This is a genomic window from Corynebacterium sp. CTNIH16 (assembly GCF_032821655.1).
GTDB lineage: Bacteria > Actinomycetota > Actinomycetes > Mycobacteriales > Mycobacteriaceae > Corynebacterium > Corynebacterium marquesiae.
Map to the genome: position 1 here is coordinate 1 of NZ_JAVBIG010000008.1, position 56788 is coordinate 56788.

The window sequence follows — 56788 nt, forward strand, 5'->3', positions numbered from 1 at the left end:
CCACACCGAGGATTTCCCGTCGGGGGCTAGATATATGCTTCCGGAGCATATACTTTCCGGAAACCTACAGGTCAATCCGTGAAAATCCGCGATTCCGGACACACTTTTTGACCCTTAACCCTCAATTTTTAAGCGCTGCGGTGGAAGTACTGCTTATACACAAGTGCATTAAGCCCGAATACGGCCGAGTAAGAGAACCAAGCGGGGATCCTTGAGGCCATCGGACGGCAGTGTTGAGGAGAATCCTGGATTAGTTTGTCGTGGATTTTTCGTGTCTCCACCAGGCCGGCGACTTTGGTGGTCTGCGCAATGTTGTCTGACGATACTGCCCTGCCAGGTTCATGAGTTGCTAACGCAGGTTTAAAGAATGCCTTGTACATCTCGGCTTCCGGCCTATTTTTCCAGTTGAAGCCGGAAGCCCATGTACCTTGGTACGCCCTGCTGCCTTGCATGAGGCAGCGGTTTCGTGCGGCTAAACACCGGCGCGAGTGGCTGTGCCATGTCCACAACTCTAGACCGGCTTCTAGATGTGTAGAGCGCCCCGAGCGCGTTAAATGTTCCTAGTAAACCGCAGACTGGCGCGGGTGTCTCCAAAGCTTGCTCGAAGGGTCCGGAAGGTGCTGTAAGCGTGTCTGAGGCCAAGCTCTAACTCTAGATACTCCCTCGAGCTTCTAAGCCTGCTTAACCGCCGTAACGCCGTCCCACGTGAACGTCTACGCCGCCGAAGAGGCTATAGCAATTGACGTTGATCTCTGGTGCGTCCACTGGCAGGTCATTCGGATGAATGGCGCCGTTTTCTACCTTGAGGTCATGCCCGCCAAAAAGGCCTACACCGCTGACGTGGACGCGGAAGCCTTCGGGGATATAGACATCCACGCCACCAAAGACGCCCACCGCCTCGATGGTGGTGGTACGACTGTGCAGGGCAACGCCCGTGAGATCAATGTCTACGCCGCCGAAAAAGCCTAGGGCCGTCAGGGAACGAGATACTGCCCCACCGCTGACAGTGGACCCGCCGAAAATCCCTACAGCAAGGGAGCGCGTCTCCTGCACGCTCGGCTGCACCTGGCGGATGGCCTGCTCCACCTTGGCGATGGCTTTGGATTCTTGCTGGCCCGCATAGGCCTTTGCGATTTTTCGTTCTTGCCCAAAAAGGAGAACTTCTGGGTCCTCTACAAGGTCAGCCAGCGGCTCGATAAGCTCAGCGCGAGTCGTTGCATTTACGCAGGCGGCCGAACGCTTTTCAAAATCATCGAGGTCAATCTGCCCTGCCGAAAGCGCATCCCCTAAGATGTCTGCAGCTTTCGTGCGTTCTCGGTGGTTACAGCGGATATCCAGCGGTTTCATATCTTTAATATATCCGCTTTCTCCGGCAGGCGCGCGAGTTATTCCTTGTCTTGGGGGCCCTTAGAGGAGTCGACCTCCGGCAGAAAATCTTCTACACGCTCGCCTACCCCGGTCAACTCCGCGATGGCCGCAACAGCACGCTGGGCTCCCTTGCCGTCGCCGTAGGGGTTAACGGCGTTGGCCATGGCTTGGAAAGCGGCGTCGTCGGAAAGCAAAAGCTTAGCCTCGGCCACGATGAGCTCACGGTTGGTACCCACCAGCTTGACGGTGCCGGCGACAACGGCCTCGGGGCGCTCGGTGTTTTGGCGCATAACCAGAACCGGTTTGCCCAGCGCGGGAGCTTCTTCCTGGACTCCGCCGGAATCGGTCAAGATGATGGTCGCGCGGTTTTGCAGCTGGGTGAACTGGTCATAAGGCAGCGGATCCGTGATGATGATATTTGGCAGGTGCTCTACCTCCGGCAGGACCGCCTGGCGCACCTTGGGGTTGAGGTGCAGCGGCAGTGCGAAGTTAATCTCTGGATAGGCTTCTGCCAGGTCCTTAACTGCCCCACCAATTTCCTGCATCGCCTCAAGGTTCTCGCGGCGGTGGGTCGTAACCACCACGAGGCGCTTATCGGAGTCTGCGGCTTCCTGCAGGGCAGGGTCTGCGAACTTCGTGTCCCACGATGCTGCTTCCAGCAGAGCGTCGATGACGGTATTACCGGTGACCACAATGTCCTTGGAGCGCACATTCTCGCGACGCAGGTTTTCCATCGATCCAGCAGTAGGAGCCAAGTGCAGCTCGGCTACCTGGCCGATGAGCTTACGGTTAGCCTCTTCTGGGAACGGCGAGTGGATATCGCCGGTACGCAGGCCCGCCTCCAGGTGCACAATCTTTACGCCGCGATGGAAGCCGGCGAGCGCTGCGGCCATGGCGGTAGAGGTATCACCCTGAGAGATAATGACATCCGGCTGTTCTTCTTCAATGATGGAATCCAGACCCGCAATCGCGCGGGACACAATCTCATTGAGCCCCTGGCCCGGCTTCATCAGGCCCAGATCGTGCTTCGGGGTGATGCCAAACATGAAATTGACCTGCTCCAGCATTTCCTTGTGCTGACCGGTGGAAACCGGAATGGAATCAAAGCGCTCATCATTATCCAGCGCCTTGATCACAGGGGCAACCTTGATAGCCTCCGGGCGGGTGCCGTAGATGGTCATTACCTTGGGCTTAGTCATTACTCATTTCCTTTTGGTTGATGGGGATACTTCTTTATTGAACCATGTGCGGGAGACTTGTACCCCCACTCAAGTTTTAGGGCTGCTTAGGTTTTAGAACCTGCTAGCCGCTGACGCTCACGCCGCCGTCTGGGGCGGTGGTCACCTTGGCCGCCATGGCGCGGGCTAAATCGAGGCGTTGCCACGAGCCTCCCTCTGCCTGCCAATCCAATGGATTGCCGGCTGGGCGCGCGGTCTGGCGGAGGACCTCGGCACGCTGATCCCAGGTTAGTTCTGGGTGGGACGCTGCTAGCAGCACTGGAGCGGCCTGCGGGACGACCATCGGGGCGTCGGTGCGGTAGCGCGGGGCAAAGTCATAGTCCATGAATGTGGAGTACTGTTCCACCGCATCGGCGGTGGACCGATAGTCGGTCCCCTCTTCCCTATCCTGGGCCACCAATTCTTCTACCGTCTTGCCGGTGCGCCACTTAATTTCTTGGCGCACTTCCATCGAGGCTTCCCATAGGGCATGGCGCATGCGCTTATCGTTGAGGCGATCGGCCGCAGCAGCCTGGCCAGTCATGCGGCCGCCGATGACATCCAGTGGGTAATGCACACCGAGGACCACCCGGTGGTTGCCGGCCTCAGCGCCGCGCAGCATGAGCTGTGGGCCTACCTCCGGCAGCATGAAGGACATCAGCGTGGTAATCCAGGTCGCCTGATTGGTATGACCCGAGGGGAACGCCGGCGAAGTGGGATAAAGATCCTTGGAACCATCGTCGTAGCGCTTAATCGCCTGCGGCGCGCGCTGGTACGGGCGCGGATAGTTAAAGTAGTACTTCTCTGACATGGTGGAATTGGCTAGCCCACCCGCACGGGCGGCGTAGCCATTCCCTAGAAGGTATTCGGTTTTGGGCAGGCGGTGCTCAGCCAGAGAAGCACGGAATGCCTCGCCCAAGTTCTTGCCCATCGAGTCAGAAACGGCGTTGAGCACGCTGGTGGAGCTGGCCTTGGCATCGGCCTGCGCGCGGCGGATCAAAGGGGGGTCACCGGCTGCGGCGTTATTGATGGCCACGGCCTTATCCATATTTTCCTGGCGGATTTCCGGCTGGGTCTTAATATGGTCAAAGAGCTGGATTACCTGCCAGTAGTTGCCAAATTGATAAGACGAGACATCGGATTCAAAGCCCGCGATATAGTCCGTGCTAAACGGCTCTGGAACCGGGGCACCGGGGTGCTGGACTGGGGCTGCGCCGGTGGACTGCTGGGTGACAGGCTCACGCAGCTGGGGCACGGCTACGGGAAGGGCTGTGGCCGACGGTGCGAGGGCTATAGTCAGCCCAGTAGCCGCGCACAGGGCGAGCCCACGGACTGCGGGGCGAAGATTATTCCGATAGTTCAACGTAGAAACCTTTTGCTAGCATCAAATTCCCACGAATAATATCTAGCTAAAGTTAAGGGGAAGTGAACGCGACGCTAAACTCGCATGCACAATCGTGGATTGACGGGTAGACCTTTGCGGTCACCACTCAGCGTTCTTCAGGCCAATTGGGGCCTTGGTGCGCCGCGGCGGTATCCGGTTGGTGGCCGGAAGATTCCGCAGAAATGCTCGCGGTAAAAAGCGCGGCCAGCGCCACTGCTGAAGCCGCCGCCGAATCCCTGCGCTTGTTATTTTCCACACATTTAAACTAGCGCGTATTGCGCGCCATGAAAAGTGTTAGTCCAATGCGGGGCTAGCGCCACCCCTCACTCGTGGTTGGCGGCGCGCGCCAAAGCTTCGCGGTAGGCTGGTGGGGAACTTTTACTCGCACAGGAATAAGGGGACACGCTAAGCAATGATCCAATTCGTCTTCGGCGCCGCAGCAGGATACGTTTTTGGCACTAAGGCTGGCCGCAAGCGCTACCACCAGATCAAGGGCGCCTACGAAAAGGCCGTCAACTCCCCCGTGACCAAGTCCGCCGTCACCTCGGCACGCAAGGCGGTAGCCAATCGCCTGGACCCAGAACCGCGCATGCGCGAGGTTCGCGATTTGTCTTCCAAGCACAAGGGCAAGGGCCGACTGCGCGGATCGCAGGTGAATAATGCGGACCGCATTTATGAGCCCGATGAGGACTAGGTCGATTGCAGACTAGCCTTTAGGCCTCTTCCCCTCCCCTCGGCACGCACCTTGTTTGGGGTCGCGCCGAGGGGAGATTTTTTATGCCTGGGGAGGCGTGCCGCGAAAGGCGCGGTCATTGAGCTCACGGCGGGCTTGCTCTAAAGCGACGAGGTCAGCGAAAAGCGAGTTATAGCTAGCCTCATCATCGGAGGGGCGCATGCGGCCGAGTCGCGCCTTGAGCTGGGCGATTTGATCCCCCACCACGGTTTCTTGCAGGCGGGAAAGAACGGAGTCGGCGTATTTTTCGGGGCCGACGTCGGTTGGCAAAATTGCTTCTACGGCAAGCTCGGAAACGAAGTTGCGGCCGGTGAGATCCTGCATTTCACCGGCCACCGCGGCGATCCATTCCACGGCCGGCATGGTAGCACCCTGAGCTGCGCCGCCCACGGTAGAAATGGCTTGGCGGACGAGGCGGTAGGCGTCGTTGGTATAGGCGTCGGCAGTAATGCCGTCGAAGTAGGAGCCTGCTACCTGCGGCATCTGCAAGGCCAGCTTGAGGGCCTCGCGCTGGGGCCACAGGTGGGTCTCCTTCGGGCTCGGCGGATGGATCATCGGCACGTCTTGTTGTGCCGGCTGCTGTTTCGCATTTTCGAAGCGGCGAATGGTGGGTTTTTCGGCCTTCTTTGGCTTGCGCGCCTCCGCGCGCACCTGTCGGAGAACCTCTTCCGGATCAGGCCAGCCCACCCAGCCAGCTAAGCGGCGGGCGTATTCACGCTGCAAAGGTTGATCGCGGATCTGCGCTACCACGGGTACCGCGCGGCGCAGGGCCTGCAGGCGCCCCTCAGCACTGTCGATGCTGTATTCCGCAATAACGGATTGAATGACGAACTCAAACATTGGAATGCGGTCCGCGATGAGCTCGCGCACGGCGGCATCGCCTTTTTGCAAACGCAGATCACAGGGATCCATGCCATCGGGGGCCACGGCAACGAAGGATTGACCGGTGAACTTTTGCTCGCCGTCAAAGGCGCGCATGGCGGCCTTCTGCCCTGCCTCATCGCCGTCGAAGGTATAGATGAGCTCGCCATTGAAGTAGGAATCATCCAGCATGAGCCGGCGCAGTACCTGGAGGTGCTCGCCGCCAAAAGCGGTACCACAAGAAGCAACGGCGGTCTTGACTCCTGCGGCATACATAGCCATGACATCCGTGTAGCCTTCTACCACCACGGCCTGGTGTTGTTCGGCGATATTGCGCTTGGCCAAATCGAGGCCAAAGAGCACCTTGGACTTACGGTAGAGCATGGTCTCAGTGGTGTTCATGTACTTGCCGAGCTTGTCGTCATCGAAAAGCTTGCGTGCACCAAAGCCAATGACGTTGCCGGAAAGGTCCTTAATCGGCCACAACAAGCGACGATGGAAGCGGTCGATGGGACCACGCTTGCCCATCTTGGAAATGCCAGCTGCTTCCAGCTCTTCAAAGGAAAAGCCTAGGCGCAGCAGGTGTTTGGTAGCGGTATCCCATCCCTCCGGCGCATAGCCACACTCGAAGTCATAGATGACTTCGCGGGAAAAGCCGCGGTCCAGCAAGAAATCGCGGGCGGTGGCTGCTTGCGGGGTTTCCAATTGCTGACGGTAGAACTCGTGCGCGGCCTTATTGGCAGCAATAAGGCGCTGCCGCGTGCCGGGCTTCTCATTGCGCGCGCCCGTGGAGCCACCCTGATAATTGATGTGGTAGCCAATCTTCTGCGCTACTGCTTCAACCGCTTCCGGGAAGGAGACCTGCTCCATTTCCATCAAGAAGCTGAAGACATCACCACCCTTGCCGGTGGAAAAGCAGTGATAGTAGCCGCGCTGCGGGCGCACGTGAAAAGACGGGGTCTTTTCATCCTTGAAGGGGCTGAGCCCCTTGAGCGAATCATGACCGGCGGGCTTGAGCTGCACGTACTCGCCGACGATTTCTTCTAAAGGCGCGCGTTCACGGATAGCTTGGATGTCGCTGTCCGGAATTCTGCCTTTTGCCATGCGTACAGACTACCCCGCGCGCGGTGGGAACGCTCAACTGCCTAGGGCAGGAAGGTGCCCTTCGCCAGGGTTCACAGTTTGGGCGCAAATCACCCTCTGTTGGGGTACTTTCCACATGCTGTAACCTACCCCCGTGACGGGGCAATTTTTGGCCTCGCAATTGACTCGGGGCGATTTATACTTTTAGCGCCGCACCTGCAACAATAAAGGTATGCCCAAGTCCAAAGCGTCCAAGAAATCGCTCCCCGTTGCCCTCGGTGGCCTTGCGCTTGTCGTCGTAGCAAGCTACTTCGGTTTCGACCTCGGCGGCGATGGTGATTCCGCTGCCTCCTCCACTTCTGAGTCGACACAAGCGGCCGCGACTGGCGACGCCGATACTTGCGAGATGTCTTCCCTCCCCGCCGAGGCCAAGGACACCGCAGACGATATCCTGGCCGGTGGACCCTACGACTACCCAGATAATGACAACGCCCGTTTTGGCAATTACGAGGGCCGGCTGCCCCAGCAGGACAAGAATTACTACCGCGAATACACGGTAGAAACACCCGGCAGCAAGAACCGTGGCGCCCGCCGCATTATCACCGGTGGTGGCAGCGAGACCGACCCAGACGTGTGGTACTACACCGATGACCACTATGAAAGCTTCTGTTCTATCCCAGACGCGGAGGAGTAATAATGCAACGCATCCTCATTACTGAACACATCCGCACCCGCGCGGACTTCTTCAACGCACTCGGTCGCACCCGCGGCTGCGAAGACTGCGGACCGCGCAACCTCGATGACCTCGCGGACTTCCTACGCGAGCAGCGCACCAGCGTCATCGTTGCCTCCAATATGGATTTGGATGGCGAAGGCTTAGACGCTATTGCCACCGTTTTGGCGGACCAGGGCGTGAAGTTGGTGCGCTAGCCGCTCTTATCACTGCGGAATTAGCAAGCGGATTGATTTAAGGCCGGACCAAGGAACTTTCATCCTCAATCCGGCCTTTTGGTCTTATTTCCCGCGGAGTTCTACGAGCCTAAGCTTCGCAAAGATCCTGTGCTCTTTAGAGTCCGAAGGCACTCTTCAGCTTCTGGATGGTGTCCGGTGCAAAGTAGTTCAGAAGGCCCGCAATGATGCCGGTGGCGCCTACAGCGCCGATGAGTGCTCCGAAGATGGCCGGGAGGACCCGATCTGAGCTGCCTTGATTCGAGTTGGAACTGCTCGAAGAGGAATCAGAGCTGGAGCTGCTTCCCGCGCTGTGGTTGTCATTGGTGGCGGTAACCTCAATGACTCGAGAAGCAATGGCTTGGTTTCCAGCGGAGTCCGAGACCGTGTAGGTGACCGAATAAGTGCCTGGCTTGGATGTATCAACGCTGCCGATGACCTCCACCTTTTCGGTTAGGTCACCATCTTCCTTGTCGTTGGCGCTAACGCCCTTGGCAAGATCGGCCTCTGCGCCTTGGGAGATAGTGAGCTTTTCGCTAGGGACGACAAGCTCAGGTGCTGCGTTATCCGTAGTGGTTTCCTGCGCGGTAAACACACCGAACTGACGGACGATGCCGCGCTTGTTGGTGTCCTGAGAAGAGGCGTCGGCAGTCGTGGCATACCAACCATAGGTATGACCGGCCTTGAGGTCTTTATAGGTCGTGCTCGTGGGCCAGCCGGACTTGGCGGTGTCCTTACCGATCTCCTTGCCGGTATCGGTCAGCGCAACCATGGAATTGGTCTGGAAATCGGTCTTGCGGGTCTTGAACTGGATGGGTACCCGGAATTCATCCTCGTGGCCGTTATAGCGCTGGCGGTCGTCGTACTCGGTAGCATTGTGATCGTCGAGCAACGGCGAGTACGTATCCACCACCATCTCATTGTTCTTCAGATCAAACTGCAGCAGGCGCAAATAGCTGGAACCGAAGCGTAGGCCGGTATCGCCGTCGTACTTGCCCGTTTCAGTCAGACCCAGTTCATCGGAGCCGACCTCGTAGAACTGGTAGTCCGCTAATAGCTCGGTCACGTGGTTATTGGTGTGGCCTACATCCTTGCGGGTGACAATGGATACGCCGTGCTCGTGGCCGGCCAGGACCAAAGCGACGTTCGGATTCTTCTTGATCACGTTGTCATAGACCATCACGCCATCGTGGGAGAAGTCGGAGTTGCGTCCATCAGGGCTATTGGATGGCTTGAGGTAGGCGTGGGTAAGCACGATGGCATTGCGCTCTGGGTACTGCTTGAGTACCTTATCGGCCCAAGCGGCTTCCTCCTCGGTGACGTCGTAGCCCAGGTGCAGGGCGATAAAGTCCATTCCGTTGGTAGTAAAGAGGTCATAGTGGTTGTCATTATCGCCCTCGGCATAAGGGTGATAAGAAGCATCTTCCTTGACCCAATTGCCCTTGCCCTGCTGTGCTTCGTAGCGATCTGGGCCAAAATACTCGTTGTAGAGGTTGCCGGCACCAACATCTTCACCGCTGATGTTGTCGTGGTTACCTGGTAGCACGCCGTTGACCACGCCTGCGTCTTCCAAGTTCTTTTGCGCCTTGGAGGCAACCTCGAACTCCTTCTTAGCGTTGGCACGGTCCTCACCCGCTACGCGCCAGTTCTCAATGAGGTCACCGGTGTGTGCAGAGTAAGCAATCTTGCGCTCTTCTGCGTTATCTGCAATCCACTTAGTGGCAGCGGTATAGCCTTCCTCCCACTTCTTGCGTTCTTCAGCCGTGGCCTTTTCTACTGCGCCTTCGGAGAGGTACTGGGTATCGGTGTGGTGCGCGATAGCAAAGTCATAGTCATTGGCGTCTGCGAACTCCTCGTTGACGGGCTCATTGAGGTCATCTGCAAAGACGTCATAGCCCACCACCATGGTGTGGATAGTATCGCCATCGACAAAGTCGCTGTTGATCTGCGCGCTCAGGCTCACCTGGTCTTCGGATACACCGCGAGACTCAGCGAGCTTTTCCCACTTAGAGGTCTTGGTATTCCACGCCATGAGGCGAACGGCGCGCTTGGGATCTACAGCACCGGACCAGGCAAGATCGTGGGTGTCCTTTTCTGCGTCCTTGAGGGTCAGGTCAAAGCGCTGGAATGGCATGTCCTCGGTAGAAGCAGACTTTTGTGCTTCTTCGTTGGAAGGATTCAAAGACTTTTCAAAATCCTCGCCATCCTGATATTCAAAATCCAGCTCTTCCGGGATTTCATTAAAGGTCCCTTGGAAGCCCTTTTCCGCTACGCTGACATCTGCTTCAGTGAAGGTTGTCTCCACGTCCCCACCGCTCGGGTTTTCCGCGCGGGCGGAAATGGTTGCGCCGTTGCTGGTAGGAGTGGAATCGGTTCCGGCAGCACCCGGTAAGTTGCCGGAAGTGAAATCGATGGACTGCGAGATTTGGTTGCCAAAAACATCGTGGCCTTCAACCTCGATGACGTGGTTGCCTTCCTTCAGGCCGGTGCCGATCTCCTGCCCACGCTCAATCTCCTCACCGTCTAGGGTGTAGGTGAGCTCGCGGGAGATGAGAGCTTCATCATTTACCTCGACATCGAAGGTTACCGGGCTGGTCAGGTGATCACCGGCGCTCGGGGTGGAGCTGGTGATCTCTGCCTTCTTGTCGGTGCTCAGGTTTGAATCTTCATACAGTGCCGTCACGTCTTGTGCACTGAGCGGATCGGAGAAGACGCGTGCTTCACTGACCGCCACGTCCGAGTAGAACTGGGCGCTATTATTTGGACCGGAATCTGCGCCAATCATCACCGCGGTGGAATTGCTCTTCGGCTTCTTAATATCGCCGGTGGCGTCGGTGTTCTCGGCGACCTTCTCGCCGTTGATGTAAAGCTCATTCTTGTGGCCATCGAATACGCCGACCGCGTGGTACCACTGGCCCGGCTCCATTTTCTGTTGGGCTTTCTTATAACCGCCGTTGGCATTAACGGTAAAGGTCAGCTGGTCACCATAGATGACCATGGCCCAACCGCCGGCTTCTTTATTAGCGCACAGGCTCTTTTCGTTGCCGTCAAAATCGCCGTCATAGCGGAAGACGCACTCCACGGTGAAGCCGTCTTTTACTTGGTCAAACTTATCTCCGATATCGAAGCCGACAGCATCCTTGCGGCCGTCGAAATGAGCGACAGGGCGCTCAAGCACGCTGTCCTGTTCCACCGAGGGCGCACCGATGGTTAGCGGCTCGGTTTCGGAGGCGGAGTTGGTGATGGCCTCATTGTCTAGGGCCATATCGAAGATATCTGCTTTAGGCAGGGATTGAGCAGAAGCGAATGCGGGAGCCACCAGGCTCGAACCAGCCAGGCTGATGGAAGTGATCAGAGCGGCCTTATAAAAACGTCGTTGAGACACGAGAATTCCTTGATACTTAATAAATGGGAGAGAGTTCGCGTCCAGGCATAACGGAAGCGAATGGGATTTAGAGTAGGCCGCCCGATTTACGTAAAGTTGTCGGAATAGTTACGCCAAAATGAACGCGATTCAAATGTTTTGGCTAGGAATTATTTCCCTTCCTCTTTCCAAGTTAGGTCGCGTCTAAATACAGAGAAAAGGGAAAGCAGAACATTCAGGCTTAACGAGCCACGCATTGTTTAGGTCATAGAAATTTGCCCGAGCTGAAACGGTGGCTCTCCAGTACGATCCTTCAAGCGCGATAGGACACTGTGAGCCTCGCAGGCTTAGGACAATCCAAGCTTGTTCTAACTCAAAAACCCCGACAGCTCCGCACTCCGGCGGGCCAAGCGCTCCAGGCGGGACTCGGTCATGGACGCAATCTGGTCGATGATGGCGCGGTCACGGGCGGCATCAGAATCGGCCTGCTCCCACCACAGCCGGAAGGTGGCATCGAGCGAGCCGGGGGCGCCGGCTACGAGGTAGTCGTAGACGCGGTAGATGCGCTCGCGCTGGCGGTCTTGGCGTGCAAGATGGGCGGGTTCATCCATGACATAGAGAACCGCGATGGTTTTCAGCAGCTTGACTTCGGCTTCGGCTTGCTTGGGCACAACGAGGTCGCCGTGCATGCGGCCAAGGGTAGTGGAGGCGATGAGATCGGCATTGGCCTCGCTGGTAGCGCCAACGGTCGCGCCCACATAGCGGCCGACGAGCTCCGAGGTCATCTTCTTCAGGTTGGCGTAGTCGCGCAAGGAATAGTCAAAGTCGCCGATGGCGTTGATGACGCTTAAGTTGCGCAGGCTATCGGCCGCTTCTAGGAGCTCATCGGCGGTGCCGCCGAAAGCCTTGGCACCCTTTTCTGCCAGTTGGGCCAGCTCCACCAAGTCCCAGAGCACGTTCAAAGAGATGCGCCGGGAGATGATGCCATCTTCCACGTCGTGCACGGAGTAGGCGATGTCATCGGACCAGTCCATGACCTGGGCCTCGATGCACTTGCGGTTATCGGTATGGCCCTCGCGCAGCCAGTCTAAAAGGTGCGCATCCTCGTCATAGGCGCCGTACTTGCGGTTGGTGGTGCCATCCGGGTTGGTCTTGGTCCACGGGTACTTGCAGGCGCCGTCGAGGGCCGCGCGGGTGAGGTTGAGGCCAAAGCTTTGGGGTTCGCCGCGGGCATCGTCCACGATGACCTTCGGCTCCAAGCGGGTGAGGATACGCAGGGTTTGGGCGTTGCCCTCGAAGCCGTTAAGGGCAACTTCATTGAGCGCATTCTCGCCATTGTGGCCATAGGGCGGGTGGCCGATGTCATGGGTAAGACCGGCCATATCGCAAAGATCGGGATCGAGGCCGAGCCCGGAGCCAATGCTGCGGGCGATTTGGCCCACCTCCAGCGAGTGGGTCAGGCGGGTGCGTGGAGTATCGCCATCGCGCGGGCCGACGACCTGAGTTTTATCGGCCAAGCGCCGCAGGGCTGCCGAATGCAGCACACGGGCGCGGTCGCGGGCGAATACGCCGCGATGTTCTTCCACGGTATGGAAAGCTGAGCCCTTCGGCTTTTCATCGGCCAAGCGGGCGAAGTCGGGCGCGGAATAAGAATAGGACACGACCCAAGCTTATTCCGTGAACTGGCCTTTGGGGTGAGCAACGTGGCCGCCTAGTTTTTAGCAGGCTGCGGGCCTTTCACAAAGTTGCTGCCCACAGCAGCCAAGCCCACAACTACCACCAGGAAAAGTATGAGTCCAGACGGGACAGCTGGAAAGTGCAGTACAAGTTTATGCGATATATAAGAATGCATATATGTGCCCAGTAGAGCGGCTGATCCTAGCGATAAGGCCAAAGCAAAAGCCGAAGGCAAACAATTAGCCAATTTCCTGTTCCTGTGCGCTTCAGCAAGTGAGACGCCTTGTTCCCAAATGGTCTTAGTGAAGCGAATGAGTCGACCTTGTTGAGCCAACGCCAGTCCGAAGATGAGAACTGCTCCCCCAACAATCACGTAGGCGAACAACGGGATAAATTCGCTTGTACCAGTACCGTTTGGACCGTAAAGCAACGTTGAGGGTAGGTTTTCTGCCCATTGCTGAGCACCTACAACCTCCATCTCTTGACTATCGCTCAATTCGACTTGCTTCGAAAAAATTGCTACAGCATACCCTTCATCTTTCCTTTCGCCCGCTCCCCAAGTAGGCTCTGCTTCAGCATTAAAGGATTTATCCCATGGCCGCATCCACGTTTGATCAAATGGAGATCGGGGGTCCGTCTCAACTACTCCTTGGTCTTTGACCAAGGAACCTACTGCTCCGTTCCTATCTTCTACTAGTGCAAAGACAGCTCCGTCTTCCATAGTGGAAGGCTGGAGCTCTCCCGAGTCTTGGACAGCAGGAACCCAGCTAAGAACTCCTAGGCAATCTGCGGCGTGGTCCTGACAAAAGTTTTTAGCGGCGGAGGTGCCGAAAGTTTGTCCATCCTGCGGCGCCCCTACATAGACGTTCTTTACATTGTCAGCTAATTCTTCTCTTGCTGAGTAGAGGGCTGAATCAGTCACAATAAAAAGAATGATGGGAAACAAGATAAAAACACAAGAGACCCGCAATGTAGTAGCGGCGATAAAAGACCGCGCATACCGGACTCCTAAAATCGGAGGATCCCATCCCCTAATCTTGAGGGAGAGATATTCGGCGAAATATAAGACAACTGCGTAGAAAAATACAGAAGCAGCACTCACCAAGAAGGGGACGCAGTAGACGAAAATCATCGGCCACCTACTAGACGGATCCGCCTGGGGCATCGCCACAAATCCCACCAGCAATACAACACTTGCTGCTATCCCTAGTGGATATCGAAGGAGTTCTGTAGCCCGCGGATTCCTTGGTTTTGGATCTATGCGAGCTGGGCCTTGGCTCAAATCTTCCAAAACTCTCGTCTCCTGTTGGAAAGGAACGAAACTCAGGAAAGCGATCGCGCACCATGAGATCACAGCGACGAGCAGCGGTGAAGGAAGTCCTTGTGGAAGATCAATGCCAAAATCCGAATATAGAACCAGGAAGATTGGCTTCATTAGCACTGGAACCAGAACTGCGCTAACTATTGAAAAGAAAAAATAAACTATAAGTAGCTCAAGAAATAACGCTCGCCGAATTCGTTTTAATGCTAACCCAAATAAACGAAGGGCCTCATAGTGGTGGCGCCTCCCCTCCACCACATGCCTTAAGCTGTATTTGAGTGCCAGAGTAAAGGGAATGATCGATACGAGAGCCGAATACATCAGCCCCATTGCCATAGATTCGGCTACTTTGTCCGCCGCTACAGTGCAGACTAACAGGCAGACAAAGAAGATGAGCACAAACGAGGTAGCTAGTAGCGGGATACTCTCCACAAATGTGCTTTTACGGATCTTCGCTTCCACAGCGCGAAAATTCATTGGTTTACCCCGATTTCCAAAACCTGATCACAAAACTGCGCTAAACGGTCATCGTGGGAAACTACCAAGGCGATTGCGTGGTTTCTTACAATGTAATTATGCAGATATCGCAACACTGAATATGCGTTGTCCTCATCCAATGCACTCGTCGGTTCGTCTGCGAAAACGAGTTGGGGCTTTTTAGACATTGCCGTTGCTATGGCCGCACGTTGGCGTTGTCCCCCTGAAAGCTCGTGCGGTAGAGAGGCTCCGTATTCACTCATATTGAGTTGAGCTAGCAAAGAGCTATTAGCGTCCGAGTCCGCAGTTACTCCGCTTAGCCCTTGCGCGAAGGAAAGGTTTTCGTCGATTGTCAAACAGGGCACTACGCCGGAATCTTGAAACACTATTCCCATCGATTTAGCTCGAAATTGATCTCTGTTTCGAGCGGATGAGCTCCATAAATCATGTCCGAAAATATTGACGGTTCCTGATGTTGGCTTCTGGAGGCCAGAGATAACGCGAAGCAGCGTGGATTTGCCGGACCCAGAGGTGCCTCGAATCCAAGTGAGGGTCCCCGGCTCATGCACAGAGTTGATAGAGAATAGCGGACTACTTTTCCTGCCTAGTTTTACAGATAGGTTTTCCAGTTTTAACATGCTTTGCTCCTGAGGCTTCGTAGCATTTCAGCGCTGACCAACATGGCTCGGTGTTATTTCCTGATGTTGCGGAAAAGAAACCCTTCTCCCCTAAAAATGTTTCGCCAGCCTGCAGAATATCATGCGATCTTTCTTATCGCCGTGGAAAAGTATCCCTATCTTCCCGCTGAATAGTCTGATGCCGCAGCTTCTGATTGGGGCGCAGCACTTGCTCCACGCGGTAGAAACCATTGCGCAGTGCCGCGGCCCCGCGCGGCGGTAAGAGGCCGGCCACCAGCGCGTAGGCCACGCCACCGGTTTCGTGGGCAAGGTAGCGCCACCAGGGCTTAGAAAAGCGCGCGGCCGGGTAGTACGGCGTGCCGGAGACGGTGGCAGTGATGCCCTCTTGGCGGGCGATGAGTGCGGTGCGCAGGCGGTGGAGGGGATCGGTGATAATGGTGGCGTCGGAAAGCGCGAAGGCTTCCTTGACCGCTTTCAGGGAGCTGCGGGTATCCATCCCCTCCTCCACCGCGTGGACGGTCAGGTGTGGGAAGTGCTCGCGCAAAAAGGTGCGGCCGACGCCGGCCTCAGTAAACCTATCGCCGGGCAACTTGCCGCCCACGGTAATGACCTCCAGTCCCTCGGCCGTGGCTAGCTCACCGGCGTGGCGCAGGCGGCCGGCCAAAATGCGGGAGGGGCGGCCGTCATATTGGGCGGTTCCTAAAACAATTGCGTACTTCACTGCCCTATTACACTACCCGCCGGAGGGCGAAGGGTAGCCGGTAAAGTGGTGGGCATGAATTTGAGTGCACGTTTGGGCCGCGCGGCCATCGCCGCTTTCATTTTGGGCTGCACCTCTATCGGTGCGGGGTCTGCCTTCGCTGCCGAGACCACCACCGTGGCGCAGGGCACCGGTACGGCAACTCTTACGGAGAAGGTTACCGATGATGCGGGCGTATTAAGCACGCAAGAAAAGGCCGAGCTCAGAGAGAAGATCGGCCAGCTGCAAAAAGAGGAGCACCGAACCCTTTTTGTCTACATCACTGATGAGTTGGGCACGGATCCGGAAACCTTTGCCGCAGCGACGGTCAAGGACAAGGGGCCGAACTCCGCGGTCTATGCGCTATCCATCACTGACCGCAAGATGGGAGTGCAGACCGGCAAGGATTGGCCTAAGGGCCGGCTCGACCAGATGTATGACGCCGCTTATGACAAGCTGGCCAGCGATGAGTACGGTGCTTCGGCCGTCGCGCTTGCCGACGCCGCCTTGGGCAACTCCTCCAGCAACTCCGCCTCCGATTCCTCTGACCTAGCGTGGCTGGGCGGTGGCGCGGCCGCCATCGTCGCCGCCGGTGGCGGAATCATGTACTACTCGCGCCGCACTACCAAGAAGAATAATGCGCAGACGCTGGAGTCGGCCCGCGAGATTGCCCCGGGCGATACTGATCAGCTGGGCCGCCTGCCGCTGGAAACCCTGGACCAGCTGGCCCAGGAGGAGTTGGTCTCTACCGATGAGTCCATCCGCCGCGGCAAGGAGGAGCTCAATATCGCGCTTTCCGAGTTCGGCCCAGAGCGCGTGCGCCCATTTACCAAGGCGATGAACCACTCCACCTCTACCCTGCAAAAGGCCTTCCACCTGCGTCAGCGCTTGGATGATGCCGTGCCGGAATCCCCGGCCGAGCGCCGCCAGATGCTGGTAGAAATCGTCTCCTCCTGCGGCCAGGCCGATGACGCCCTCGATGCGCAGGCCGAGGAGTTTGCCAAGATGCGCGATCTGCTCATCCACTCCGATGAAAAGCTGGATGAGCTCACCCAGCGCACCGTGGGCCTGCGCGCCCGCCTGCCGGAGGCCGAGTCCACGCTGGCCGGCTTGAAGTCCAACTATGACGAGCACGTGCTCGCCTCCATTGCCGATAATCCCGAGCTTGCCGCCGCTTCCCTGGATGAGGCCGAAAAGCTCTTGGACGAGGCCCGGAAGGTCCAGGAGCAGCCGGCCGGCCAGCAAGGACCGCTGGTGGGCTTGATCCGCGATATCGAGCACGCCTGCGAGATGACGGATCGCCTGCTGACCGGTGTGGAAAACGCCGAGGAGAATATCGCCACCGCCCGCGGCAACCTCGAGGCGCTTATCGCCGAGGTCGAGGGTGAGATCAACGAGGCCCGCGAACTCGAGCGCCAAGGCAAGGCACAGGGAACCACGGCGGATTGGGACGCCCTCGAGGATCTGCTCGGCCGCGCCGGCACCGCCGTCAACGAGGCCAAGGCCCACGGCCAGCAGGATCCTCTGGGCCAGCACACCGCGCTGACCTCTATCGATACCCAACTAGATGAAGCGCTCGACCGCGTGCGCGAAAAGACCTCCACGCACGCGCGCCAGCTGGATCTCTTCCGCCAGCAGATTTCCGTAGCGGAATCCAATATCCAGGCCGCAGAGGACCTCATTTCCTCCCGCGGGCGCATCATTGGCTCGGGTGCGCGCACCGCGCTTGCGGACGCCAAACGCCTCCACGCCCAAGCCCTTCACACCGAGCGCAGCGATATCCGCGCCGCGCTGCAGTCCTCCCGCGAGGCGGTGGCCGCCGCCCAGGCGGCGCTGCAACGCGCCAAGGATGACATCGACGAGCACCGTCGCCGCCAGCAGCGCCAGCAGATGGGCAACGCCGCCAATAACATCGTCACCGGCGTAGTCCTCGGGCAGATGCTCGGCGGCGGCCGCGGCTTCGGCGGTGGTTTCGGAGGCGGCGGCTTCGGCGGAGGAAGCTTTGGCGGCGGTGACTTCGGCGGAGGCGGCGGAGGCGGCTTCCGCGGCGGTTCCTTCTAGCCCGCCCATTCCGCCTAGCCCGCCCATTCCGCCCCACGGCCAGGCAGCCCTGCCCTCGGCTCGCGCGCGGGTGGCCCGGCTCCCGGCTCTCCTCGGCGCAGGGCTAGGTGCGCAGGGTGCGCGGGGTGGCGTCGAGAAGCAAGCAGGCGTAGCTCAAGAAGATGGCGTCGAGCTCCGGCAGCTCGCCCACGCTCACGCTCACGCGCAGGCCATCGCCGGCCGGCGCGGTGCTGGCAACCTCGGCGCCCGTGCCGTGGGCCACGATGCGACGCTCGCGGCGGAAGGGGTTGCGACGCTCGAGGAGGTACTCTCGGTCAGCGCAGGTCGCGCGCAGGCGGGTGACGGTAATCCCGGCCTGGATGACCGAGAAATCCTCGCCCGCGGCGGTCTGCGCGCGCAGGAAGAACCGCGGGGAGGAAGAATCCAGCGAGGAGTCTACTGCGAGGCGCTCGCCGGCCGCGGTGGCAAGCACGCCGTCGCGCACGTAGGCAAGCTCGTGCCCCTCGGCGTTGTTGAGCGCGCCCGCGCGCCAGGTCCACTGGATAGGCATTAGAGGACGAATAGTGCGACGAGGGCGACGATGGATGCCAGGACCAAGGTGATGATCCAGGCCCAGGCTTTGCCTTGTGTGGTGGCATCCAAGATGACGCGGGTAAACCAGCTTAGGCCGGCGATTTCCGCGGCGGTCAGGCCCTCGGCATCGTGCTCGAATTCGAGGATGGCCTTGCGCACGCCGGAATTGCGGGCGGTAAACTGCCCTACCTTTTCGTCATCGACGTCATCGATGATCCAGTCGCCGCTGTTTTCATTGATGAAGGTGAAGGTACGGCCGTTGAGCGATGCCTCTAGGCGCTTGTCGCGGCCGGGGCGGCCGGCAAGGCGGTAAATGGCGCCGTCGGCAAGCGTGGCAGAGGCGCCCAGGTCACTGACCTCGGTGCGCCAGAAGTGGCCGTCCACCTCCGCGGAATTCTCCGAGAATACGCCCAGCTGCTCCGGGCCATCTTCGGCCAAGAGCACGGGCTTTGTGCGATCGGAGCGATCCCAGCTGGTGTAATGCATCCCTAGCACCCAATCAGGCGAGCGGCGAGGTAAGCCTCGAGGTCATCGAGCTTCACGCGCTCCTGCTCCATGGTGTCGCGCTCGCGCACGGTTACGGCATCGTCTTCGAGGGTATCGAAGTCGAAGGTGACGCAGAACGGGGTGCCGATCTCATCCTGGCGGCGGTAGCGGCGGCCGATGGCACCGGAGACGTCAAAGTCCACGTTCCAGTGGGCGCGCAGCTTATCGGCCAGCTTGCGGGCAGGCTCGGAGAGCTCTTCCTTCTTGGACAGCGGCAGGACGGCTACCTTGATCGGTGCCAGGCGGCGGTCCAAGCGCAGGACCACGCGCTTATCGGTGCCGCCCTTGGCGTTCGGAGCCTCTTCCTCATCGTAGGCATCCACCAGGAAGGCCATCATGGAACGGCCCAGGCCAGCGGCCGGCTCGATGACGTACGGGATCCAGCGCTCGTCATTGGCTTGGTCGTAGTAGGACAGGTCCTCGCCCGAGCCCTTGGCGTGAACGGACAGGTCATAGTCCGTGCGGTTGGCCACCCCCTCCAGCTCGCCCCACTTAGAGCCCTTGAAGCCAAAGGCGTACTCCACGTCCACGGTGCGCTTGGAGTAGTGGGAGAGCTTTTCCTTCGGGTGCTCGTACAGGCGCAGGTTTTCTTCCTTGATGCCCAGGTCCACGTACCAGTTGTAGCGGTCATCAATCCAGTACTGGTGCCACTCTTCGTCCTCGCCTGGCTTAACGAAGAACTCCATTTCCATCTGCTCGAACTCGCGGGTACGGAAGATGAAGTTGCCTGGGGTGATCTCGTTGCGGAAAGACTTGCCGATATTCGCGATGCCAAACGGCGGCTTCATGCGCGAGGAGGTCATCACATTCTTGAAGTTAACGAAGATGCCCTGTGCGGTCTCTGGGCGCAGGTAGTGCAGGCCCTGCTCATCGTCTACCGGGCCCAGGAAGGTCTTAAGCAGGCCGGAGAAGGCCTTCGGCTCGGTCCAGTCGCCCGGCTGGCCGGTTTCTGGGTCATTGATGTCTGCCAGGCCGTTTTCTGGCTCGTGGCCGTGCTTTTCCTCGTAGGCCTCAATGAGGTCGTCGGCACGGTAGCGCTTGCCGGTGTGGCGGGATTCCACCAGCGGGTCAGAAAAGACCTCGACGTGGCCGGACGATACCCAGACCTGGCGCGGCTGGATGACGGAGGTGTCCACGCCCACGACGTCTGCGCGGGACTGCACCATGTGGCGCCACCACTGGCGCTTGATGTTTTCCTTGAGCTCTACACCAAGAGGGCCGTAGTCCCACGCGGAGCGGGAACCGCCGTAAATTTCACCTGCCTGGTAGACCAAGCCGCGGCGCTTACACAGGTTTACAACGGTATCGATGACGGATGCCATTAGTTTTCGGACTCCTCTGGTAGGGGACAGTCTTGACAATCTCGTTCAGTCTAACCCGAAGCACTTCCCGGCGGTGGGATTGGGGCGTGAATTTAATCTGAAATAAATACAACGTATTGCACGTATCGGGTAATATAAGGGCGACCGACAGGTAATAGGTATTTAATTGAAGGTGACATTCCCTATGACGACCACTTACAAGGCCCCAAATACTTCTGCGGCTGCCGGCGTTATCGCTGCCCTCGATTCGCCCCTACGCATCGCCATCATTTCCCGCTTGGCCGAGCGCGATCACTTTGTCCATGAGCTGGTCAAGGCCACCGGCAAGTCCCAGCCCCTTATCAGCCAGCACCTGCGCGTGCTCAAGCAGGCGGGCATCGTGGACTCCGAGCGCAGCGGCCGCGAGGTAACCTACTCGCTCATTGCGCCGCAGGTTTTGGACCTGCTTGCCGACGCCGCCAGGATCGCCTCCTAGCCCACCACTCCCCCGTGCATATAAAGCCGCCTGAGCATGCAGTTGTTGAAAAAGCACTGATAATATTGCGGTCATGGCTTTACACGACAGTATTCCCAAACTAGGCGCGCGCAATACCAAGCAGCGCACCGCAGTCGTCGAGGTGCTCCGGGAAATGGAGAAATTTTCCTCTGCTAAGGAGATCTACCACGAACTTCAAGAGCGCGAGGAGAAGGTGGGTTTGACCACCGTGTACCGCACCCTGCAGTCCCTGACCGACATCGACGCAGTGGACGCACTCCACATGCCCAATGGCGAAACCCTCTACCGCCATTGCGAGACCGACGCCCATCACCACCACTTGGTATGCACTAAGTGTGGCCGCACCGAGGAAATCGATGGCGGCCCCATTGAAAAGTGGGCCACCTCCGTAGCGAAGGACTATGGCTTCGAGCTCACCGGCCACGATGCCGAGGTCTTCGGCATCTGCAGCGACTGCGCCGCTTCGGCTTAAGCATCCTCACTCCGCCTAGCGAAGCCACTGCCCTCCCCTAGCCTCAGTCTCCACCCCGGAGCCTGAGGTTTTCTTTTGTCACACACAGTGGCAGCGCGTTACATGCCTAGGCTATAGCGCCGAGACTGCAATTAACTGCACGGCCACATTGTTGACCAGATGCACAATAAAGCCTGCACGCAGCGAATTGTGGAAACGAGTTACTAGCGCGCACCCCATTCCTAGAAAAGTCGCATACACCATGACCGGCGGCGCGATATGGGCAACACCAAATACCAGCGAGCTGAGGATCACGCTGGCAAACGCTGGGACGCTCCGATCCAAGTAGCCCATGAGCAGGCGGCGAAACACAATTTCTTCCACCAGTGGAGCTAAAAGAAGGTAGCAAGCTAAAGAAACGACCACCATCACACCGCGCCCATCAGCTGCGGATGTATTTTCCGATGGCGATAGCCCCAATAGCGGCCCCACAATCGCAGCAGCTGCCCCAGCCGCCAGAATCACAAGGGGTGCCTGCCACAGTAAGTGCCAACCACGTCGACCTAAGGGAACAAGGCCGAGACTAATTCCCCGCCGCTTGAGGTAATACACCAATGCCACCGTCGGCACCACCACTGAAAGAGCAAGCGCAACGGGCATAATCGTACCCAACCCACGCGTAGCCAAGCCGGCCTTCAACATGACAAAAACTGTCACTACCAATAGAACATCCATGGCAATCATGGCCGCTATTCCGATAAGTGCGTCTTTTAGCCTGATGTCGTCTTCTGTCATGCCCCTACCCTAAAATGCCCCCGCTCATCCTTAAGAATGAATTGAGCCCGAAAGGTAAAGCACCCTTTACAGTAAAGGACGCTTAACATATGATGGGTGTCAAGCACACTTTACAAGCACTTGTTACAGGAGGCTTCCTTGGAGACCACGCGCTTTGGCCGCCCCAAGTTCGGCGGCACCCAAACCAAGCTCATCACGCTATCCGTTGCGGCTGGCGTGGGCCTTGCTGCAGCCGCCGGTGCCATCGTGGCCACCTTCGTACACGATGATTCCCCGCTACTAGCGTTTGCCGTGTACGCACTGTGCCTACTGCCTGTTGCTACGACGGCTAGCTGGCTATTCATGGTGGATCGGTCCACCATCCGTGGAGCAACACCCGATCCGGAAAATTCCATCGAGTCCCATTGGTATTCGCAGGCCTCGGAAAACACCCTGCACGCCATGCTTTTTGGCATTGGCGGCCTCGGCGTGGTCTCTTCTTTTTGGGAGTTTCAGGTTTCGGGCTCCCTACTCACCATCATCTTGGGAGTATTTGTCACCGGAACCTTCGGCATTAGCTACTTTGCCCACAAGCGGGCGGCAAGCTAAGCCATGGACAACCGGCTCAAAGAAATTCGCGAGAGCCAAGGTCTCTCGCAGCAGGGCTTGGCTACGGAGCTAGGCGTCTCGCGCCAAACGGTCATCAGTATTGAAAAGGGGCGCTACGATCCTTCGCTCCCCCTCGCATTTCAGATCGCGCGCCACTTTTCTTGCCGCATCGAGGACATCTTTATCCCCGAGCTATAAACGCACACCGCTTCGGTGCTGGGCGTTACTTCTTCACTCCACCGAAGCGGCGGTCGCGCCGCGCGTACTCCTCGATGGCGGCAAAAAGGTCTTCCGGTGTGAAATCCGGGAAGAGCTTATCCTGGTAAATCATCTCCGCGTACGCGGACTGCCACAGCAGGAAGTTAGAGGTGCGCTTCTCACCGGACGGGCGCAGGAAGAGATCCACATCCGGCATGTCCGGATCATAGAGATGCTGCGCGATGGTCTCTTCCTTAATATCGCGCGGGTTAAGCTCGCCGGCTGCAACCTGCTTGGCGATGTCCCTAAAGCCATCCACCAGTTCTGCCCTACCGCCGTAGTTGACGCACATGGCCAAGGTCATCTTGGTATTGTCCTTGGTCAGCTCCTGGGCGGCCTCGAGCTCCTTAATCACTGAGCGCCACAAACGCGGGCGGCGGCCGGCCCATACCACGCGCACGCCGCGCTGATTGAGCCACTCGCGCTGGCGGCGCAGCACGTCGCGGTTAAATCCCATGAGGAAGCGGACCTCCTCTGGGCTGCGGCGCCAATTCTCCGTGGAGAAGGCATAGGCCGAAAGATAAGGAACGCCGGCGGCAAGGCAGGCATCGACGACGTCAAGAAGCACGGCTTCGCCGCGCCTATGTCCCTCGGTGCGCTTCATGCCTTTTTCCTGGGCCCAGCGGCCATTGCCATCCATGACCAGCGCAATATGGCGCGGCATGAACTCGTCCGGGATATTCGGCGGGGTCAAAGTGCGGTTCGGGTCTGGCGTAATCACGGGCTATATTCTACTGCTCCATAACCTGCAATGCGGAAACATTGCGCTCCATGTGCCACTGCAGGTGCGCCCGCGCTAGGCGGTGCCCCTCCTGCTTTTGCGCATTTGTGGGATTCGTCGGATGGTTATGTGCTAAAAGCCACAGGTGGTGTAGGGTTTCCGGATCTACCTCCGCGGCCCCCGGCGGCCGGCATTCGTGGCACGCCGCGCCGCCTACCGCCGGGTGGAAGGCGTGGTGCGGGCCTGGCCGGTTGCACTGGGCACAGTTGAAAAGGCTCGGTGCCCAACCGGCATGCGCCATCGCCTGCAGCAAAAAGGCATCCAGCGCCATGGTTGGGTCCGCGGTTTGCAGCTGCTCCAAGGTCGCGGTGACGGATTCGTAGAGGTAGGGGTCATGGGCGGCGTCGGCAAAAGCAAGGCGCTCTGCCGATTCCAGTACTGCGCAGGCTGCCGTGTAGCGCTCATAGTCCTCAATGAGGCGCGCGCCAAAGTAATCCACCGTATCCGCTTGGGAAATGGTGGCTAGATTTTTTCCCACATACAGCTGGACATCGAGGTTGACAAAGAGCTGCAGGCGCGAACCAAAGCGCGACTTTGCCCGGCGCACGCCCTTGGCCACCGCGCGCACGAGGCCGTGATCGCGGGTAAGCAGGACTATGACGCGATCGGCCTCACCAAAGTCATAGGTGCGGATGACCACTGCGCGGTCACGATAGTTCTCGCGCATCGTAGTTTAGAACCCGAGCCTACCCAGCGACTTCGGGTCAGACTGCCAATTCTTCAGCACCTTAATGCGCAAGTCTAGGTATACGTTCTGGCCCAGCAGCTTCATAATTTCCTTGCGGGCGTTGCCCACAATGCGGCGGAAGCGCAGGCCATCCTTGCCCTCGATAATGCGCTTTTGGCCGGGACGCTCCAAATACAAAATGGCGTGGATGTCCAGCACGCCCTCCCGGGTGCGCGACGGCAGCATCTCATCAACCTGCACCGCCACCGAGTGTGGCAGCTCCGCCTTCAAACCGGACAGGGCGGCTTCACGAATGAGTTCCTCGATGCGCTTTTCTTGGCCCTCATCGGTGATGTGGTCATCCGGGTAGAACTTCGGGCCTTCTGGGAGGTGGTCCACGATGACCTGCACCAGCTCATCAAGCTGCACGCCCTCTTTGGAGGACACCGGTATGACTACCGCATTCGGGTCATCCTGGGTAAGCAGTTCGTGCAGGGCCAGAAGCTGGGCGCCTACCTGGTCCTTGCTGGCCTTATCCAGCTTGGTGACGATGCCGATGATCGGGGTCTTTGGTGCGATGCTGCGCACGTTTTCCAGGATCCAGCGGTCACCCGGGCCAATCTTTTCATCGGCCGGGATGGTCAGGCCGATTACATCTACATCGGCATAGGTGTCTTTCACTACCTCGTTGAGGCGCTCGCCCAACAAGGTGCGCGGGCGGTGCAGGCCTGGCGTATCCACGACGATGACCTGGGCATCATCGCGGTGCACCAAGCCGCGAATGGTGTGGCGGGTGGTCTCCGGCTGGTCAGCGGTAATCGCAATCTTCTGGCCCACCAGGGCATTAGTCAGCGTGGACTTGCCGGTATTCGGGCGGCCAACAAAGGATACGAAGCCCGAGCGGAAACCCTCCGGGGTATCGGTGTATTGCGAATAATCGAGCGGGGGTGCCGTGTTCTCGGCGCCTTCCGGCACGGCATCATCGGGGTCTTCTGGCAGGCCCTCGAATGCCGCATCAAACTGTGCATCAAAATCAGAACTCATTACCCGCAATAATAGCCCACAGAGCCAAAAACTCCGATTAGTTCACGGCAATTTCTACCAGGCACACAGAGTAGGGCTAATCTATGGAGAAACCTCTCTCCCCAGCACAAACCGTGCTCGCTCTCCGAAAGGTCCCTTCATGTCCCGCAAGTCTCCTGCCTTAATTCTGGGCGCTGCACTTACTCTCTTCCTCTCCGCATGCTCCTCGCCAGATTCTGAGTCATCTCCAGCAACGAGCGCGAGTCCCTCCGCAACCTCTTCTTCCAGCACCTCCAGTTCTTCAACCACCACTTCTTCTACCACCAGCAGTGAAGAGGCCATGACTGAAGAACCTGCAGAAAGCGTCGCTCCCGAGCCGGAGACCCAACCCCAAGCCGTGGCTGCCGAGCCGGAGCTGCTGTATTGCGATATTGGATTAGGAGCATTTGGGCACTTTTCCGATGGCTCTTGGCACCCAACCGAGCTCTGTAATACTCCAGAGCTTCAGAGATCTGTTCGGGCTGAAGCAGTCTGTGGCGGTTTAGAAGGACGATACAAGTACCCCGAGGAATGGGCCGAACTGTGCAATGGGGGTCTTCCACCTTCCGATTCGGACTATCCCGATAGCTACGGCGATATAGATGCAGGTTACGCACCAGAGTCTGGCGCGGTTGCGGATGCGCCAGCCGATTCGGATACGGGTGCGGTTGAAGGCTACGAGTATTAACAGATAGAAGGCAGAGCGTTAAGCAACGTCAAGGCCCTGCGCCCGTCGAAACGGATGCAGGGCCTTAGTGGTGTTTTAGCGGCGCTTACTTAAACTCGTCCGGCAGTGGGCCGAGCTGCGGGCCGTCCGGGTAGTACTTCCAGCCGTCCTTGATGCGGACGTCGTCAGCCCAAGGCAGTTTGTACTCGCCCTTGGCCAAGTCCTCGACCCAGGTGAGATAGTTGTCAGTCTTGCCACCGGGGTAGCCCACGTACCCACGGTTGCCCAAGTTGAAGATGTTGTTTTCTAGGCCCCAATTGATGCGGGCCTTGTCAGCCAGCTCTGGGAAGATTTCGGCGGTGACGATTTCGCCGGGATTGCGGTGGCCCTCAGAAATCATGTGGCCGTCGTAATTGCAGACGTTGCCTTCACCGAAGTAGTAGAAGGTGTTGTCATAGCCAGCCAGGTTTACGGATGCGGTGTACATCAGGTTTTGGAAGGCATTCGTCTTATTGGTCATGATCCACTGATCCTGGGTTTGCGTGGAGTAGCCAGAGATGCGGATATAGACGTTGGCGCCCTTGTATGCAGCCTCGCGTGCGAGCTCAGGGAACATGCCGTCGTGGCAAATGTTTACAGCGAGCTTGGAGCCCTTCGGGCCGTCGCAAACCGGCATGCCCAAATCGCCCGGGTACCAAGGCTCGATGGGAGTCCATGGCTGCAGCTTGCGGTAGTGCAGGGCGATTTCGCCGTCGGAGTTGATGATGATGGCGGTATTAAAGGGCGGCTTTCCTTCCTCATGGTTTGGCTCCATGATGGAAAAGACGCCCCAGACATCATTGTCCTTGCAGGCCTGCTTGAACTGGTCCACCTTGGGGTCATCGAGGCCGATGAGGAATTCATCATAGGACCAAATCTTGGTGTTGAGACCGGAGGATGAATATTCCGGGAAGACAATAAGGTCGAGGTCCGGGTAGCCCGCCTTGGTGGAACCCACCATGCGGCAGATTTCGTCCACGCTGGCTTGGACGTCTTCCGGAGTATTGACCACGGGAACGGGGTACTGCATGAGGGCCATCAACAGGCCGTCGGGGGATGCGCTGATGCTGCCGGTGCTGGACATGGTGGGCTCCTATCGCAAAGTAGATGATGTGACGAGAGCCATACTACTGACGTTGTGGTAGTACGTCACACTATTCATCCAGAGAAGTAGTCTCGTATGAGAGACTCGTCGTAAGCCGCCTTTGATGAAATAAGAGAGCCGAGCTGAGGGGAAAGTTTACTCAGCTCGGCCGACACTCGATAGACCTTGGGGTGGGCGTAGGTGCGGGTTCTTAAGGGAGCAGAGGAGAAAAGTCCAAGGTGATCGGGCCGAATTGAGGGCGAAAAGGCCGATCTGAGGGGAAGTTTTCCTCAGATCGGCTCGATCAGAATGGACCTAACTTTAGGAGGCCAAACTTCACGGGATCCCACGCGCGCGAACGGGGGGCCGCCCAGGCCTAAAGCTCCTCGGCGTCGAACTGCATGCGCGGGTGAGCGAAGACGTCCTGCGCCTGAATGAGGCGGAGCTCGGCAGTCTCTGCCTCGTAGGTGTTTTCCAGCAGGTCATAGACGGAGGAGGCGGTGCGGCGCAGGGACTCTTTGACGTCGCTGGTCTCGGTATAGTGGCCGGTAAACAAGGCGGCGGTGACGTCGCCGGAGCCGTTGCGCTTGAACGGCAACAGTGGCGTGGACACCAAGAAAGCGCGGTCGCCGTCAACAGCGAGCATCTCAATCTGGTCGTCGGCAGTCTCTGGGCGCTTGACGGAGGTAACCAGCACAGTCTTCGGTCCGATTTCCTGCGCCTTCTTCACCGCGGCGAGGGTCTCGTCCAGGGTGCCAACCTCGGAATCAGTGAGGTAGCCCAGCTCAAACTGGTTGGGGGTGATGATATCGGCGACGGGAACGACGCGATCGCGCAACAGCGGCGGGATCTCATCAGAGACGAAGCAGCCGGACTTAGCATTGCCCATCACCGGATCGCAGGCGTAGAGGGCCTTGGGGTTGGCGGCCTTGATGCGGCGAACGGTTTCCACGATGGCGTCGGCAATATCGGCGCCGCCCTGGTAACCAGAAAGAATGGCGTCGATCTGTGAGAAGGCACCGCGCTTTTCAATGCCATCGATGATGGAGGTGACATCGCTGGCCGGAATCATCGGCCCGCCCCAGTCGCCGTAGCCAGTGTGGTTAGAAAAGTTCACCGTGTGGACCGGCCATACCTCATGGCCGGCGCGCTGCAGGGGAAAGACGGCCGCGGAGTTGCCAACGTGGCCGTAGGTGACGTGGGACTGGATGGAAAGGATAGTCATAGGTTTCCATTGTGCTACGCGGCGCACGCGCTCACAAAAGAAACCGAAAAATTATTCTTCCGGGCTATCTTGTGGTTCTCCCACCGCAGGGATGCCCCCGCCAGGAACCTGCTTGTCCAGGTTGGCGCGCTCGGCGGCGTCGGGAAAAGCCTTAGGGCCGGAGGGCTTGGGCTGATAGGAAACACCGCGCTCGGCCGCATCGTCGTACCAATCCGCAAGCAGCTCGTTTTGGCGGCCGAACATTTCCTTTTCCTCAGCCGGGGTGGAGTGGTCATAGCCTAAAAGGTGCAGGCAGCCGTGCACGGTAAGCAGCGCGAGCTCGTGGCCTAGGGAATGGCCGGCGGCCTCTGCTTGGCGCAGGGCAAACTCGGGGCACAGCACGATATCGCCCAACATGGCCGGGCCGGGATCGGCGGCATCGGGGCGGCCGCCACCCGCAATCGCACCGGGGGTGAGCTCGTCCATGGGGAAGCTCATGACATCGGTGGGGCCCTCCAGGTCCATCCAGCGCACATGGAGATCCTCGATGGTCTTCAAATCCACGCAGGTGATTGTGCACTCGGCATCGGGGTTGATGTCCATAGCGCCGAAGGCATAAGAGGCGACGTCAATCAGCATCTCCTCGTTGACGCCTTCGAAGCCGGATTCATTGAGAAACTCGATACTCATTCCATTCCCTCGTATTCTGCGGCTTTCTTATTATCAAAGGTCTCATAAGCATTGACGATGCGCCCGACCAGTTGGTGGCGCACCACGTCTTTGGAACCCAAGTCCGCGAAGTGAATATCTTCCACGTTGCGCAGGATGCGGCGCACGATGCGCAGGCCGGAGACCTGGCCGTGTGGAAGGTCTACCTGGGAGACATCGCCGGTGACCACAATCTTGGAGCCAAAGCCCAGGCGAGTCAGGAACATCTTCATCTGCGCGGGCGTGGTGTTTTGGGCCTCGTCAAGAATGACAAAGGCATCGTTCAACGTGCGGCCGCGCATATAGGCCAGCGGGGCGACCTCGATGATGCCGGCCTCCATGAGCTTGGGGATCATCTCTGGGTCGAGCATGTCTCGCAGGGCGTCATAGAGCGGGCGCAGGTACGGGTCAATCTTGTCATTGAGCGTGCCCGGCAAAAAGCCGAGCTTCTCCCCTGCCTCCACGGCTGGGCGAGTGAGAATGATGCGCGAGACCTGCTTGGTCTGCAGCGCCTGCACGGCCTTGGCTACCGCAAGGTAGGTTTTGCCGGAGCCGGCCGGGCCGATGCCGAAGACCACCGTATTATCGTCGATGGCTTGTACGTATTCAGACTGGCCCACCGTCTTCGGGCGAATGGCTTTGCCGCGGCGCTTAACGATGTCCGCCGCCAGCGCCGCCGACACCGACTGCGGCGCCTCCACGGCCACCATGTCCATGGTGTGCTTGACCGTATCGGTAGACACGGCGTGGCCGCGGCGAGCGATAGCTTCGAGCTCGTCGAGGATCTTCGCGGCGCGGGCGACCTCGTAGTCAGGGCCGGTGACGGTGACCACGTTGCCACGGGCAAAAAGGTCCGCATCCAGGCGGTTATTGAGCACGCGCAGGTTATCGTCCGCGCTACCTAGCACGCTGCTGACGTAGGCGGAATCTAGCTCACATTTCTTCGTGATGATAGGCACGTGCTTTAGGCTACCAGCGCTGCCTACCAACGCTCGGTGCGCATGCCGATTGCCGCCAGCGCCACCATTGCTGCACTCGCTGTACGCAGCACTTCCGGGCCGAGCTTGATGGGCATGGCGCCGGCTTCTTTGAGGCGATCGAGCTCGGCGTCGCCGATGCCGCCCTCGGGGCCGACGAGCAGAACGACATCATCCGTCAGCGGCACGTCCTTGATGGAGACGGTTGCTTCCTCGTGCAACACGAGCACAGAGGGGGCGTTGGAGGAAGCGCCGTCGCGGCCACCGGTGAGCTCTTGAACGAGCTGCGAAGTGGTCAGCGGACCGCGCACCTGAGGGATGCGGGTGCGGCGGGATTGCTTGGCCGCGGAATCGGCGGCCGCCTGCCATTTGGCCACTGCTTTGGGTGCTTTCTTGCCGTCCCATTTGGCCACGCAGCGGTCCGCCTGCCAGGCGATGATCTCATCGGCGCCGGCTTGGGTGGCGAGATCCACGGCGAGCTCGGCACGCTCGGATTTCGGGATGGCTTGCACCACGGTCACGCGCGGGGTGGGCTCGGGCGCGGTGTCGATGGAGTCGACCGTGCCTTCCAAGGAGTCCTTGCCCGAGGTAGCGGTGATGGTGAGGGTGAGACGGATACCGGTGCCGTCGATAAGCTCGAGGCGCTCGCCCTCCCCCATGCGCTTGACCGTCACCGCATGGCGGGCTTCCGGGCCGGAGAAGCTGAAGGCCTCGCCGGTGCGCGCGGCGGAAAGATCCGGGTGGATGAAGACGGGCAGCGACATTAGCGGCGGAACTTATCGCGGAGGCGGCTGAAGAAGGATTCCTCTTGGCCGTCGCCGGTGGTACGCACGCGCGCGCCCTCGTCGCGGGAGTTGCGGATCTTCTCCAGGGCCTCGCGGGTCTTGCGGTCCAGGTCCTTCGGCACAACGACGTCCACGTGTGCAAAGAGGTTGCCATAGCCATCGGTGCGCAAGCGCGGCATGCCGGCGCCATCGACCTTGATGGACTCGCCCGGCTGGGTGCCCGGCTCGATATCGATGGTGAGCTCTTCGCCACTTAGCTGATCGATGGTGAAGTTGGTGCCCAGTGCGGCATCGATCATCGGCACGCGCACGGTGAGGTTCAAGTCATCAGCATTGCGCTGGAAGACGGGGTGCTCCTCTGTGTGGACCTCAACATAGAGGTCGCCGGCCGGGCCGCCGCCGTGGCCTACCTCACCCTGGGAGGCCATGCGGATGCGCATACCGTCATTGATGCCGGCCGGGATATTAACGGTGATATCGCGGCGCTTCTTCACGCGACCATCGCCGGCGCAGTGATTGCAAGGATCGGTGATGACCTCGCCAAAGCCCTGACACTTCGGGCACGGGCGGGTGGTCATGACGTTGCCCAGGAAGCTGCGCTGCATCTCCTGGATTTCACCCATGCCATTGCAGTTATCGCAGGTAACCGGTTTGGCCTTGGACTCGGAACCGGTACCACCACAGCTATCGCACAGCACCGCGGTATCCACGGTGACCTTCTTCTTCAGGCCGGTGTAGGCCTCTTCCAGGGTGATGCGGGTGCGCAGCAGGGCATCGTTGCCCGGCTGGACGCGGGACTTCGGGCCGCGGGAACCGCCGGCCCCACCGCCGAAGAACTCAGCGAAAATATCGCCTAGGCCGCCGCCACCGAAGCCGCTAAAGCCACCGGCGCCAGCACCGCCGCCGCCCTGATCCATGGGGTCGCCGCCCATGTCCACGATCTGGCGCTTTTGCGGATCCAGCAGGACCTCCTGGGCCAGCGCGGCATCGCGGAACTTCTCCGCGGCAGCTTCATCATCCGGGTTTAGATCCGGGTGATACTTGCGGGCCATTTTGCGGTAGGCCTTTTTAATCTCCTGGTCAGTTGCGTTTTTATCAACACCGAGGATGCCGTAATAGTCACGAGCCACTGTAAGAGATATTCCTTCTAATTCGTCTTGTTGGGGTTAACTTGAAAAAATAATGCGCGGCCAGCCAGTTTACTCGCACTGCTCGCCGGCCAAAATTTCGCTCACATACCGTGCAACGGCAGAGACCTTAGAAATTGTTCCCGAGTAATCCATAAAGGTAGGCCCCACCACGCCAAGGCCGCCGAGTGTGGCCACCTCATCGCCGGTGCCGAGGCCATAGCCCGTAGCTACCACGGAGGCTTGGCGCAGCTGGTCTTCCTCGTTTTCCTCGCCGATAACCACGGAGACGTTGCCGAGATCCGGCACGCGGGCGAGCAGCTTGAGGACGACGACCTGTTCTTCTAACGCCTCGATAATCTTGGGCAAGCCTTCTGGGAACTCGCGCGCCACACGCGTCAGGTTCGAGGCGCCGGCCATAATCAGCCGGTCGGAGGGTTGTTCCACGAGGGTCTCGATGAGCGTGGTGGCCACCTTGAGCACATGGTGGCGGATATCCAAGGGGGCGTCATCGACGAGGTGGGCGAGCTCCACGGAGGCGTCGCTAAGCGTCTTGCCCACCAGCGCGCTATTGACGATGTCGCGCAAGCGGAAGGTCTGATCCTGGTCGATGATTTCATCGAGCTCGACATTGCGCTGGTCCACGCGGCCGTTATCGGTGATAAGCACCAGCAGCAGGCGCACTGGGGACAGCGCCACGACCTCGCAGTGCTTGACGCGGGAGACCTTGAGGTTGGGCAGCTGGACGACGGCCGCTTGCTTCGTCACCTGCGCCAGTAGCTGCACCGAGCGGCGCAGCACATCCTCCAAGTCCACGCCGCCTTCCAAGAAGTTGAGCATCGCGCGGCGCTCTGGGGCCGAAAGCGGCTTAACCTCATGGAGGGAGTCAACGAAGTGACGGTAGCCCTGCTGGGTGGGCACGCGGCCGGAGCTGGCGTGCTGCTGGGAGATAAGGCCCTGGGATTCGAGCACGGCCATGTCATTGCGAATGGTGGCCGAGGAGACGCCCAATTGGTAGCGCTCCAAGAGCGACTTAGAGCCAACGGGCTCCTGGGAGGCAATATAGTCCGCCACGATGGCGCGCAGGACTTCCTTGCGGCGGGCATCGGTTGAGGTAGACACTATGGCGCTCCTATTCGCTTCGGCGAATGATAAATTCTTTAAAATTCGGGACGGTGTACCGGACTTTGCCGTGTTCAGGGGAATAAATGAGACCTTTGTTTATGAGCTTAGCCCGAACCGGACCAAGAGCCTTATTATCCTTCCCCAGGCGTTCACCGATTTCTTTTGTTTCCGCTGAACCATCGCCTAAGGCTGCCATGGCACTGAGATAGTCTCTTTCAGCTGGCGTAGCTCGATCCCAGCGAGCTTGGAAGAAGCTTGCGCCTGAAGGAACCAGTCCACCAGTCACGGCAAAAGACTAACAAGAAAATGGCGGAATATCAGGTTTCTCATCGACTGAGTCAAAACTAACTGGTTTGGTTTCTACTGAACTAAGTCTAAAGGTCTGGGAACGAGGATTAGGTTTCTTCGGCGACGAGGAGATCGGTGATGATGCCATCGGCCAGCAAGCGGCCGGGCTTGGTGATGCGTACGCGATCGCCGGCGCGTTCGAGCAAGCCACGATCAATGAAGCGCTCGAGGGCCGGGGCAGCGTGGGCATCGAGCCAGACTTCTGGGATGCCCTCGCGCAGGCGTAGGCCGAGCATGATTTTCTCCATGTGGCGGTCGGCGTCGGTAAGCCGCTCGGTTTCTTTGATGGGCAGCTCTCCGCGGCCGAGGGCGTCAATATAGCGCGAGGGGTGCTTGACGTTAAAGAAACGCTCGTTGCTCAAGTGCGAGTGGGCACCGGGGCCTGCGCCCCACCAGTTGCCATCTACCCAGTAAATGCGATTGTGCTCGCACTCGCCACCGGGCTTGGACCAGTTGGAGACTTCGTACCACTCAAATCCTTCCGCCTCGAGGGTGGTCGAAATCATCTCGTAGCGCCGGGCTAACACGTCCTCGTCCGGTGCGGGCAGGATACCTTTGTTGACCTTGCGCGCCATGCGGGTGCCGTCTTCTACGATGAGCGAATAAGCACTGACGTGGTCTACGCCGGTTTCTAGCACTCGGTCGAGCGTTTCGCGCACGTTGTCATCGGTTTCGGTGGGCGTGCCATAGATCATGTCCAGGTTGACGTGCTCGAAGCCAGCGGCGCGGGCCTCGCGAGCAGCGGCGAAGGCGCGGCCGGGGGTGTGGGCGCGTTCCAGGACTTGGAGAACGCCCGGGGATGCGGACTGCATGCCGAGGCTGATGCGGGTATAGCCGGCGTCGGCAAGCTGGGCAAAATACTCCGGTGAGGTGGACTCCGGGTTGGATTCGGTGGTGACCTCCGCCCCTGGCGCCAAGCCGAAGGTGGAGCGGACGGTATTGAGGATCCGGGTCAGCCCCTGCCCGCCCAGCAAGGAAGGCGTGCCGCCGCCAATGAAGACGGTCTCGGCCGGGCGCCCCACGCGCACGGCCGCCAACTCCAGCTCGCGATCCAAAGCATCCAGATAGGGTCCGGTGAGATTGCGCGGGCTGCCCAACTCGCCCGGAGTATAGGTATTGAAATCGCAATAGCCACAGCGAGTGGCGCAGAAGGGAACGTGAATATACAGCCCGAAGGGTTCAGTCATGGATAAAACCCTAATAGGGAGGGGAACAAAATGGCCGAAAGCGGGGTTAAGCATGTAATATATTTCCATCTTCCCAAGTAGAAAGGCCCCCTCAGTGGAACCTCCGAGTCGATGTCCCTACCTCCTTCTAGGCGGTGGGGAGTAAATCATGTTATCGGCTATTGTGATGATCCTGGCCGGCTTCGTAGTCATCGGCCTCATCATCGTCGCGAATGCATACTTCGTGGCCCAGGAATTTTCTTTCATGTCCGTGGACCGCACACAGCTGCGGACCCAGGCTGCTGAGGGGGATAAAACAGCGCAGCGCGCGCTGGCTATTACCCAGCAGACCTCCTTCATGCTCTCCGGCGCGCAGCTTGGTATTACGATTACCGGCCTGCTCATCGGCTATGTCGCGGAGCCGCTCGTAGGCCAGGGACTAGGTACGTTACTCGGCGGCGTCGGTGTTCCGTCCGCGGTGTCTGTCACCGTGGGCACCATCGCGGCGCTTTTCATCTCCACGATTGCAACCATGCTCTTCGCGGAGCTTTTCCCCAAGAACTACACCATCGCCGCCCCCATGAAGACGGCGCGCTGGCTGGCCGCATCCACGCAAATCTACCTGCGGATTTGCGGCTGGCTCATCCACTTCTTTGAGTATTCTTCCAATGCCATCCTCAAGGTCTTTGGCATCGAGCCGGTAGAAGACGTAGACTCCTCCGCCACCGCCGATGACCTGGAATCCATCGTGGATTCCTCCCACGAGGCTGGCGATCTGGATGAAAATACCTACATGGTGCTAGACCGTCTGCTGGACTTCCCTGAGCACGACGTAGAGCACGCCATGATCCCGCGCTCCCGCGTGGACGTCATTGATCCGGACACCACCCTCGGTGAGGTCCGCAAGATGATGTCTACCGACCACACGCGCTACCCCGTCATCGATGACGAACATAATCCGGTGGGTGTGGTGCATCTTATCGATGTCCTGGGAAGCGACCTTCCCGCCGCCACCAAGGCCACCAGTATCATGCAGGAACCCGTGGTGGTCCCTGAGCTGATGCCGCTGCCGGATGTGGTGGACGAGCTGCGCGATAGTGACCAAAAGATGGCCTGTGTCATCGATGAATACGGTGGCTTCGTAGGCATCGTGACCATGGAAGACTTGGCCGAGGAAATCTTGGGCGATGTCACCGATGAGCACGATATCGAAGAAACCGAGGAAATCACCGAACAGGACGATTCCCACTGGTTAGTCGACGGCGATACGCCGATTGATGAGATCGAGCGCGCCATCGGCCACGACCTGCCTGAGGGCGACTTCGAGACCGTCGCTGGCCTCATCATCGCCCACTCCGGTGCGCTGCCTGAGGTAGGCGAGGAACACACCATCCAGCTCGAAGCCGAGCCAGATGACTGGGTGGACCACGATGAGGCGCCCGTTCGATCCATCCGCCTGCGGGTGCAAGAGGTGGACCGACACGTGCCGTCCGTCCTTGCCATCGAGCTGGTGGAGGATTACTCCGACCACTCCGATGACAACGATGAGAAGGAGGATGCATAATGACCGAATCTTGGTGGTTTAACCTCCTCGTTACCCTGCTCATCATCGCCGCTTCCGGCTTCTTTGTGATTATCGAGTTCTCCTTGATGGGCGCTCGCCGCAACCGTTTGGAAGAGGATGCGGAAAACTCCCGCACCGCCCGCGCCGGCCTGCGCTCGCTCAATGAGCTGACCATCATGCTCGCCGGCGCGCAGCTGGGCATTACCGCCGCCACCTTCGTGCTAGGCGCTGTGACCAAGCCCTGGGTGCACCACCTGCTCATGGCACCGCTGGAGGCCGCGGGCCTGCCGCTGGGCATTGCCGACGTCGTTAGCTTCCTCCTCGCGCTCTTCATCGTCACCTTCCTCCACCTTGTTCTAGGTGAGATGGCGCCGAAGTCCTGGGCTATTACCCACCCGGAGACCGCCCTGCAGTTCATCGCGGTCCCCGCACGTGGCTTCGTGTGGATCTTCCGCCCGCTGCTGAAGTGGATAAACATAATGGCCAACAAAATGGTGTCCCTGGCTGGCGAAGAGCCCGTCGACCGCGCCGGTGCGGCCGGCTATGATGCCGAGACCCTGCGCACCTTAGTCGAGCACTCCCGCGAGACCGGTGCGTTGGACGATGAGTCTGCTAACCAGATTTCTGATGTCATCGAGTTGGAAAACTCCACCGTTGGTGCCATGGCTCGCGAGCACGGGTCTGAGGTAGTGCCCCTGCCTTCCGACGCCACCGTGGAAGACCTCCAAGACCTCGTTGTGCGCAAGAACATCATGCGCGTGCTGGTCTTCCCTAAGGACTCCCGCGTCCCGCGCGTGGTCCACGTGCGCGATACCCTGCTGGCCGAGCCGGAGACTCCGGTACTCGAGTTCTCCCGCCCTGCCCTGTCCGTGTCTTCTTCCACCACCGTCCAGAAGACTCTGGACCACATGCGTGCGCGCAATGAACAGCTCGTCATGGTGGGCAAGGCCGATAAGGACAATGCCGTATGGATCCTTACCTGGGATGACATCATGGGCCAGCTATGGCCGCAGATTACCGAGCAGCTAGACAAGGTCACCCCTCCCCCGGCCGTCTAGTTCCTGCCGCGTCCTCGCCCGCGCCCGCGCCCGCTTCTTTGTGGCCGGCGCGGGCTTTGCCGTTTTGCACCCACTCGCAAGGGCTGTTGCCCCCGACTGTGGATAACTGTGGCCGTAACTTTCCCAGCCGCCACTTCGCTCACTCGCCTTTCCCTGCGGCCTTGTTATCCACAGGCCCGGCCGCCACCTCCTCGCGCCGGCCGGCAACGTGCCCTTTCCTAGGAGGCATGACACCGCCACTGACCAATATCAATTCCATCCGCGCCAACCACCCCACCTTCTGGACCGACCTGAAAAACGGCACCTACCTCAAACTCGCACCGCGCATCGCAGTCCGGCGCGATCACTACCGTTGCCTCGACTTCCCCTCCCAGCTGCGCCTGCGCGCCATCGCCGCCGCCCGCAGCGCCTATACGGCGGTGCTCATCTCCAAGTCCGCCGCCCGCGTGCACGGACTGTGGGTCATCGCCACAGCCGAGGAAAAAATTGAAATGGCCCTTCCCACCAATACGCTTCCCCACAAGGACCGCCGCCATCCCGAGCGCATTTATCGCAAGGCTTCCCTTCCCGAGCCCGTTCTCGTGGACGGCACCCGCTGCGTTTCCAAGGCCCGCGCGGTTATCGACGTCGCCCGCTACCACGGCTTCACCGACGGCCTCATCGCCGCCGACTCGGCTTTGCGTTCCGGCCTCAGCCGGGAAGATATCAAGGAAGAGTTTGCCCACATGGGCCGGGTGCGCAATAGCCGCATCGTCCGCGCCATAATCCACCACGCCTCACCTCTTTCTCGCTCTCCCTACGAGTCTTTCGCCCGCGCCCTCCTCATTGAGGCCGATTTCCCCTGGCCCATGTTCTTCGAGGCGTCGTTCACCGCGTTGCCCGACATCACGACCGCCCTATGCATCAACAACGCCTACCTCATCGACATAATCCCCGCGAAGGCGGCTGCCCATCAGCGTGAGCGTCACCGACGTCTGCGCGAGGCCGGCTTCACCGTTCTCTGCTATACCCCTCGGCAGCTCATCGACCACCCCACTTGCTTCCTGAACGACCTCATTTCCACCATCACCGCCAGACAAAAAGCTGCGCGTTCTGCCTAAGTCCACGCTTCCTGCCTCCCGCCTTCCTCTACCCCGCCCTTCGCGCTCACCAGCGGCGCTTTCGCCGCGGAATCCGCTGCGCCGGTGAGCGCGAAGGGCGGACGATGGCGAATGCCTCGCAAGAGAATCCACCGAAACTTCGCCCGCAATAAGGAAGAGCCTCCGCGAGCATATGCTCGCGGAGGCTCTTCTGTTTCCAGCTAATGCCTCAACAGGAAGGTCTTACTGGTTGATGCGCCATGGGACGCTGTTCTTCGGCAGCATGCCGTGGGTGTAGAGGTAGTCAATGGTGGACAGGATGCCCAGCACCGTGCCGCCGCCTACGAGTGCAGCCAGGAAGGAGAACCCTGCGACGGAAGACATGTCTGCGTCCTTGCCGTCCTTACCGTTGATGCCATCGCGGCCGTCACGTCCGTCTCGCCCATCACGCCCATCACGCCCGTCGCGGCCATCGCGACCATCCTGGCCGTCTTCGCCGTCGCGGCCATCGCGACCATCCTGGCCGTCTTCGCCGTCGCGGCCGTCCTTACCGTCCTGGCCATCCTTGCCATCGCGACCATCCTTGCCATCGCGACCATCGCGGCCATCGCGGCCGTTCTCGCCATCCATACCATCACGGCCGTCACGACCGTCACGGCCGTCCTGGCCGTCCTTACCATCTACGCCGTCCTGGCCGTCTTTACCATCTACGCCGTCCTGGCCTGGAACAACTGCGGCTTCGGTAGTGGAAGGCTCGGTGGATTCCTCAGAGGTCGGCTCTTCGGTGGCCGCTTCTTCTGCAGAGGTCTCCTCAGTAGAGGTCTCTTCTGCGGACTCGGACGGGGTAGTCTCTGCAGAGGTAGCATCCTCAGAAGCCGGAGCCTCCGAAGTGGTCTCTTCAGAAGTAGCTTCCTCGGAAGTGGTCTCCTCGGAGGAAGGCTCCTCAGAAGGCTGGTCCTTGGTCTTCTTACCGTTGAGCATATCGGAGCACAGCTGGCCAGCCGGGGCGTTCACGGCCGCGAGATCGGAAGCTGCGGTGGAGATGTTGTTCAGGGAGTCTTCGATGCTCTTCTGCTGGTCCTTGCTCAGCTTCAAGTCGCCAGCTACGCCCGCGCCAGGAACCAGGCCCGCGATGGTAACGGCTGCATTGAAGAGCTTCAGGATTACTGTGGTGCCCTTGCCAAACACGCCGTCGGCGAACTTAAGCAGGCCGGAGACGGTCTTCTTAGCGGCATCCGGGTTGTTCATATCAACGTCGGCATCGGCGTTGTCGATGCGGCCGATGGCCATGCCCTGGGCGCGAGAGAGGTCCCAGGTAACCGTCTTGTCCTTTTCGCCTTCCTTGACCAGCTTGGCAATGCCGTCCCAGGTCTTGCCGGAAATCTTGTCAATGAAGTCGGACGGAACCAGGTCACCGACAACCGGGATGACTTCCCAGACGGTCTTGATAATTTTCTCGCCGCCATCGTAGAAGGCCTTAGCCAAGGCAAGCTTGAGGTCGAGCAGGTTGCCTTCCTTGTCAGGGGCATCAGTGACCTCACAGACGAGCTTGTCCTTCTGCTCATCCTTGACCACCTTGACGTTGACGTCGCCGTTGGAGGCCTCAGTCTGTGCGAGTTCCTCGAGGGTAGTTGGCTTTGCAGACTCCTCGGAAGCCGGAGCCTCGGCGGTCTCCTCCGCGCCGTCTACGGCGTACGGGGTGATGGACTCGGCGGCGTCTTCTTCTGCGTCGAGTTCTTCCATCGCCTTATCGCCGGCGTTGTTTTCCTCCAGCAGGTTGCCGTCCTCATCGAATTCGATGCCGTTGAGGCTTACGGTATCGTCGGTGGTCTTTTCTTCGACGAAGGTGGTGTCATCGGCTGCGACGGCGGTAGGAACAACGGTAATGGAAGAAAAGGTGGCTACGGCCACTGCGCTGGCAATGAGGCGAGAAGTTCGGCGTGCGCCCATGGTTTAACTCCCTGTAGATGTGGTTAAAGAATGTGATTGCGCGCGCCGCGTGTGGATGGTGCTAGGTCACGGCGTTCGCTTGGACGGGGATTACCCTACAGCGCGTTGAGAGTATTTTCTACTTAGATTTTAAGGTTGATTCAGCAACAATACCGCTGGATATAGCACCCAAGCCGCTGAACAGGCATAACAAAAGTTATATGGAACGGCTGTTAACCTAAAATTTCCCTAAATGCTTCCCCGAATTGGGGCACCCTAGCGCAGAAAGACTTCAACGGCCACCGAGAGAGGGAATCTCGGTGGCCGTGAACATCCCCTTGCGTAAAACAAGGAAGTCTATGTGGTTTATGCAGTTGTAGCCCGACGGGCCGCCTCGCGCTTAGCGCGGACCTTTTCCACCACCGCGGCAACTCGGGCGCGCTCTTCTAGGAACTGCGGTGGGTTATGCCCGCGCATAGTGCGCACATAGGCCGGGTGGGTATCCAGCACCGTGTGCTTCCACGCTTGGACCGCAATGAGGGCGGACTCGCCGGTGCGCTTGTACAAGTGCGGCAGCGAGACCATGTCGAGGTTGCGGGCCACGGCGTCGGTTTGCGCAAGCACGTACTCGACTACCTCGCGGAGGTAATCCGCCACGGCCTGGGTGCGAGAGCGCAGGGACTCGGCCAGCTCGTGCACCACGATGGGCTTAGAGATGGGGAATCGCTCGTCCAATAGGCGCGGGGTAAGTTGTTCCGGCTCTTCCACGTCGTTCACGCCGGAAGAAGCGGCGGAAATGGTGCCGGAGCGCACGCCGGAGACCAGGGCTTGGCGCAGGCCCATCAGCTCGCCTACACAACGGCCGGAGTCAACGCGGGCGTCTTCAACGATATCGCCTAGCTCAGCCAGGCAATCCATGCACAACTCTTCGTCCCAATCCTCGATGGCTTCAATGAGGTGCTCGAGGTACTCTGCGACTTCGTCGCCGATATTGTAAATCTCTTGCGTAAGCTCGCGGTGGCGCAGCTCGGCGGCGATTTTGTGCATTGGCTTCGAGCCACTCCTTCCACGGTCTCATTTCTAACCTCTAGTAGAGGTTGAGGTTTGCTGTAACGCCTCATGACTTTATGCGAGATCCGCCGCCGCGAGCGCGCGACACTCCGAAGCCATTCACAGGTTTATGGCAGGTTGGCCCGCACTGGGGTGAGGATGGTGGGGTGAGCTGCAGAAGGGGGCGTCGACAAGCAGGGCATAAAGAAACACCCGAGGGAATTCCCTCGGGTGTACCCGTCGCGCAGCCTAGCGCTTGTACAGGTGCTCGATGGCTGCGGCGTAGCGCTGCGAAACCACGTTGCGCTTGACCTTCATGGTGGGGGTCAGCTCGTTTTCTTCCTCGGTAAGGTCAGATTCGAGGATGTAGAACTTCTTGATGCCCTCCGCATGGGAGACGGTGGCATTGACCTGGTTGATGGCGTCCTGCAGCTCTGCGCGCAGGGTCGGATCGGTGGCCAGCTCGCGCATGGAGCGATTCTCCGGAATATTGTGGTCTAGCTTCCAGCGCTTCAAAATGTCCGGATCCAGGGTCAGCAGCGCGCCAACGAAAGGCTTACCATCGCCTACCACCATGGCCTGGGAGATAAGAGGATGCCCGCGCAGGATATCCTCCATCGGGCCAGGCGAGACATTCTTGCCGCCGGCCGTGACAATGAGGTCCTTCTTGCGGCCAGTGATAACAAGCTTGCCGTCTTCATCAATCTCGCCCAGGTCGCCGGTGTTGTACCAGCCATCCTCGAGGGCCTCGGCCGTGGCTTCTGGATTATTCCAGTAACCGTGGAAGACGATATCTCCCTTGATGCAGATTTCGCCTTCATCGTTGATGCGGAAGGTCACGCCACCCATCGGCGGGCCAACGGTGCCGATGGACTGGTCTACAAAGTCCACCGCGGCCGCGGCGGCGACCTCGGTCAAGCCATAGCCCTCATAGACCGGGATGCCGATACCGCGGTACCAGTGCAGCAGGTCATGGCCCATGGCCGAGCCACCGGTAATGCAGTAGCTCACGTTGCCCCCCACGCCATTGCGGATGGTGGAGTACACCAGTTTGTCAAAGACCTTGTGCTTGGCTTTCAGCAGGCGGTCCGGGCCCTCCGGCTTATCCAAAGCCTTGGAGTACTCGATGGCGATCTTCTCGGACTGCTCAAAGAGCAGGGTCTTGATGCCAGAATCAGCCGCCTTAGCAGCAGCAGAATTGCGCACCTTTTCAAAGACGCGTGGCACACCCAAAATGACGTTCGGGCGGGAGCGGGCAAACTCGATGGAAATGGTGGAAAAGTCTGACCAGTGGTTCTGGGAGGCACCACGCATGGCTACCGCAATGGATACCGCGCGGGCAAAGACGTGTGCCAGCGGCAGGAAGGTCAAGGTATGGCTGCCCGGGACGGCAAAGATACCAATGGGATTGGTGCACAGGCCGCGGGTCTGGGCTAGCCAGTTGCGGTGGGTGAGGATGCAACCCTTGGGGCGTCCGGTAGTACCCGAGGTATAGACCAAGGAAGCCAGATCATCGGTGGAGGTGGCCTTGATGCGGGCGTAGACCTCCTCGGCGGCCACGCCGCGGCCCTCGAACTTAAGGGTGTCAATGGCGGAGGAGTTGATTTCTAGGACGCGGCGCAGCTGGGAGGGAGAGCCCTTGAGATTGGGCTCGCCGTCTTCTTGCAAGACCAGGTTTTCTACCAATTCGGAGTGCTCGCGGGTTTCGGTAATGGCGAGCACGGCACCGGAGTCCTCAATGATCCAACGCACCTGGGAGGCAGAAGAAGAGGGATAGACCGGCACCGAGGCGGCACCCGCAGCCCAGATGGCAAAGTCCAGCAGGGACCACTCATAACGGGTAGCAGAGATGAGAGCGACGCGATCCCCCTGCTGCACGCCCAAGGCGATAAGTCCCTGGGCTACTTCAAAGACCTCATCGATGAATTCTTTGCCCATGACATTAACCCACTCGTAGTTAGCCGGGCGGGTGAACATGACGCCATTAGGGCGCTTCTTCGCGGTGTCCATCAGGGCGGTCAGGCAGGTTTCGCCCGGCTCGATAGTAAATTGGGCTGGGGTGTGGACTTCTTGCAGGGTCACGCGGTGTCCTTTCGAACAGCTAATTATTAATCTCCGCCTACTGTACCAATCTGTTCCCCAGCGGGCGCGTTGCACCCGTGGCACAATGTGGCCTGTGACTACCCGCGCCTTGCTTGAAGAACTCGCCCAGCGCCACGGTGTGGCCACCAGCTATACCTCCCAGTCTGGTTTCCCCGTCCACGTCGCTGATGACACTATTGCCTATACCCTGCGCGCCTTGGGCGTGGCCATCGATGACAATCCGGACGATGCGGCGCTAACGCAGCTGCTTTACGACGACTACCTGGACCGCTCCTCCCAGCCCTTACCCCACTGCGTTGTCGCGCCCCAAGGCCAAGAGCGCGGTTTCGTGGTCCACGTGCACGCGGGCGATGCTGCCAACGTACACATTGAGTTGGAGGAAGGAGGCACCCGCGAGGTCTACCAGGATCCCAATGATGCCCCGGACGCGAACGTCGATGGCACGCTTTGGGGCGAGGCGAGCTTCCACATCCCCGGCGATCTGCCCATGGGATACCACGAGCTGGTGTTGGAGTCCGGGGGCATCGACAAGCATGCCTGCCCGCTAATTATCACCCCGGCGCGCCTTTCTACGGCCGATGAGTTTGTGGAGCGCCCCATTAGCGGCGTGATGGCGCAGCTGTATTCGGTGCGCTCGGAGTCTTCTTGGGGTATCGGCGATTTTCAGGATTTGGGGCAGCTAGCAGAGACGCTGGCCCCGCACGCGGATTTCTTGCTGGTCAACCCGCTACATGCCGCCGAACCGCTACCACCGGTCGAGGACTCGCCGTACCTGCCCACCACGCGGCGCTTTATCAACCCGCTCTACTTGCACATCGAATCCATCCCGGAGCTCAAGCTCCTACCGGAGGACTTACAGGATGATGTACGCGAACTGGCGGAGGAGTTTCGCCAGCGCAACCGCAGCGCCGAAGAAATAGAGCGCGACACCATTTTTGAGGCCAAACTGCAGGTGCTGCGCGAGCTCTTTAACTACCAGCCCTCCCCGGAGCGCGAAGAGGCCTTCGTGCGCTACGCCCGCGAGGAGGGCCGTGGCCTGCGCGATTTCGCGTATTGGTGCGCGCAACAAGACGCCGCCGCGCAGTCGGGCCAGCGCCATGCCGAAGGCCTGGACATGGACAAGCTCACGCGCTTTTATTCCTGGCTACAGTTCCTGTGCGATGAGCAGCTAGCCGCCGCGCAGCAGCGCGCACTCGATGCCGGCATGCGCCTGGGCCTGGTGACTGACCTTGCCGTAGGTGTGCACCCGAGTGGTGCCGATGCGGTGAACCTCGCCGAATACTTGGCACCGCAGTGCTCGGTGGGCGCGCCGCCAGATGACTATAACCAGCAGGGGCAGGATTGGTCGCAGCCGCCGTGGCACCCGCAGCACCTTGCGGCGGCGGGCTACGCTCCGTGGCGCGACATGCTCTCCACCGTGCTGCGCCATGCCGGCGGGGTGCGCGTGGACCACATCTTGGGCCTTTTCCGCCTGTATTGGATCCCGCGCATGGCCAGCCCGCTGACGGGTACCTATGTCTCCTATGACTTTGAGGCCATGGTGGGCATCTTGGCCCTAGAGGCGCAGCGCGCCGGCGCGGTGGTCATTGGTGAGGACCTCGGCACCGTGGAGCCATGGGTACAAGACGTCCTCGCCCACAAGGCCGTATTGGGAACATCCATCGTGTGGTTTGAACGCGACGTTGATAACTACTCCCCGCTGCCGCAGGACAAGTACCGCAAGCTGGCGCTGTCCTCGGTCAATACGCACGATCTGCCACCGACCTTGGCCTACCTGCGCGGCGATCATATTTCGCTCCGCGCGCGCTTAGGCGTGCTGACCCGATCGGTGGAGGACGAGCAGCGCGATGACATCGAGTGGCAGGCCCGTGTACTCGGCACCGTGGCGGATCGCGGCCTCTTGCCGCAGCGCGATTACCTCGTAGATCCGGATGAGCGCGCTTCTCGCGGCGCGGAGGAGGATATAAGCGTAGCGCTGCATCGCTATATCGCAGGTACACCTTCGGCTCTCGCGTGCACCAGCTTGGTGGACATGGTGGGTGATGTGCGCGCACAAAATCAGCCAGGTACCACGAACGATCTTTATCCCAATTGGTGCGTGCCGCTATGTGATACCAACGGCGCTCCCCTGCTCATTGAGGATCTTCCTAGTCTGGAATTCTTCCAGCGCTTAGAGGCCACCAGCCGGAAGGCCTAACGCTGGGCCTAGGCGCTGGTACGGCGGTGGAGCGGGTTTAGGTCCACAGGCCAATGAGGGCGACGACGATGACCAGCGCGATCATCGTCCACAGTGTGAGAGAGACGCGGGATTTAGGCAGGGCGCGCTTGCGCTTTACGGGCTGTGCACCAGGCGTAGCCGCCGAGGCGGATGACTGGCCGTCGCGCTTTGCTTCGGGGTCCCACAGGCCCTCGCGGGGGTTAGCGCGCAGCTCAGCGCGCTCTTGTCGTGCGCGCTCGTTATTTTCCTCAGCCATGGTGGTCTACTTTAGTGCTGCGGCTGCGCCGCTGGGAAATCATGCGCTTGCCTCGGTTGGCTACGTAATCGACACCCCACATCAGGCACCACGCTACGATCACCATGAGTGGCACGGCGATGGCCACCACGATGACCATTTGAATCCACACGGGCGCTTGCACCAACAATTGCGATAGCGTGCTGCCCAAGCTTGTCAACCACTCCATGGCTACTTATCCTACTTGCTCGCGGTAGTCTGGCTGACATGTCAAGCGCCCAGATTCCCGTTACCGTCGCCACCGCTTCCGGCCGGATCACCGGCGTGCGCCGAGATGGCCTGCACTATTTCCATTCGGTGCGCTATAGCACCATCCCCAGCCCCTACTCGCCTGCCGAGCCGCTCCAAGGCACTCGCGACCAGGATGCCCGCGAGCCGCACCCAGCAGATATCGCTTTGTCCATTACCACTCCTGCCGATGCCAACGACTGCCCCGTCGTGGTCTATATTCACGGCGGGCGCTTTGAGCACGGCTCGCACGAGGATCCGCGGCTGTCTGGGGAAAAGAATGCCCGCCACGGGGTAATCCAGGTCAACGTGGGTTACCGGGTGGGCTTGGCCGGCTTTGCGCGCTTCGACGGCGACGAGGCGGACCGCTACCGCGGCATCGATGATTGCCTCTTGGCCTTGGAGTGGCTACAGGACAATATCGAGGCCTTTGGTGGCGATAAGACCAATATCACCTTGGTGGGCCAATCCGCCGGGGCGGCGATAAGCCTGTGGCTCGCACGCCGCGATCACTTCCGGGGAGGTTTCCGCCGCGTGCTGGCGCTCTCGCCGGCCTTCCCGCGCGACCGCTTTGAGTACCGCGTCACCGACCTGCGCAAGGCCCTCGGCGTGCCGGTAACGCGCGAGGCTTTAGAAAAGATGGACCCGGAATCGCTGGCCAAGGGGTATGCCAAATTCCGCAAGAAATATCGCTTCGATGTCGCCTTGGGCCCTGCTCCACTGCGCGCCGAAGAATTGGCGGATATCCCTATCGTGGTGACGTCTACCCGCGATGAGTTCTATGACATGCCCCAAGCCCAGCGCATTGACAAGATGGCACTGGCGGGCTTTATTACCAGCTACCTTTCACCCAAGTTTGGGATTTCGCAGGGGCGCTTCAAGCAGTGGCGGCAATTGGCGCACTACGTGGACCCGCAGCGGCCGATGGGCCGACTCATCGGTGATGCCGCAGTGCGCCGTTGGACCGCCCAGGTGGCCGCGCATTCCCCGGGCCCGACGTGGATGATGGAGTTTACGCGCACTGATTCCCCTGCGGTGCATTGTGCGGAATTGGGCCCGCTGTTTGGCGGAAGCGGGAACGAGGCCGGCGAGGAAACCCCCGCCGAAGAGCTCAACGAGTGGCTACGCCATTTTGCCACCACCGGTGAGCCCGGATTCCCCAACTATGGCGATGATCACCAGGTGCTGGAATTTGACCTAGATACAGGCGAGCGCCGCCTAGCCTATGCCACCTTGGACTACGTGGCCGCAGCCTTCTACAACGACGACGAGCTTTAATTACAGCGCAGCACGTAGCTTTTCGTCCGCTAGCTCATCAATCATCCACGGGCTAAAGACGCCAGGCATGGCATCGGCGGCGGCGAAGAGCCGTTCCGGCTCGACCCACTGGTAGGAATCTACTTCTTCGGGGTTGGGCTCCCAGGCGGCGTCGGCAGCAAGCTCGACGGCATATACCGGGCAGATTTCATTTTCTACCGTGCCCGAGGAATCCACCGCGCGATAAGAAAAATCCGGCAGGATTAGCCGCGGGGCGGATAGATCCGCCGGTTCGATGCCGAGCTCAAAGGAAGCACGGCGCAGCACCGCATCTGCGGTCTCCTCACCGGGTGCGGGGTGGCCGCAAAAGGCATTGGTCCACACCCCGGGCCAGGTGAGCTTACCCAGCGCGCGGCGGGTTACCAGCACCTTGCCGCCGCAGGTCAACCAGGCGGAGAAGGCAAAGTGCAGCGGAGTATCGGTGGTATGAACTTCGGCCTTGGGAGCGGTGCCGATGGGTTCACCCGCGGCAGAGGCCAAGACTACAAGTTCCGTCATAGATTAAGGTCTCCTACCCAGGTCACGTTGCCAATGTGCAAGCGCGCATTCCACAGGTTGCCGGGCGTCACGTCAAAGCGGTACTGCAGGTTGACCGAAGCGCCCGCGCCCAGCGGGTGATCGAGTCCCGGGGGCTCCACGTCTGGGGCAGATTCCTTGTCATAGGGCAAGGAGTTGATCTTGGCCCAGCCGCCGTTGCCATCGGCGCGCTCAAGGGTGGGATCTTCAAAGGCGTCGACCGGCAAGGGCACGTCGTTTTCATTCTTCAGCAGGATGGTCACCACGGTGCCACCGGAGTTGCTATCGGTATACACGCCCTGCAACTCCCAGCTCACACCAAGGCCCTTATCCTCTACCGGCTCGGCCAGGTTGGAGGTAACTTCCTTATCATCGGTGTCCTTGGCCTCGTACGGGGCCTCTTCGGAGCTGGAGACGGTGATATTGTCCCCCAGCCCGGTTTCTTCCGGCTGGAGAACGCTGCATCCGGTCAGGGTCACGGCGAGTACGCTGACCACGCCCGCGCCGAGTGTGTGGGAAATTTTCACCGTGGATGGATCCTTTGCACGCGAAGATTGTTGTATTTCTGCACAAGTACCTTAGCCTAAACCTCCCTGAACTTAAGTATTTACGCTCGTTAACGCCGCATATGGCATACTGGGCAGTCGCTTAAATCTCTCCCCTCTTTCCCTAATTCCGCGCACTAACCGCGGTTCCGAAGTGAGTGTGGTCTACTTATGAATTCCATTTTGCGCATTACCCGCAGTGCCTCTGCCCTGTGGCCCTTTTATCTAGGCGTGCTGCTGACCGCCACGATCACTGCGGTCGTTGCACTGATCTCGCCGTTTTTGACGCGCGAAGCCACCGATACCATCGTGGGCGCCCTGCAGAACGACGCCCCACTGGGCGATGCGCTGCGCACGGTGCTGTTGCTGGCAGTGGCGCTTTTTCTTGCCGACGCCGCCAATGCCCTCTTCCGCAATATCGGCGGCTACATCGGCGATGTCATGGTCTCGCGCCTGCGCGAGATTTTGTCCACGCGCTACTTTGCCAAGCTGCTGGCCCTCCCGCAGGGCTATTACGATAACCAGGTCACCGGCACGATCATCGCCCGGCTGGATCGCTCGATTGCCAATATCACGCAGTTCGTGCAGTCCTTTGCCAATAACTTCTTCACGATGATCATCCAGACCCTCGCGGTGCTGGCCATTACCGCGTGGTATTACTGGCCGCTGGCTATCCTGCTCGCGCTGCTCTTTCCGGTCTACATGTGGCTTACCGCGCTGACCTCGAAGCGCTGGCAGAAGTTTGAGGCCGTCAAAAACGAAAATATCGACCTCGCCAACGGCCGCTTCGCAGAGGTCATCGGCCAAGTCAAAGTGGCTAAGTCCTTCGTGAGCGAAACCCGCGAGCTCTCCCACTTCGCTCAGCGCTACCGTACCGTGGTCGATACCACCAAGCCACAATCGCGCTGGTGGCACATGATGGATACCTTCCGTGGCCTGGCCATGGCTGTTATCTTCCTCGGCATTTACGGCGTGATTTTCTGGCGCACGCTCGAGGGGCATTTCTCCTTGGGCGATATGGTCATGTTGCTGCAGATGGTCTCCAGTGCGAAGCAGCCGGTCTTTATGATGAGCTGGATTGTCGATTCCGCCCAGCGCGCCATCGCCGGTTCCAAGGACTACTTCAAGGTAATGGAAGAAGAGCTCGAGCCCACGGCCCCGCGCGAATTGGTTGCTGCCACCACCGGTTCGCATACCCCGCGGCTCGACCTCACCCCGGTACGCCCGCTGGAGCCCACACCCGGCGCGCCGGTCTTCTCCTTTGACCACGTCTCCTTCGCCTACGAGGAGGGCAAGCCCGTTGTGGAGGATATTTCCTTTGCGGCCGCTGAGGGCCATAAGGTAGCGCTCGTGGGCGAGTCCGGCGGCGGCAAGTCCACTTTGGTCAATCTCCTACTGGGCCTATACCACCCCTCGGCGGGGCACCTCGATGTGCTGGGCCACCGGGTAGACGATCTCACTGCCTCGCGCCTGCGCGCCTCGGTGGGCGTGGTCTTCCAGGAGTCTTATCTCTTCTCCGGCACCATTCGCGAAAATATCGCCTACGGCAAGCCGGGTGCCACGGAGGAGGAAATCATAGACGTCGCCAAGCGGGCCAATGCCCATGAGTTTATCCAGGCTTTCCCGGATGGCTATGACACCGTTATTGGCGAGCGCGGCCTCAAGCTTTCCGGTGGACAAAAGCAGCGCGTCTCCGTTGCCCGCGCCATGCTTAAAGACGCGCCCATCTTGGTGCTGGACGAGGCCACCTCAGCGCTAGACACCAAGTCCGAGCGCGCCGTGCAGGCCGGCCTGGATGAATTAATGAAGGACCGCACCACGCTGATTATTGCCCACCGGCTATCCACCATCGCGGACGTGGATACCATCATCACCCTGGATCGCGGCCGCATTGATGAAATGGGCTCGCCGGCCGAGCTGGCGCAATCCGGTGGCATTTATGCCGAGCTACTCAAGCTCACCCAATCCACCTCGGCCGCGGACCGCCGCAGGTTGAAAAAGTATGGTTTTGTCTCCGGCTCTGCCTCCGAATCCGAAGACGTGGAGGAGGACTCCCGCTGGGCGGACAACGCAGATGAATAAAAGCGCGTAAAAGCGCTGGGGTGGCCGCGGGCTTCACGTTATGGTTATGGCCATGGAGTTTCCTAGCCTAGAAGAGTTGCAAGCCCGCGGAACCCGCAAGTGGACCGTCTTCGAGGAAGACGTCCTGCCGCTCTGGATTGCGGAATCCGACTTCCCCACCGCGCCCGCCATAAAGAAGGCGCTGGAAGACTTGGTGGATAAGGAAACCTTTGGCTATACCCCAGCGCCCAAGGCTTCGGGGCTGCGCGAGGCTGTGGCTGATTTTTATGACACGCGCTATGGCTGGCGCCCCAACTCCGACCATATTTTCTGGATCGGCGATGTGGTGCGCGGCCTATTGCTCGGCGTACAGTACTTCACCCGCAAGGACTCCCCCGTGATTGTGCCGGTTCCCTCCTACCCACCGCTTTTGGAGCTACCACGCACCGCGGGCCGCGAGAAGATCGAGACCAGCTTGGAACTGGATGATATTGAGCGCGCCTTCCAGGCGGGCGCGGGCTCTATTTTGCTGGCCAATCCCTATAATCCGCTCGGCCGCGTCTTGGACGAGGACTACCTCACCGGCCTGGTAGAACTGGCGGAAAAATATGATGCGCGCATCCTGGCCGATGAAATCCATGCCCCGCTGGTCTATGAGGGGCGGCATATCCCGGTGGCGTCGCTTAGCGCGGCGGCCGCGGAGCGCACCATCACGGTAACCGCTACCTCCAAGGCCTTTAATACTGCCGGGCTGAAGTGCGCGCAGATCATTTTCTCCAACACGGCCGATGTACACACGTGGAATGGCCTCACAGGCGTGGCCAAGGATGGCACGGGCACTCTAGGCGTGCTTGCTGCGGAGACTGCCTACCGCGAGTGCGGCGACTTCCTCGATGAAGAAATAGCGTACCTGCGGCAGACCCGCGATTGGTTGGTGGAGGAGCTGCCTCAGCGCATCCCCGGCTTAAAGACCAGCAAGCCGGACGCCACCTACCTGCTGTGGTTGGACTTTGCCGATACCGCTATCGGCGGCAACCCGCAGCCGGCCAAGTGGTTGCGGGAGAACGCGAAGGTAGCGCTTAATGAAGGCGATACCTTTGGCACCGGCGGCCCGGGCCATGCGCGGTTGAATTTCTCTACCTCACGCGAGATCTTAGAAGAGGCACTCGACCGCATGGAGCGTGCCTTCGCGGCTCTCGATTAATCCGGCGCGGCTGGGGCAACCATGTAGCCTGCATCACCCCCACACTTTGATTTCTCACCATGTGGGCAGTAATGTCTCATTACACGAACAGGCGCGACCCGCCACCTCGGACCGCGAGGACGATCCTCACCCCGCCACCACCCCTCGGCGGAACGGGAGCCTCATCGCATACTAGCTGTACATGGAAAATTAAGGAGCCACAATGGCTACCCCAGTTGCGTCACGCACCTCTAAGCCCGGCGCCACCATCGTAATTGCGTCGCTGATGCTGTTTTCGATGTTCTTCGGCGCCGGCAACCTCATCTTCCCGCCCATGGTGGGCGTTTCGGCCGGCACCAATTTTTGGCCCGCTGTCCTCGGCTTCCTCGCCGCCGGCGTGCTCCTTCCGGTCCTAGCCATTGTCGCCGTCTCCATTTCTGGCCGCTCCGTGCGCGACCTGAGCTCCAACGGCGGCGCGCTTTTCGGCCTCGTTTTTTCTGTGATGGCCTACCTTGCCATCGGCGCCTTTTACGCCCTGCCGCGCACCGGCGCCGTTTCTATGGAAACCGCCATCACCCCACTGCTGGGCTGGGAAGGAACCATGGCCAATGGCATCTTCAATGTGGTCTTTTTCCTCATCGCCCTAGCGCTTTCCTGGAAGCCGAATTCCATTATCGATACCTTGGGTAAATTCCTCACCCCGGCTTTGGTGGCGCTGTTGGTTATCCTCATCGCCTTGGCAGCTTTCAACAATCCCCGCGATCCCCAGACCCCTACCACGGACTATGCTTCTTCCCCCATGGTCACCGGCCTTTTTGAGGGCTATAACACCATGGATGCCATTGCGGGCTTGGCCTTTTCCATCGTGATTGTTGGCTCTTTGCGCTCCAAGGGGTTTAAGACCAAAAAGTCCTTGGTTAACGGCACCATCACCGCCGCGCTCGTTGCTGGCGCTTTGCTGGCCGCTATCTATCTGGGCTTGGCGTGGGTAGGCCAAACCATTCCTAATGGCCAGTCCTATGAGTCAGGAGCGCCCCTGCTTGCCGACGCCGCAAATCTCACCATGGGCACCATCGGCCAAGCCGTCTTTTCTGCCATCGTCATCTTGGCCTGCATGACCACCGCAGTGGGCCTTATCACCTCCACCTCAGCCTTCTTCGAAATGCTTGTGCCCAAGGTGAAGTACCACGTCTGGGCCTGCCTCTTTACCGCACTGTCCATCCTCTTTGCCTTCCAAGGCCTGGATACAGTGCTCTCCATTGCGGTTCCATTCATTACCTTCCTGTACCCGCCGGCTATCTCCCTTATCGCTCTCACCCTGATCCAGCCGGTGGTAAAGAAGTCCGTCGTCTTTTACTGGACCTACCGCCTGGCGCTGTGGGTATCGGTGCTGTGGTCGGCTCTGTCAGTCATCGCCGCCCAGGGCTGGGGCGCCGACGCTCTCGATCCCCTCTTGAGCCTGGCACCTGGCCAGTCCGTGGACTTGGGCTGGATTGTTCCTACCGCTATCGCGGCAGTCATCGGCCTGGTTATCGATATCTCTACCAAGGCCGGCGAGAAGCACGCCGCTGCCAACCCACCGGCGGCAGAGCCGGCGGAGGCCGATGCCCTCGCTGAGACTTAGTCTCTTAGTCCTGCCTTACCCCTCCCCTCCGCACATAACCACGGTGCCGAGGCGGAGGGGATTTTTATGCCAACAGGTCCCGGCGGCGATGCGGTATCGCCTCGCCCGGAATAGTCAGGCGGCGCGTACCGTTGGAAGAAGAGAACTTAGACAGAATTTTCCGAAAGCAAAAGGAAGGCTCCCCCGTGACCGAACGCGCGCATCTTTCCGTCTTGGACTTCTGCACCATCTATGAGGGCGAGACCCCAGCACAATCCATCGCCCGCTCTGTGGAATTGGCACAGGAAGCAGAAAAACTGGGCTATTCTCGCATGTGGTACACCGAGCACCACAATATGAAGTCCATCATGTCTTCTTCCCCAGCCGTGCTCATCGCCCATATCGGCGCAAAGACCGAGCGCATTCGCTTAGGCTCCGGCGGAGTGATGCTGCCCAACCACTCCCCTTATGTCATTGCGGAGCAATTCGGCACTTTGGAGGAGATGTACCCCGAGCGCATTGACTTGGGCGTGGGCCGCGCCCCCGGTACGGACATGAATACCCTCGGCCGCGCCCTGCGCCGCGACGCCCACTCTGCCGAACGCTTCCCCGAAGACGTCAAAGAGCTCAACTCCTATCTCGAGGGCAAGTCTTATATCCCGGGGGTCAGCGCCGTTCCAGGTGCCAATACCAACGTGCCGATCTATATTTTGGGCTCGTCCATGTTCGGCGCCTCGCTAGCCGCCAAACTCGGCCTGCCTTATGCCTTTGCTTCTCACTTTGCCCCGCAGCACCTCGAGCAAGCTACCACCTACTACCGCGAGCACTTCCAGCCTTCCGAGCGCTTTAGCAAGCCCTATGTCATCGCCGGCGTCAACGTCACCGCCGCCGATACCACCCAAGAGGCACAGGAAGAATACGAGCGCGTGTGCTTCAACCGCGTCAAGGCCTTCGCCGGCCGCGGCAAGCACCTCACCGATGAGCAAGTAGAGCAGATCATCGGCTCGTACCAGGGCCAACAGATCCTAGACATGCTGAAGTACTCCGCCGTCGGCACCGCCGATGAGGTGGCCAGCTACCTCGATACCTTCCAAGAGCACGCCAAGGCCGATGAGCTCATGGTCTCGCTGCAGTCCAGCTCGCACGAGGAAGTAATCAAGAATATGCAGCTGCTCGCGCAGGGCTGGCAGCTCGATCCGGCACGCGTAGCCGGCACCCCGAGCTAATCTTCGGCCCGCACCTGGCCTAAGTGGTCGATGGGAACGCCGGGAAACCGTTCCCGGAGTTTTTCCTCGAGTTCCCGCGGGCCTAGGTTCGCCTGCTCCGGCAGTCGCGCCGAATACTGCTGCGCTTCGTCCAAGGTAGAAACGCGTACCTCACGCGGAATCAGGGCAAGGAAATTTTGGCTCGGCTCGAGCGAATAGAACTGCATGCGCTCTAGCTCGGAGGCGGCGAAACTGGTCCGCTGGCGAGGTAAGGAAATTTCCTCGCCAATGCACAGCACCGGACGCGTCCTGCGCCGCCCTGAGGCCACCACCGCCAACATGGCGCACAGCGCCCCGCCTAGTGGCATGAGCGCGGCAATGAGATAAACGAAGTGCAGGCGCGTACCAGCCGGTTCCTGCAGTGCCGAGTAAATAAGCACCCCACCGATTACAAGCAGGGCGACGGCGATGATGACCGCCACCGTTACCGCCTTGCCTAGGCGCACGCTGCCGCTGGCCGCGCGTACTTCAATGGTTTCGATGCTCTCGTCCACGAAATCTTAGCCTAGCGTGCTCGCCTACTAACTCGGCGCTGGTCGGACGGCGCGTGGCCTTTTCCTTTGCCCTCCCCTCGACCGGGCGAGGCACGCATGCTCGGTAGCTTCATTGCATCAGCGCGCCTTAGAAAAATGGCATAGCATTATTGTGTTTCGCTCCGCTGCGAAAAGCCCCGGAGAGACTAAGGACAAAGGTTGAATGAGCCCACGCGATAAACAGCAGCATAGAAAGATCGCTGATTACCTGCGAGAACAGATCAGATCTGGCGTGCTGCAACCAGGCGATTTTCTGCCTAGTGAAGCAGATTTATGCGAGAAGTTTTCTTCTTCCCGCGGACCCGTGCGCCAAGCAGTTGCGGCTTTGCGGGCCAAAGGGTTGGTTTCCTCCGGCCGCGGGCGCCGCTCCACCGTTTTAGCCTCTACCCAGGCAGAGCTTTTTGAATCCATCTATTCCATCTCCAGCTGGCTCAGCGAATATGACGTGGATCCACAGCAGCACACCCTGTGGCTGGCTCGCCGCCGCGCGCCGCGGGATATCACCCGCTTTCTGCGCGTAGACCCAGAACAAAATGTCGTCTTCGTCCACCGCGTGCGCTATACCGAAGACCGCCCCATTGCCATCGAGCGCATGTATTTCCCCATGGTGGTGGGAAAGCACATCCTAGACTTCGACGCGGATGCCGGATCTATTCATGCGCGCCTGCGCGACTGCGGCGTGGACTTTGATAATGTGCGCCGCGAACTCACCTTGGAAAAAGCCAACGCCGAGGATGCTGAGGCGCTTGGAGTAGCCACTGGCACCCCACTGTGGCGGCTCCAGATGGAAATATCCAACCACTCAGGCGAACCAGTCGAATTGGCGGTGTACCTCTACCGCGCGGACCGCATGAAGCTGGCTATGAATAGCGTACGTGGGGGCGTTTCACCCCTAGAAGTTATCCCCACACCAGGAAATTTTGCATAAGTTTCACGGCAGCTATCCCCACCGGCTACCCTGCTTTCTATGAGAAGATTCCGCGCCGGCAGGGCGCTGGGTAGCCTCGCCATGGCGGCCGCTGTCGGAACCGTATCAGCGTGCTCGGCAGGTCATACCGCGGTGGTTGATACCTCCCAAGCAGCTAGCGACTCCGCTTCTACTTCCCTTACCGTAGCCTCCACCTCGGCGGCCACCTCGCTGGATTTCACCACTACCGGTGGTGCCGCCATCCCCGCCGTACTCATGGACAATGTCTACGAAACTCTCGTGCGCATCGATGAGGACGGTTCTATCACCCCGGGGCTCGCCACCTCGTGGGAGATCAGCGACGATGCCCGCAGCTATACCTTCCACCTGCGCAAAAGCGTCACCTTTTCCAATGGCGATGCTTTTACCGCCGAGACCGCGGCCTTTTCCATTAATTACGTTCGGGAGAAATGGACCAATGGCATTTCTGCAGCCATGGATCCGGTAGCCAAGGCCACGGCCACCGATGATCACACACTCAAGGTGCGCCTCAAGCAGCCGTCGAATGGCTGGCTCTGGTCCATGGGCACAGCCACCGGCGCGATGATGACGCCTAATGGCATGGATAACCTCGCCGCCCAGCCGGTGGGTACCGGCCCCTATGAGGTTTCCCGCTTTGCGCCCTCGGAATTCG

General features: G+C 59.6%; 55 protein-coding genes (1 of these 55 cut by a window edge). 20 read left to right on the forward strand and 35 right to left on the reverse strand.

The window, feature by feature from the left end; genetic code table 11:
• Window positions 1-681: 681 nt before the first annotated feature.
• The 4 genes from RAE04_RS08015 to RAE04_RS08030 all read right to left on the reverse strand — a co-directional run bounded on the left by RAE04_RS08015 (window position 682) and on the right by RAE04_RS08030 (window position 4225).
• Window positions 682-1347 carry a DUF1707 domain-containing protein gene (locus RAE04_RS08015; RefSeq protein ID WP_317027005.1) on the reverse strand — a complete coding sequence of 222 codons (666 nt, stop codon included), beginning with the start codon at window positions 1345-1347 and terminating at the stop codon, window positions 682-684.
• 38 nt (window positions 1348-1385) lie between these two features.
• On the reverse strand, window positions 1386-2567 hold the full coding sequence (wecB, locus tag RAE04_RS08020; RefSeq protein WP_317027006.1) for a non-hydrolyzing UDP-N-acetylglucosamine 2-epimerase: 1182 nt from the start codon (window positions 2565-2567) through the stop codon (window positions 1386-1388).
• Between the two features lie 103 nt (window positions 2568-2670).
• Window positions 2671-3885 (reverse strand): acid phosphatase, encoded by a 1215-nt coding sequence (locus tag RAE04_RS08025; protein ID WP_408933221.1) that lies wholly within the window; start codon window positions 3883-3885, stop codon window positions 2671-2673.
• Between the two features lie 190 nt (window positions 3886-4075).
• Window positions 4076-4225 carry a hypothetical protein gene (locus RAE04_RS08030; protein ID WP_005324243.1) on the reverse strand — a complete coding sequence of 50 codons (150 nt, stop codon included), beginning with the start codon at window positions 4223-4225 and terminating at the stop codon, window positions 4076-4078.
• A gap of 156 nt (window positions 4226-4381) precedes the next feature.
• Between RAE04_RS08030 and RAE04_RS08035 the strand changes: the two genes are divergently transcribed.
• Window positions 4382-4663, forward strand: a complete 282-nt coding sequence (locus RAE04_RS08035) for a hypothetical protein (RefSeq protein ID WP_317027008.1) — start codon at window positions 4382-4384, stop codon at window positions 4661-4663.
• An 81-nt stretch (window positions 4664-4744) separates the two neighbouring features.
• Here RAE04_RS08035 and dnaG read toward each other — a convergent pair whose 3' ends face one another.
• Window positions 4745-6667: a DNA primase gene (gene dnaG, locus RAE04_RS08040; RefSeq protein WP_198491850.1), complete on the reverse strand. Its 1923-nt coding sequence runs from the start codon at window positions 6665-6667 to the stop codon at window positions 4745-4747.
• A gap of 211 nt (window positions 6668-6878) precedes the next feature.
• Between dnaG and RAE04_RS08045 the strand changes: the two genes are divergently transcribed.
• Entirely contained in the window at window positions 6879-7340 is a 462-nt protein-coding gene (locus RAE04_RS08045) for a ribonuclease domain-containing protein (protein WP_317027009.1), read from the forward strand.
• A gap of 2 nt (window positions 7341-7342) precedes the next feature.
• Window positions 7343-7576, forward strand: coding sequence for a hypothetical protein (locus RAE04_RS08050; protein ID WP_317027010.1), 234 nt, complete (start codon window positions 7343-7345; stop codon window positions 7574-7576).
• A 136-nt stretch (window positions 7577-7712) separates the two neighbouring features.
• Here RAE04_RS08050 and RAE04_RS08055 read toward each other — a convergent pair whose 3' ends face one another.
• The 5 genes from RAE04_RS08055 to RAE04_RS08075 form a co-directional block, all read right to left on the reverse strand.
• Window positions 7713-10979 (reverse strand): immunoglobulin-like domain-containing protein, encoded by a 3267-nt coding sequence (locus RAE04_RS08055; protein ID WP_317027011.1) that lies wholly within the window; start codon window positions 10977-10979, stop codon window positions 7713-7715.
• Window positions 10980-11326: 347 nt separating this feature from the next.
• Window positions 11327-12619: a deoxyguanosinetriphosphate triphosphohydrolase gene (locus RAE04_RS08060; RefSeq protein WP_317027012.1), complete on the reverse strand. Its 1293-nt coding sequence runs from the start codon at window positions 12617-12619 to the stop codon at window positions 11327-11329.
• A 50-nt stretch (window positions 12620-12669) separates the two neighbouring features.
• Window positions 12670-14433 carry an FtsX-like permease family protein gene (locus RAE04_RS08065; RefSeq protein ID WP_317027013.1) on the reverse strand — a complete coding sequence of 588 codons (1764 nt, stop codon included), beginning with the start codon at window positions 14431-14433 and terminating at the stop codon, window positions 12670-12672.
• A complete protein-coding gene (locus RAE04_RS08070) occupies window positions 14430-15071 on the reverse strand; it encodes an ABC transporter ATP-binding protein (RefSeq protein ID WP_317027014.1) in 642 nt (213 codons plus the stop codon). The genes RAE04_RS08065 and RAE04_RS08070 overlap by 4 nt, the downstream gene beginning before the upstream one ends.
• 133 nt (window positions 15072-15204) lie before the next feature.
• The gene (locus RAE04_RS08075) at window positions 15205-15792 is read right to left on the reverse strand and encodes a YdcF family protein (RefSeq protein WP_317027015.1); all 588 of its coding nucleotides are present in this window, start codon (window positions 15790-15792) and stop codon (window positions 15205-15207) included.
• Between the two features lie 54 nt (window positions 15793-15846).
• Here RAE04_RS08075 and RAE04_RS08080 point away from each other — a divergent pair, with 54 nt between their 5' ends.
• Window positions 15847-17871, forward strand: coding sequence for a TPM domain-containing protein (locus tag RAE04_RS08080; RefSeq protein WP_317027016.1), 2025 nt, complete (start codon window positions 15847-15849; stop codon window positions 17869-17871).
• A 103-nt stretch (window positions 17872-17974) separates the two neighbouring features.
• On the opposite strand, the gene RAE04_RS08085 is transcribed toward RAE04_RS08080, so the two are convergent.
• From RAE04_RS08085 to RAE04_RS08095, 3 genes are read right to left on the reverse strand one after another with little or no spacing between them, the layout of a single operon-like run.
• Window positions 17975-18421, reverse strand: coding sequence for a hypothetical protein (locus RAE04_RS08085; protein ID WP_317027017.1), 447 nt, complete (start codon window positions 18419-18421; stop codon window positions 17975-17977).
• Window positions 18421-18930 (reverse strand): hypothetical protein, encoded by a 510-nt coding sequence (locus tag RAE04_RS08090; protein WP_317027018.1) that lies wholly within the window; start codon window positions 18928-18930, stop codon window positions 18421-18423. Before RAE04_RS08090 ends, RAE04_RS08085 begins: the two co-directional genes overlap by 1 nt.
• Before the next feature lie 2 nt (window positions 18931-18932).
• Window positions 18933-20312, reverse strand: coding sequence for a glycine--tRNA ligase (locus RAE04_RS08095; RefSeq protein WP_005326454.1), 1380 nt, complete (start codon window positions 20310-20312; stop codon window positions 18933-18935).
• Window positions 20313-20496: 184 nt separating this feature from the next.
• On the opposite strand from RAE04_RS08095, the gene RAE04_RS08100 reads away from it, so the two are divergent.
• Together RAE04_RS08100 and RAE04_RS08105 are read left to right on the forward strand one after the other, a co-directional pair.
• A complete protein-coding gene (locus RAE04_RS08100) occupies window positions 20497-20787 on the forward strand; it encodes an ArsR/SmtB family transcription factor (RefSeq protein WP_049378545.1) in 291 nt (96 codons plus the stop codon).
• 73 nt (window positions 20788-20860) lie between these two features.
• Entirely contained in the window at window positions 20861-21280 is a 420-nt protein-coding gene (locus RAE04_RS08105; protein ID WP_049378544.1) for a Fur family transcriptional regulator, read from the forward strand.
• Between the two features lie 111 nt (window positions 21281-21391).
• Here the strand turns inward: RAE04_RS08105 and RAE04_RS08110 are convergent, their stop codons facing one another.
• On the reverse strand, window positions 21392-22054 hold the full coding sequence (locus RAE04_RS08110) for a type II CAAX endopeptidase family protein (protein ID WP_317027019.1): 663 nt from the start codon (window positions 22052-22054) through the stop codon (window positions 21392-21394).
• 96 nt (window positions 22055-22150) lie between these two features.
• Between RAE04_RS08110 and RAE04_RS08115 the strand changes: the two genes are divergently transcribed.
• The gene (locus RAE04_RS08115) at window positions 22151-22642 is read left to right on the forward strand and encodes a hypothetical protein (protein WP_317027020.1); all 492 of its coding nucleotides are present in this window, start codon (window positions 22151-22153) and stop codon (window positions 22640-22642) included.
• A gap of 3 nt (window positions 22643-22645) precedes the next feature.
• Entirely contained in the window at window positions 22646-22840 is a 195-nt protein-coding gene (locus RAE04_RS08120) for a helix-turn-helix transcriptional regulator (RefSeq protein WP_049378541.1), read from the forward strand.
• Window positions 22841-22865: 25 nt separating this feature from the next.
• Here RAE04_RS08120 and RAE04_RS08125 read toward each other — a convergent pair whose 3' ends face one another.
• The 4 genes from RAE04_RS08125 to RAE04_RS08140 all read right to left on the reverse strand — a co-directional run bounded on the left by RAE04_RS08125 (window position 22866) and on the right by RAE04_RS08140 (window position 25713).
• Window positions 22866-23621 (reverse strand): isoprenyl transferase, encoded by a 756-nt coding sequence (locus RAE04_RS08125; RefSeq protein WP_317027021.1) that lies wholly within the window; start codon window positions 23619-23621, stop codon window positions 22866-22868.
• Window positions 23622-23631: 10 nt separating this feature from the next.
• Window positions 23632-24348, reverse strand: a complete 717-nt coding sequence (recO, locus tag RAE04_RS08130) for a DNA repair protein RecO (protein ID WP_248099611.1) — start codon at window positions 24346-24348, stop codon at window positions 23632-23634.
• A 6-nt stretch (window positions 24349-24354) separates the two neighbouring features.
• Window positions 24355-25392 carry a GTPase Era gene (gene era, locus RAE04_RS08135; protein WP_317027022.1) on the reverse strand — a complete coding sequence of 346 codons (1038 nt, stop codon included), beginning with the start codon at window positions 25390-25392 and terminating at the stop codon, window positions 24355-24357.
• Window positions 25393-25473: 81 nt separating this feature from the next.
• A complete protein-coding gene (locus tag RAE04_RS08140; protein WP_317027023.1) occupies window positions 25474-25713 on the reverse strand; it encodes a hypothetical protein in 240 nt (79 codons plus the stop codon).
• Here RAE04_RS08140 and RAE04_RS08145 point away from each other — a divergent pair.
• The gene (locus RAE04_RS08145) at window positions 25712-26098 is read left to right on the forward strand and encodes a hypothetical protein (protein ID WP_317027024.1); all 387 of its coding nucleotides are present in this window, start codon (window positions 25712-25714) and stop codon (window positions 26096-26098) included. The genes RAE04_RS08140 and RAE04_RS08145 overlap by 2 nt on opposite strands.
• An 85-nt stretch (window positions 26099-26183) precedes the next feature.
• Here the strand turns inward: RAE04_RS08145 and RAE04_RS08150 are convergent, their stop codons facing one another.
• From RAE04_RS08150 to hemW, 9 genes are all read right to left on the reverse strand, one after another.
• Window positions 26184-27200, reverse strand: coding sequence for a formamidase (locus tag RAE04_RS08150; protein ID WP_284791389.1), 1017 nt, complete (start codon window positions 27198-27200; stop codon window positions 26184-26186).
• A 376-nt stretch (window positions 27201-27576) separates the two neighbouring features.
• Window positions 27577-28425 carry a pyridoxal kinase PdxY gene (pdxY, locus tag RAE04_RS08155; protein WP_317027025.1) on the reverse strand — a complete coding sequence of 283 codons (849 nt, stop codon included), beginning with the start codon at window positions 28423-28425 and terminating at the stop codon, window positions 27577-27579.
• Between the two features lie 51 nt (window positions 28426-28476).
• Entirely contained in the window at window positions 28477-29094 is a 618-nt protein-coding gene (ybeY, locus tag RAE04_RS08160) for an rRNA maturation RNase YbeY (RefSeq protein WP_317027026.1), read from the reverse strand.
• Window positions 29091-30071, reverse strand: coding sequence for a PhoH family protein (locus RAE04_RS08165; RefSeq protein WP_239194127.1), 981 nt, complete (start codon window positions 30069-30071; stop codon window positions 29091-29093). Before RAE04_RS08165 ends, ybeY begins: the two co-directional genes overlap by 4 nt.
• 23 nt (window positions 30072-30094) lie before the next feature.
• Window positions 30095-30853 (reverse strand): 16S rRNA (uracil(1498)-N(3))-methyltransferase, encoded by a 759-nt coding sequence (locus RAE04_RS08170; protein ID WP_317027027.1) that lies wholly within the window; start codon window positions 30851-30853, stop codon window positions 30095-30097.
• Complete coding sequence (dnaJ, locus tag RAE04_RS08175; protein ID WP_317027028.1) at window positions 30853-32004, reverse strand: molecular chaperone DnaJ; 1152 nt, start codon at window positions 32002-32004, stop codon at window positions 30853-30855. Before dnaJ ends, RAE04_RS08170 begins: the two co-directional genes overlap by 1 nt.
• Window positions 32005-32073: 69 nt before the next feature.
• The gene (gene hrcA, locus RAE04_RS08180) at window positions 32074-33123 is read right to left on the reverse strand and encodes a heat-inducible transcriptional repressor HrcA (protein ID WP_023020999.1); all 1050 of its coding nucleotides are present in this window, start codon (window positions 33121-33123) and stop codon (window positions 32074-32076) included.
• Between the two features lie 10 nt (window positions 33124-33133).
• Window positions 33134-33412, reverse strand: a complete 279-nt coding sequence (locus RAE04_RS08185) for a hypothetical protein (RefSeq protein ID WP_232212607.1) — start codon at window positions 33410-33412, stop codon at window positions 33134-33136.
• A gap of 109 nt (window positions 33413-33521) precedes the next feature.
• Entirely contained in the window at window positions 33522-34661 is a 1140-nt protein-coding gene (gene hemW / locus RAE04_RS08190) for a radical SAM family heme chaperone HemW (protein ID WP_317027029.1), read from the reverse strand.
• Between the two features lie 148 nt (window positions 34662-34809).
• Here hemW and RAE04_RS08195 point away from each other — a divergent pair, with 148 nt between their 5' ends.
• The 3 genes from RAE04_RS08195 to RAE04_RS08205 all read left to right on the forward strand — a co-directional run bounded on the left by RAE04_RS08195 (window position 34810) and on the right by RAE04_RS08205 (window position 38362).
• Window positions 34810-36204, forward strand: coding sequence for a hemolysin family protein (locus RAE04_RS08195; RefSeq protein ID WP_317027030.1), 1395 nt, complete (start codon window positions 34810-34812; stop codon window positions 36202-36204).
• Window positions 36204-37262, forward strand: coding sequence for a hemolysin family protein (locus RAE04_RS08200; protein WP_317027031.1), 1059 nt, complete (start codon window positions 36204-36206; stop codon window positions 37260-37262). The genes RAE04_RS08195 and RAE04_RS08200 overlap by 1 nt, the downstream gene beginning before the upstream one ends.
• Before the next feature lie 227 nt (window positions 37263-37489).
• On the forward strand, window positions 37490-38362 hold the full coding sequence (locus RAE04_RS08205) for a hypothetical protein (RefSeq protein WP_317027032.1): 873 nt from the start codon (window positions 37490-37492) through the stop codon (window positions 38360-38362).
• A gap of 222 nt (window positions 38363-38584) precedes the next feature.
• On the opposite strand, the gene RAE04_RS08210 is transcribed toward RAE04_RS08205, so the two are convergent.
• The 3 genes from RAE04_RS08210 to RAE04_RS08220 form a co-directional block, all read right to left on the reverse strand.
• Complete coding sequence (locus RAE04_RS08210; RefSeq protein WP_317027033.1) at window positions 38585-40291, reverse strand: hypothetical protein; 1707 nt, start codon at window positions 40289-40291, stop codon at window positions 38585-38587.
• Window positions 40292-40636: 345 nt separating this feature from the next.
• Window positions 40637-41317, reverse strand: a complete 681-nt coding sequence (locus RAE04_RS08215; protein WP_005324183.1) for a hypothetical protein — start codon at window positions 41315-41317, stop codon at window positions 40637-40639.
• A gap of 252 nt (window positions 41318-41569) precedes the next feature.
• The gene (locus tag RAE04_RS08220) at window positions 41570-43402 is read right to left on the reverse strand and encodes a long-chain fatty acid--CoA ligase (RefSeq protein ID WP_317027034.1); all 1833 of its coding nucleotides are present in this window, start codon (window positions 43400-43402) and stop codon (window positions 41570-41572) included.
• Window positions 43403-43496: 94 nt separating this feature from the next.
• Between RAE04_RS08220 and malQ the strand changes: the two genes are divergently transcribed.
• Window positions 43497-45620, forward strand: coding sequence for a 4-alpha-glucanotransferase (gene malQ / locus RAE04_RS08225; RefSeq protein ID WP_317027035.1), 2124 nt, complete (start codon window positions 43497-43499; stop codon window positions 45618-45620).
• 37 nt (window positions 45621-45657) lie between these two features.
• On the opposite strand, the gene RAE04_RS08230 is transcribed toward malQ, so the two are convergent.
• Window positions 45658-45897: a hypothetical protein gene (locus RAE04_RS08230; RefSeq protein WP_317027036.1), complete on the reverse strand. Its 240-nt coding sequence runs from the start codon at window positions 45895-45897 to the stop codon at window positions 45658-45660.
• Window positions 45890-46105 (reverse strand): hypothetical protein, encoded by a 216-nt coding sequence (locus tag RAE04_RS08235; protein WP_317027037.1) that lies wholly within the window; start codon window positions 46103-46105, stop codon window positions 45890-45892. Before RAE04_RS08235 ends, RAE04_RS08230 begins: the two co-directional genes overlap by 8 nt.
• 38 nt (window positions 46106-46143) lie before the next feature.
• On the opposite strand from RAE04_RS08235, the gene RAE04_RS08240 reads away from it, so the two are divergent.
• Window positions 46144-47442: an alpha/beta fold hydrolase gene (locus RAE04_RS08240; protein ID WP_317027038.1), complete on the forward strand. Its 1299-nt coding sequence runs from the start codon at window positions 46144-46146 to the stop codon at window positions 47440-47442.
• On the opposite strand, the gene idi is transcribed toward RAE04_RS08240, so the two are convergent.
• A complete protein-coding gene (idi, locus tag RAE04_RS08245; protein ID WP_317027039.1) occupies window positions 47443-47979 on the reverse strand; it encodes an isopentenyl-diphosphate Delta-isomerase in 537 nt (178 codons plus the stop codon).
• Window positions 47976-48524 carry a hypothetical protein gene (locus RAE04_RS08250; RefSeq protein ID WP_317027040.1) on the reverse strand — a complete coding sequence of 183 codons (549 nt, stop codon included), beginning with the start codon at window positions 48522-48524 and terminating at the stop codon, window positions 47976-47978. Before RAE04_RS08250 ends, idi begins: the two co-directional genes overlap by 4 nt.
• A gap of 189 nt (window positions 48525-48713) precedes the next feature.
• Between RAE04_RS08250 and RAE04_RS08255 the strand changes: the two genes are divergently transcribed.
• The 4 genes from RAE04_RS08255 (at window position 48714) to RAE04_RS08270 (ending at window position 54615) form a co-directional block, all read left to right on the forward strand.
• On the forward strand, window positions 48714-50624 hold the full coding sequence (locus tag RAE04_RS08255; RefSeq protein WP_317027041.1) for an ABC transporter ATP-binding protein: 1911 nt from the start codon (window positions 48714-48716) through the stop codon (window positions 50622-50624).
• Between the two features lie 52 nt (window positions 50625-50676).
• Window positions 50677-51807, forward strand: coding sequence for a MalY/PatB family protein (locus RAE04_RS08260; RefSeq protein ID WP_317027042.1), 1131 nt, complete (start codon window positions 50677-50679; stop codon window positions 51805-51807).
• 202 nt (window positions 51808-52009) lie between these two features.
• Entirely contained in the window at window positions 52010-53410 is a 1401-nt protein-coding gene (gene brnQ / locus RAE04_RS08265; RefSeq protein ID WP_317027043.1) for a branched-chain amino acid transport system II carrier protein, read from the forward strand.
• 185 nt (window positions 53411-53595) lie between these two features.
• Window positions 53596-54615, forward strand: a complete 1020-nt coding sequence (locus tag RAE04_RS08270; protein ID WP_049378519.1) for an LLM class flavin-dependent oxidoreductase — start codon at window positions 53596-53598, stop codon at window positions 54613-54615.
• Here the strand turns inward: RAE04_RS08270 and RAE04_RS08275 are convergent.
• Window positions 54612-55148 (reverse strand): hypothetical protein, encoded by a 537-nt coding sequence (locus tag RAE04_RS08275; protein ID WP_317027044.1) that lies wholly within the window; start codon window positions 55146-55148, stop codon window positions 54612-54614. The two genes, RAE04_RS08270 and RAE04_RS08275, sit on opposite strands and share 4 nt — an antisense overlap.
• Before the next feature lie 202 nt (window positions 55149-55350).
• Here RAE04_RS08275 and RAE04_RS08280 point away from each other — a divergent pair, with 202 nt between their 5' ends.
• Entirely contained in the window at window positions 55351-56115 is a 765-nt protein-coding gene (locus RAE04_RS08280) for a GntR family transcriptional regulator (RefSeq protein ID WP_317027045.1), read from the forward strand.
• A gap of 39 nt (window positions 56116-56154) precedes the next feature.
• Window positions 56155-56788: the beginning of an ABC transporter substrate-binding protein gene (locus RAE04_RS08285; RefSeq protein WP_317027046.1), read on the forward strand. 947 nt of this gene lie beyond the right edge of the window; only the first 634 of its 1581 coding nucleotides appear in the window; it begins with the start codon at window positions 56155-56157; its stop codon lies beyond the right edge, outside the window.

What these genes read in the sequence shown, in the direction of transcription:
- dnaG (WP_198491850.1), bottom strand. Translation starts at nt 6,667, where the DNA reads ATGGCAAAAGGCAGAATTCCGGACAGCGACATCCAAGCTATCCGTGAA.
- RAE04_RS08065 (WP_317027013.1), bottom strand. Translation starts at nt 14,433, where the DNA reads ATGAATTTTCGCGCTGTGGAAGCGAAGATCCGTAAAAGCACATTTGTG.
- RAE04_RS08045 (WP_317027009.1), top strand. Translation starts at nt 6,879, where the DNA reads ATGCCCAAGTCCAAAGCGTCCAAGAAATCGCTCCCCGTTGCCCTCGGT.
- RAE04_RS08095 (WP_005326454.1), bottom strand. Translation starts at nt 20,312, where the DNA reads ATGGCATCCGTCATCGATACCGTTGTAAACCTGTGTAAGCGCCGCGGC.
- RAE04_RS08085 (WP_317027017.1), bottom strand. Translation starts at nt 18,421, where the DNA reads ATGCCTATCCAGTGGACCTGGCGCGCGGGCGCGCTCAACAACGCCGAG.
- pdxY (WP_317027025.1), bottom strand. Translation starts at nt 28,425, where the DNA reads ATGACTATCCTTTCCATCCAGTCCCACGTCACCTACGGCCACGTTGGC.
- RAE04_RS08230 (WP_317027036.1), bottom strand. Translation starts at nt 45,897, where the DNA reads ATGGCTGAGGAAAATAACGAGCGCGCACGACAAGAGCGCGCTGAGCTG.
- RAE04_RS08200 (WP_317027031.1), top strand. Translation starts at nt 36,204, where the DNA reads ATGACCGAATCTTGGTGGTTTAACCTCCTCGTTACCCTGCTCATCATC.
- recO (WP_248099611.1), bottom strand. Translation starts at nt 24,348, where the DNA reads ATGCGCGAGAACTATCGTGACCGCGCAGTGGTCATCCGCACCTATGAC.
- RAE04_RS08210 (WP_317027033.1), bottom strand. Translation starts at nt 40,291, where the DNA reads ATGGGCGCACGCCGAACTTCTCGCCTCATTGCCAGCGCAGTGGCCGTA.
- RAE04_RS08235 (WP_317027037.1), bottom strand. Translation starts at nt 46,105, where the DNA reads ATGGAGTGGTTGACAAGCTTGGGCAGCACGCTATCGCAATTGTTGGTG.
- RAE04_RS08145 (WP_317027024.1), top strand. Translation starts at nt 25,712, where the DNA reads ATGACTGAAGAACCTGCAGAAAGCGTCGCTCCCGAGCCGGAGACCCAA.
- RAE04_RS08280 (WP_317027045.1), top strand. Translation starts at nt 55,351, where the DNA reads ATGAGCCCACGCGATAAACAGCAGCATAGAAAGATCGCTGATTACCTG.
- RAE04_RS08150 (WP_284791389.1), bottom strand. Translation starts at nt 27,200, where the DNA reads ATGTCCAGCACCGGCAGCATCAGCGCATCCCCCGACGGCCTGTTGATG.
- brnQ (WP_317027043.1), top strand. Translation starts at nt 52,010, where the DNA reads ATGGCTACCCCAGTTGCGTCACGCACCTCTAAGCCCGGCGCCACCATC.
- ybeY (WP_317027026.1), bottom strand. Translation starts at nt 29,094, where the DNA reads ATGAGTATCGAGTTTCTCAATGAATCCGGCTTCGAAGGCGTCAACGAG.
- RAE04_RS08090 (WP_317027018.1), bottom strand. Translation starts at nt 18,930, where the DNA reads ATGCATTACACCAGCTGGGATCGCTCCGATCGCACAAAGCCCGTGCTC.
- RAE04_RS08170 (WP_317027027.1), bottom strand. Translation starts at nt 30,853, where the DNA reads ATGTCGCTGCCCGTCTTCATCCACCCGGATCTTTCCGCCGCGCGCACC.
- RAE04_RS08120 (WP_049378541.1), top strand. Translation starts at nt 22,646, where the DNA reads ATGGACAACCGGCTCAAAGAAATTCGCGAGAGCCAAGGTCTCTCGCAG.
- RAE04_RS08255 (WP_317027041.1), top strand. Translation starts at nt 48,714, where the DNA reads ATGAATTCCATTTTGCGCATTACCCGCAGTGCCTCTGCCCTGTGGCCC.
- RAE04_RS08140 (WP_317027023.1), bottom strand. Translation starts at nt 25,713, where the DNA reads ATGGCCTCTTCACTGCTGGTGGTAGAAGAAGTGGTGGTTGAAGAACTG.
- RAE04_RS08100 (WP_049378545.1), top strand. Translation starts at nt 20,497, where the DNA reads ATGACGACCACTTACAAGGCCCCAAATACTTCTGCGGCTGCCGGCGTT.
- hemW (WP_317027029.1), bottom strand. Translation starts at nt 34,661, where the DNA reads ATGACTGAACCCTTCGGGCTGTATATTCACGTTCCCTTCTGCGCCACT.
- RAE04_RS08015 (WP_317027005.1), bottom strand. Translation starts at nt 1,347, where the DNA reads ATGAAACCGCTGGATATCCGCTGTAACCACCGAGAACGCACGAAAGCT.
- RAE04_RS08215 (WP_005324183.1), bottom strand. Translation starts at nt 41,317, where the DNA reads ATGCACAAAATCGCCGCCGAGCTGCGCCACCGCGAGCTTACGCAAGAG.
- RAE04_RS08050 (WP_317027010.1), top strand. Translation starts at nt 7,343, where the DNA reads ATGCAACGCATCCTCATTACTGAACACATCCGCACCCGCGCGGACTTC.
- RAE04_RS08240 (WP_317027038.1), top strand. Translation starts at nt 46,144, where the DNA reads ATGTCAAGCGCCCAGATTCCCGTTACCGTCGCCACCGCTTCCGGCCGG.
- RAE04_RS08080 (WP_317027016.1), top strand. Translation starts at nt 15,847, where the DNA reads ATGAATTTGAGTGCACGTTTGGGCCGCGCGGCCATCGCCGCTTTCATT.
- wecB (WP_317027006.1), bottom strand. Translation starts at nt 2,567, where the DNA reads ATGACTAAGCCCAAGGTAATGACCATCTACGGCACCCGCCCGGAGGCT.
- RAE04_RS08195 (WP_317027030.1), top strand. Translation starts at nt 34,810, where the DNA reads ATGTTATCGGCTATTGTGATGATCCTGGCCGGCTTCGTAGTCATCGGC.
- idi (WP_317027039.1), bottom strand. Translation starts at nt 47,979, where the DNA reads ATGACGGAACTTGTAGTCTTGGCCTCTGCCGCGGGTGAACCCATCGGC.
- era (WP_317027022.1), bottom strand. Translation starts at nt 25,392, where the DNA reads ATGAGTTCTGATTTTGATGCACAGTTTGATGCGGCATTCGAGGGCCTG.
- RAE04_RS08205 (WP_317027032.1), top strand. Translation starts at nt 37,490, where the DNA reads ATGACACCGCCACTGACCAATATCAATTCCATCCGCGCCAACCACCCC.
- RAE04_RS08110 (WP_317027019.1), bottom strand. Translation starts at nt 22,054, where the DNA reads ATGACAGAAGACGACATCAGGCTAAAAGACGCACTTATCGGAATAGCG.
- RAE04_RS08260 (WP_317027042.1), top strand. Translation starts at nt 50,677, where the DNA reads ATGGAGTTTCCTAGCCTAGAAGAGTTGCAAGCCCGCGGAACCCGCAAG.
- RAE04_RS08035 (WP_317027008.1), top strand. Translation starts at nt 4,382, where the DNA reads ATGATCCAATTCGTCTTCGGCGCCGCAGCAGGATACGTTTTTGGCACT.
- RAE04_RS08070 (WP_317027014.1), bottom strand. Translation starts at nt 15,071, where the DNA reads ATGTTAAAACTGGAAAACCTATCTGTAAAACTAGGCAGGAAAAGTAGT.
- RAE04_RS08105 (WP_049378544.1), top strand. Translation starts at nt 20,861, where the DNA reads ATGGCTTTACACGACAGTATTCCCAAACTAGGCGCGCGCAATACCAAG.